We start from the raw sequence: 55,933 nt of genomic DNA, 5'->3' as shown, positions 1-55,933 counted from the left end.
CGGTTGAACAGTCAGCACATCCATTGACTGACACAGCGCCTTCGCGAGCAAGCTCGCTCCCACAGGGTCAGATGACACGTCGCTGGCCAACACATTCAGATATTGACATATCGGTAAATTCCGATATCGTCGCGGCATGGAACTACTCGAAATCTTCAAAGCCCTCTCGAACCGCACACGCCTGGAAATCCTCAAAGGCTTGAAGGATCCCGAGAAACACTTTCCTCCCCAGGACGAAGGTGACGTGCATACGGTGGGTGTTTGCGTCAGCAGTATTCAGGAAGGCGTCGGGCTGTCGCAGTCGACGGTGTCCGATTATCTGGCGACGCTGCAACGCGCCGGCCTGGTCGAAGTCAGGCGTATTGGGCAGTGGACCTATTACAAACGTAACGAAGCAGCGATCAGTGCGCTGGCCGAGATCATCGGCAGCGAGCTGTAATTTTTTGCCCCATGATATCGAGAATTCCCGATATCCCTTTTTACCGAAACGAGGAAATGCAATGAAAGCTATGATCCTTACTTCATTTGGCGGCGCGCAATCGTTCGAACTTTGTGAGGTACCCAAGCCAGTGCCACAAGCGGGCGAAGTGCTGGTACGGGTGCACGCCACCTCCATCAACCCGCTGGATTATCAGGTTCGCCGTGGCGACTATGCCGATCTGGTGCCCCTCCCCGCCATTACCGGGCACGACGTCTCCGGCGTTGTCGAAGCCGTCGGGCCGGGGGTGACGGCGTTCGTGCCGGGTGACGAAGTCTGGTACACCCCGCAAATATTCGACGGTCCGGGCAGTTATGCCGAGTACCACGTGGCGGCCGAAAGCATCGTCGGGAAAAAGCCTGCCACGTTGAGCCACCTTGAAGCGGCAAGCCTGAGCCTGGTTGGCGGAACGGCGTGGGAAGCGCTGGTCGTGCGGGCGGCGCTCAGAGTCGGTGAGAACATTCTGATTCATGGCGGTGCGGGCGGTGTCGGTCATGTCGCAATTCAACTGGCCAAAGCCATCGGCGCGAAGGTCTTCACTACCGTGCGTGAAGGCAATTTCGAGTTCGCCAGGCAGATGGGCGCCGATGTGCTGATCGATTACGAAAAGGAAGATTACGTCGAAGCGATCCTGCGGGAAACCGATGGCCGCGGCGTCGACGTCGTCTTCGACACCATCGGCGGCAACACCTTGACGCGCAGCCCCGACGCCCTCGCACAGCTTGGCCGCGTGGTATCGATCGTAGACCTTGCCCAGCCACAGAACCTGATTCAGGCCTGGGGCAAGAACGCCAGTTACCACTTCGTTTTCACCCGACAGAATCGCGGCAAGCTCGACGAGTTGAGTGCGTTGATTGCGAACGGGCAGTTGCGCCCACACGTTGGCGCAGTCTATGCGCTGGCCGACATCGGCCTCGCCCACACCCGGCTGGAGACGCCCAACAACGGCGTTCAAGGGAAGATCGCGATTGCCGTCGCGCCGTCGCCCGAACTCGCCAATCGCTGAATTCAGTCCCGAGGAGAACATCATGGTTTACGAGATCGCTCTGCTACCCGTTCACAAAGAACAAACTGAAGCGTTTCGGCGTGCGTTTACCGAGGTCGAGCCACTGCTCATGCGCGCGCAGGGTTACGGCGGCCACATGCTCGCGCCAGGGATAGAAACGCCTGAGGTGTTCAATTTGATTGTGCGCTGGCAATCCCTTGAGGACCACTCGCCGGGGTTTGAAGCGAGTGAGGACCATCGGTTGTTCATGCTGGGGCTGGAAGATTATTTTTCGGACGAGCCGAAGGTCTGGCACATCGAAGGTGGTGCGTTTCAGCAGCCGTTCAACTAATCAATCTCTCGGCTACCCACGATCCATTGTAGGAGTGAGCCTGCTCGCGATAGCGGTCTGTCAGTTGCCATTGATGGTGGATGACACACAGCTATCGCGAGCAGGCTCACTCCTACAGGGTTTACGGTAGCAGCAGGTATATCGCGCTGACGGCCAACAATGCTGCCATCACCCGATTGAACCAGCGCATCCCTACCGCATTGCTCAAATACCCACGCAAAAACGTCCCGGCATACGCCCAGCAGCCGACCGACAGATAACAAATCACCAGATACACCGCCGCAAACTGCCACACCAGCCGTGCCTCGCCATCGGCGACAAACGCGCCCATACCCGCGACGCATGCCAGCCAGGCTTTCGGGTTGAGCCATTGCATCACGGCGCCATACAGCATCGATGGCGCCCGCCCTGACTCACCGGCATTCAACTGCCCGTCATCCATGGCCAGTTTCCACGCCATGAACAGCAGAAACGCCACGCCGGCCAGTTGCACCACGCGGGTCATGAATGGCCAGAGTTTCAGCACCTCGTGCAGACCCAGGCCCATCAACACCAGCAACAGCACAAACCCCAGCGTTGCTCCGGCAACATGCCGCTGACTGGCGCGAAAACCGAACTGCGCCCCGGAACTCAACGCGACAATGTTCACCGGCCCCGGCGTGATGGACGCCGCTAGCGCAAACGCCGCCATGGAAACAATCAGACTCATCGCACACCTGCTTCAAATCGAGGAACAAGGTGCTCACGGTAGCGAGCACCTGGTCCTCGGTATTGAAGAAAATGCCCCTGACACACATTTGATCGTTCCCACGCTCTGCGTGGGAATGTAGCCCGGGACGCTCCGCGTCCCTCCCAGAGCCGAACGCAGAGCGTCCGTTGAGGCATTCCCACGCAGAGCGTGGGAACGATCAAACGACACCAACCCCCTGTGGGAGCGAGCCTGCTCCGGGCGGCGTTCCGACGAAAGCGGTGGGTCATTCAGCACTGCATTGCCAGGACGACCCCATTCGCGAGCAGGCTCGCTCCCACATAAAAGCTGTGTTCAGTCCAAACGCGGCACGGTGAAGCGGAACTCGCTGCCCTGCCCCGGCTCGCTCTCGGCGAAGATCCGCCCGCCATGGGCTTCGACGATGCCTTGGGTGATGTACAAGCCCAGACCGGTGCCGGTCGGATTGCCCTCTTTCACCGTCCAGTAACGGTCAAAGACGTGCGGCAGATGTTCCTTGGGAATGCCCTCGCCGCTGTCGCGCACGGTGAAAACGATATCATCGCCGACCGACGTGGCATGCACGCCCACCGTGCCCAGGCGCGGGGTGAACTTGATCGCGTTGCCGACCAGATTGGACAACACCTGAAACAGCCGCTCGGGGTCAGCATGGATACGCAGATCGGGGTCAGCGGCGAAGGAAATGCTGATGTCCTTGTCCAGCGCCAGCGGCGCGAGCAACGCCTGCGCCTCCTCGAACATCTGCGCGACGTCGAGTTTTTGCGGGGTGATGGAGTAACGCCCGGCATCGATTTTCGAGGTATCGAGCAAGTCCTCCAACAGCGTGTTCATGCGCCCGGCGGCCTGCTGCATGGTGTCGATCGCCGTGGAGATCCTGCGCGAAGTGTGCGGGCCGTCGGAGCTGAAAGCCTTCTGCATCATGCCGCAGAGCATCGAGATCACGGTCATCGGGTTACGCAGATCGTGCGACACCACCGCCACCAGCTCATCGCGGGCGCGCACTGCTTCCTGTTCGCGGCGTACTTGCCGGGCCAGATCGTTTTCCAGCGCCGAACGGCGCAGATCGTTGGCGGCAAACAGATCACCGTGGCTCCACTTGGTGGAGATCCCGGCCATCTCGACTTTCCAGATTTCGAACGAAGTGCGCGGGCGCAAGCGCAGGCCGGCGTCGGAGTTTTCCAGGTCCAGCGGCTTGCGCGGGTCGCCGCTCCAATTGATGTTTTCCTTGACCTCGGGGCGGAACCAGAACACGCCGTTGTCCACCGGTTTCGGCAGGCTCATGGCGAGCACGCCGCTGGCCACCTGCTGATACTGCGCGGCCGGCGGGTAGACGCTGGACAGGTGATGACTGGCAAACACTGGCTCGCCGCTGTCCTGCAGCCACTTGTGCAAGGCGCGAATGTCTTCCGGTTCCGGGCAGTTGCCGTAACGGTGCAGTTGTTTGTCTTCGATGATCGCGATGCCGCCGGCATTGGTCAGCGCCATCAACGTCTGCGGCTGATTGGCCAAGCCGTCGAAGACGTTCTGAGGCGAATCGATCATTGCCTGATTGAGCAGCGCCAAGGCTTCGACTTTTTCTTCACGCTGACGGCTGATCTCCAGTGCTTCCATGGCGCTGATCTGCAGCGACAGCACCTGACCGATGGTCTGACACGCGGCGCGCAATTCGTGCGGCACGTGCAGTGGCTGACGATTGCCGCAGCTGATCAGGCCCCAAAGCTTGTCACCCTTGAGCAGGGAAATGCTCATCGACGACAACACGCCCATGTTCTTCATGTACTGGCAGTGGATCGGCGACACACTGCGCAGGGTGGCGAAACTCAGGTCCAGCGGCGTGTTCGTGTCCGGACGCAACTTCGGCACCAGCGGCACCGGTTGGTAGTCGGCATTGGGGATTATCCGCAGCCAGTTGGTGCGATACAACTCGCGCGCCTGTTCGGGAATGTCCGACGCCGGAAAGAACAAGCCGTTGAACACTTCCATCGACGGGTCGGAGGCTTCGGCGATGACCTGACCGTGGCCCTCCTCCTCGAAACGATAGATCAACACCCGGTCGTAACCGGTCATGGCCTGAATTTCCTTGACGCTGATGTCATACAGCGCCTGCAACGTGGTGCTCCCTTGCAGACGCTGGAGCATGCGCCCCAGATGCGTTTGATTGCCGGCGATATTGCGCGGCTGGAAATTTTCCACGTGGATTTCCAGCTCCAGAATCAGCACACCTTGATGGCGGTGCAGCAAACCCTCGAATGCCGTGTCGTTGAGCCTGAAGCGCAGCGGCTGCACATCGGACAGCGACGGTTGCAGTAAAGCTTCGCGCACTTGCGCCGCTTCGGCGTCGCCGATCAGGCTTTCCAGTGGCTGGCCGATCAGGCTTTGCGGCACCCGGGCCAGCAGGCTTTCGACGTTGGCGCTGACCTGAATGATCGCCAATGCAGGTTCGCTCAGGGTCAACAGCAAGCCGTGGGGCTGGATCGCACCGGGGAAACGAATCGGCTCGTCGGCACAGTTGGCCAGCAGTTCTTCAAAGGCTTCTTTGTCTTGCGGGTTCATGCCAGTACCTCCCGGCTTTCGAGCCAGCGCTCGAAACAGCTGAATGTGGTTTGTGCAGCGGTGACGACAGCGCCGCGCTCGGCGGCGCTCATTGGCCGACTGCCGAGGTATTCGATAAAGTCACGCCAGCGCCGCCCCGTGGCGGCGCCGTAGATATCGAGAAAGGCCGCGCCGTTATCGGCTTCCAGGCCTAACCGCGTCGAGATTTCCCGGCGCAGAATCTGCCCGCCGAGCGTCGCCCCCTCGAGGACGTAGAGCACGCCAAGGCAGGCGGAGCTTGAGTCGATGACCGGCAACTGCTCGCACTGCGGCAGGTTTTGCAGCGCTTCGGCAGATACGCCCAGCGCGTGCAGATCAGTGCGCAAGGTTGGCGCTTTGAGTCGAGGCGTCAGATCAAAATCGGCAGGCATTGCATCACTGCGGAGCAAGGCGTTTTCCAGCGGCAGATAGAAGCCGTAATAAGCCTGCATCAACCGCACAAAAGCCTGGGTATCGAGGGTATCGGAGAAAAAAGGAAGGCGTTTTTCCAGTGCGATGTGCAGTTCGGCAGTGCCGGCTCGCAGATCTTGCAGCACCGGTGGCACATAAACTTCACGGGCCTTTGCTTGCATGTAGATCGCTCTTGGTGGGGCCGCCGGGGGCCAAACGGGGTGAATGCAACGTCGGCGAAATTTTACACGGCTATCGCGGTTTCTGACCGGCCGGATAGATATTTCTGCCGAAACTATCACCCTCTGAGTCTTTCAGAGTGAAGGCATCTGCAAAAAGTTCGACCGCGTTGCCCAACGGCACCGGGCGCTGTACCGCGACAGCGCCGCGTGACTGTATGGGTCTGGGCGCCCGGAGGCTGTGCTAAAAATATCGCTCTCGTTTCTGGAGTGCCGTCATGGATCTCGCCACCCTCGCCTTGTTTCTCCCGGCCTGCTTCGCCCTGAACATGGCCCCCGGGCCAAACAATCTGCTGTCGGTCAGCAACGCCACACGCTATGGCTTTCGCCGTGCCTGCACGGCGGGTATCGGGCGGATTCTGGCGTTCGCCGGGATGATCGCACTGGCCGGTGCCGGTCTGTCGGTGGTGTTGCAGACTTCGGAATGGTTGTTCCAGGCGATCAAGATCATTGGCGCGGCGTATCTGTTGTACCTGGCCTGGCAGTTGTGGCGGGCCAACCCCGAGGCCGAACAGCAAGCAACGGGCACGACCGTTGGCTTCTTTGCTTTAGCACGACAGGAGTTTCTGGTGGCGGCGGGCAATCCGAAGGCGATCCTGTTGTTCACCGCGTTTCTGCCGCAGTTCGTCGACCCGGCGCGCCCGGTGGCGGCGCAATTCGCCGTACTCGGCGTGCTGTTCCTTTTATTGGAGTGGATCGCCATCAGCGCCTACGCCTGGATGGGCCTGCACATGCGCCGCTGGTTCGCCGAGCCGCGCGGCAAACGGATCTTCAATCGTTGCTGCGCAGGCCTGCTGTCGGCAGCGGCTTCGGTGCTGTTGCTGGCCAAACGCGCTTAAGCCTCGGACGGGCCTTTGAGTTCGACCTGATTGCCGTCCGGGTCGAAGCAGTACAGCGACAACCCTTTGCCCTCGGCGCCGAAGCGTGACTCGGCTTTGGCCACGCTCAAGCCGAAGGATTGCAAGTGCGCGCGCAGTGCTTCTTCGTCGAACGGCTCGATGCGCAGGCAGAAGTGATCGACGTTACGCCGCTCGCTGCCGGCCGCCCCGCCGCCCTTGCGACCGAGTTCGCCTTGCAGGTCGACGAGGTCGATCATCGAAGTGCCGGCGCGCAGGTGTATCAGGCCCAACGGTTCGTTGCGCTTGACCACTTCGGCGCCGAACACCTGGCCGTAGAAGTCGATGCTGCGTTGCAGATCGGCGACGCGCAGGACGATGTGATCGATATGCTGGATGGAAAACGGATGCATCGGACACACCTCAACAAACGGTAGGAGCTGCCGATAGCGGCGATCTGGGATTTTGGGACGCGGAGCGTCCCGGGCTGCATTCCCACGCAGAGCGTGGGAACGATCAAGATCGCAGCCTGCGGCAGCTCCTACACGGTAGTTCAGGGGATTTGAAAATTCACTGTCGATTTTTCGGTGGAGCCATCGACAAACTGGTTTTACTCTCAGTCCATGAACATACAAACCGCTGTCCTGCCGCCCCACGCCGAAATGGTTCGCGCCATGCTCGAACGCGACACTGCCTACGAGGGCGTGTTCTTCACGGCCGTGAAAACCACCGGGATCTTCTGCCGCCCCAGTTGCACGGCGCGCAAACCGAAACCGGAGAACGTCGAGTTCTTCGCCCACGCCGACGACTGCCTGTCGGCGGGCTATCGCGCCTGCCTGCGTTGCAAACCACTGGATGCCGCAGCCATCGCCCCGGACTGGGTGCAACGGCTGCTCAACGCCGTGGACGCCGATCCGGAGGTGCGCTGGAGCGACGCACAATTGCTCGCTGAAGGCATCGAGCCGCTGAAGCTGCGGCGCTGGTTCAAGCAGCATTTCGGCATGACCTTCCATGCGTGGCTGCGCACGCGCCGCTTGGGCATGGCGCTGGGCGGGATCAAGCAAGGCATCTCGATTGATCACGCCGCGTTTGATTCGGGTTATGAATCGCTCAGCGGTTTTCGCGATGCCTTTCAGAAGTCCTTCCACATCACCCCGGGCCGCGCCGGACACAGCGAGCCGCTGCTGTTCACCCGGTTGACCACGCCGCTGGGGCCGATGATTGCCATGGCCGAACGCCGCGGCCTGGTGTTGCTGGAGTTTCTTGATCGCCCGGCACTGACCCGCGAAGTCGAGGAATTGCAGAACCGCTACGGTTACGCGGTGGCGCCGGGGCACAACGCGCATTTGCAGCAGATCGAGGCGCAACTGACGCAGTATTTCGCCGGCCAGCTGAATACCTTTACCGTGCCATTGCACCTGCCCGGCAGCGAGTTCGCCCGGCAGGTCTGGTCGGCGCTGCTGCAAATCCCTTACGGCCGCACCAGCACCTACGGCGCCATCGCCGCCGGTTTGGGCAAACCCGGCGCCAGTCGCGCGGTCGGCCTGGCCAACGGGCACAATCGGCTGTCGATTGTGGTGCCTTGTCATCGCGTGATCGGCGCGGATGGCTCGCTGACCGGCTATGGTGGTGGGCAGCCGCGCAAAGCGTTTCTGCTGCGACTGGAAAACGCCGCCGTGCAGCTCACGCAATCCTTGGCATTCTGACGAATCGAATCAACTGACAAGAAGGATTTTTGATGAACGCGCTCGCTACGCAGTTTCACCAGTTGCACCAGCAAGGCCTGTTGATGCTGACCAACGTCGGCGACGCCACCGGTGCGCGACTGGTCGAGCACCTGGGCGGTAAAGCCGTGGCCACCAGCAGTGCGGCGGTAGCCTGGGCTCACGGGTACCCGGACGGCAACGCTCTGCCCCTCGAACGGCTGGTGTCGACGGTAGAAGCCATCGCCCGGGTGATCAGCGTGCCGTTGACTGTGGACGTTGAAGCCGGTTACTCCGATGACCTCGGACGCGTGGCCGAAGTGCTGGATGCGGTGATCGCGGCGGGTGCCGTGGGCATCAATATCGAGGACGGTTCTGCCGATCCGGAGGTGCTGGTGCGCAAGATCGAAGTCGCACGTCAGGTGGCCAACAAGCGCGAGGTGCAGCTGTTCATCAATGCGCGCACTGACGTTTATCTGAAAAGCCTTGTGCCGGCCGAGGATCGCGTCGCCGAAACTCTGCACCGCGCGGCGCTGTATCAAGCGGCCGGCGCGGATGGTTTGTTCGCGGCGGGCGTCACCTCGGCCTATGAAATCGAGGCCATCTGCAAAGGCTCTGCGCTGCCAGTCAACGTGCTTGGTTTCGCTTGCCTGCCTTCGCCCGAAGAACTGCAAGCACTGGGCGTACGCCGCTTGAGCGCCGGCTCCGGCATCGCTGAATTCCTCTATGGCGCGATGGGCGGGCTGGTGAAAAGCTTTCTGGCTAGCGGCAAACTCGACAGCCATGACCTCAAGGCGTTCACCTACGGCGAAGTCAACGGCTTGCTGAAATAAATGGCTGATGACTATCAAGCGGCCAGCGCGTTTCTGGCCGCGCTTGATCCGGACTGGCAGCGCCATGTCGCAGCGGTGGGTCCGTGCCTGCATCAACCGCATCCAGCGCGTGATCCTTATGAATCGCTGGTGCGGGCGATTGCTTATCAGCAGCTGCATGCCAAGGCCGGCGATGCGATTGTCGGGCGGCTGGTGGGGTTGTTTCCTGGGCAGACGTTTCCTCGTCCCGAGCAGATTCTGGCGACGGAGTTTGAGCGCATGCGCAGTTGCGGATTTTCCGCGGGCAAGATTGCGACGATTCAGGGGATTGCTCAGGCGACGCTGGATGGCGTGGTACCGGATTACGCCACGGCGCTGGCGATGGATGACGAGGCGCTGATCGAACGCTTGGTCAGTTTGCGCGGGGTCGGTCGCTGGACGGTGGAGATGTTGCTGATTTACAGCCTGGAACGCATGGATGTTTTGCCGGCGGATGACTTTGGTGTGCGTGAGGGTTATCGGCGCTTGAAGGGGTTGGAGGTGCAGCCGACGCGCAGGCAGATGGTTGAGATCGGGTTGGCTTGGCGGCCGTATCGGACAGTGGCGGCGTGGTATTTGTGGCGGGTGCCGAAACCGCTGCCCTCACCCTAGCCCTCTCCCAGAGGGAGAGGGGACTGATTGGGGGATATTGGGGATTTACGCCGACTTGGAATAGCGCCTGTGAATCCATGATCGCCAAGACTTCTCAAACCCATAATCGACCGCCCTCACCCTAGCCCTCCCGAAACGTCGGACCGCCCGTAGAGAGAGGGGGACTGATTGGGGGATATTGGGGATTTACGCCGACTTGGAATAGCACCTCTGAATCCATGACCGTCAGGACTTAAATCCATAATCAACTCGGGTTTTCAGGTCGATGTTTAACGCAAGACACCTCGGTCGGCCCCCTCTCCCTCTGGGAGAGGGCTGGGGTGAGGGTCAGCTTTTCACAGCCCGGACTTCAATCGGCTGAACGCCCGAATCAAAGCCCGATTGAACGCTTTGCCATTGTCATTCTTGCTGTACAGCGAAGCCCTGACCTGCGCGGACGGATACGTCCCCGGATCATTGCGAATCGATGCATCGACCAAACCATCCGCCGCCGTAATAGCGTTGGCGTAATGAATGGTGTCAGTGATCGGCGCAATCACCTCCGGCGTCATCAAATAATCCATCAGCGCCAACCCGGCCTGCGGATGCGGCGCGTCCTTGGGCACAACCATGGCATCGAACCAGATCAACGTGCCCTCCTTCGGAATCCGGTAACTCAGCGTGAACGGTTTCTTCGCCGCCTCAGCCTGCCCCGCCGCGATCGCCACATTGCCATTCCACGACATCGCCACGCAGGTGTTGCCGTTGGCCAGATCGCTGATATTCAGGTCGTTATCGAAGTAACGAATGTACGGCCGGATCTTCGCCAGTTGCTGCTCGGCGAGTTTCAAGTCATCGAGGTTCTGCCGGTTGATGTCCAGCCCCATGTACTTCATGACGGCGGCAAATACTTCGTTGGGATCGTTGAGCAGACTCACCCCGCAGTCAGCGAATTTCGAAACCACTGCCGGATCGAACAACATCGCCCAACTGTCCGTCGGTGCATCGGGCAAACGCTGCTTGATCGCCTGTTCCTGATAGCCCACACCGGTGGTGCCCCAGGCGTAAATCCCGGCATAGCGATTGCCCGGATCGAACACCGCCATGTGCTGGCGAAACTCCTCGCCAACCCCGGCAAAGTGCGGCACCCGGGTCTTGTCCAGCGGCTGGATCGCGCCGCTTTCGATGGCCCGCGACAGGTGCTGGCCGGCGGTCAGTACCAGGTCGTAGCCGCTGCGCCCGGTGAGCAATTTGGTCTCGACGGTTTCCAGCGAATCGAAGTGATCGGCGACCACATGAATACCGGTCTTCGCCTCGAAATTCTTCAGCGTATCCGGCGCCAGATACTCGCCCCAGATGTACAGATTGACCACCGGTTTGGCGGAGTCAGCGGCCTGCACACATAGGGGTGCAAGCACCAGCAATAACGCTTGAGTCAGTTTGTGCAGGCCCATGATTACACTCCTTTGCCGGCGTATTGCGGCATGGTGATGCACGCAACGTTGCCGCCGCCAAGGAGGATTTCCCGGGAGTTTTCGATGCCGACGATCTTGTGCTGCGGGAACAGTTCGGCCAGCGTCGCCATGGCAACCTTGTCGTTACGATCACCGAACAGCGGCACCACGATCGAGCTGTTGCCGGCGTAGTAGTTGATGTACGACGCGCAGATTTTCGTGCCGGCCTGACGGGTGTGAGTGCTGTCCTGCTGATCGAGGCCTTCGGCTTCTTCGGCGGTCCACTCGAGCACATCCGGTTGCGGCAGCTTGTGCACGATCAACTCGCGGCCACGGCTGTCGCGGGTGCTGCGCAAGATGTCGTAGGCCTCTTGGTAAATCTCCCACTGCGGATCGTCGCGGTTATCGGTCCATTGCAGCACCACTTCGCCGGGACGGACGAAACAGGCGAGGTCATCGACGTGGCCATCGGTTTCGTCGAACTTGCAGCCGCGTGGCAGCCAGATCACTTGTTCGGCACCGAGGTAATCGGTCAGGCGTCGGGTGACTTCGTCCTTGCCCAGATGCTGGTTGCGGTTGCGGTTGAGCAGGCATTGTTCGGTGGTGAGGATGCTGCCCTGGCCATCGCTCTGGATGCCGCCCAGTTCGGCAATCAATGGCGCGCGGTAGCGGTCGAAACGCTCGATCTCGAGGATTTTGCTGGCGATCTGATCGTCCTTGTCCCACGGGTAATAGAGACCACCGTCGAGGCCGCCATAGGCGTTGAATTCGAAGTCGACGCCGCGCACCTCACCGCTCTGGTCGTTGACCACAAAGCACGGGCCGCTGTCGCGAAACCAAGTGTCATTGCAGGTCATCTCGACCACGCGCACTTGTGGCGGCAACTGCCGACGCGCCGTGGCGAATTGCGCGGCCGATGCGCAGACGGTGACCGGTTCGCTGTGGGAGATGGCGGTGACGATCTGCACCCAGACCTTCTGCGCCGGTTTCGCGCCGTTGCGCCAGACGTCGGTGCGCTCCGGCCAGCCCAGCCAGCAGCCGGACTTGGCTTCGAATTCGCCGGGCAGACGGAAGCCGTCGTGTTTGGGGGTGGAGTCGAGCAAACGTGCCATGGTCAAACCTCGTCTTCGCGATAGAAATGGAATGACCACAGGCTAAGGGCGCAAGCCACGCGCTCGCCAACGATGATTATTACGGAACAGTTGAATTCAACTCATCAATCGGCCAGTTGATCGTTGAACCATTCGAGCATCTGCGCCACCGCCGGACGCTCCAGCCGCAGCCGCTCGCAGACCAGCGCATATTGGCCGAGCGCGGTCATGCTGGAGGCGAAGGGCCGCACGAGGCGACCATTCTGTAAATCCTCCTGCGCGGTGAGGTTATCGCCCATGGCCACGCCCTGCCCTTGCGCCGCCGCTTCCAACGCCAAACCAGCATGGGCGAAATACAACTGACGTTGCGGGCGTAAATCGCCGGCGTGGCTGGTCAGCCAAGCGGTCCAGGTCTTGCCGTCCTGATCGTCGTGCAGCAGGCAGTGGCGAGCCAGATCCTTCGGGGTTTTCAAAGTGCCCTGGTTGAACAGGCCGGGGCTGCACACCGGGAAGAACTGCAAGGCTGGCAGCGGCCGAACGAAGTAAGCACTGCTGTCCACCGGGCCGGTGCCGTAGGTGATCGCCAGGTCGATGTCTTCGCCGGGCGCCGTGGCATCGATCGGTTGTTCGTAGAGGTGCAGGGTGATGTGCGGATAGCGCGCGTAGAAATCGGTGAGACGACTCATCAGCCACTTCTGCGCGAGTTCGGCAGTGACGGCCAGTCTGAGCACGGCCAGTGAGGATGGATCTCGCAGCTCATCGCAAGCATCGCCGATCAGTTCGAAGGCTTGTTGCAGGCTTTGCATCAAGCGGCCGGCGGCGATGGTCGGGCGGATTTGTCGACCTTCGCGGATGAACAGCGAGACGCCGAGTTGCTCTTCGAGCTGGCGGATCTGATGGCTGACGGCGCTGTCGGTGACGCACAGTTCGGCGGCTGCACGGCCGAAATGCGCGTGGCGGGCGGCGCATTCGAAGGTGCGCAGGGCGGCCAGGGAGGGAAGTCGTCGCATGGGGGGGGTCCGTTTTTTTGGTCATGCTGACTGGGCTTTGGGGGCGCGTCCAGCCTTGTCACCCTCACCCCAGCCCTCTCCCGGAGGGAGAGGGAGCCGATCGGGGGATATTGAGGATGTACGCCGACCTGAACGTGTTTCGGTGAATCCATAATCGACCGGATTTCTCAGGTCGATGGATGACGCAAGACAACTCGGTCAGCCCCCTCTCCCTCCGGGAGAGGGCTGGGGTGAGGGGCCTTTGACTGTATCGCACTGTATATCCCGAAGCCGCAGACACACCAAAAGCACAATCCCCACACCGTCGACACACACCCGATACACCCCAACGCTGAAATGCCCCGGTCGATTTCACTCAACTCACCGGAGCTGCATCATGACCGCCACCCTTTCAACCGCCATCAAAACCCTGCACCTGAACCTCGACCGCGCCGGCACCTGGCTCGCCCCTCTAACGCTGCGCCTGTTCATCGCCTGGGAGTTCTTCGAGTCCGGGTTGGAAAAATTCAACGGGCAGAACTGGTTCGAGGACATCCAGGACAGATTCCCCTTCCCGTTCGATCACCTGCCGGCAATACTGAACTGGGAACTGTCGATGTGGGCCGAACTGATCTGCGCACTGGCGATTCTGCTTGGCTTCGCCACGCGAATTTCGGCGGTTTCGCTGATCGTGGTCACCGTCGTCGCGACCGCCGCCGTGCACTGGCCCGCGGACTGGTCGTCACTGAGCGAGCTGGCGCAGGGGTATGCGATCACCAACAAAGGCTTCGGCAACTTCAAGCTGCCGGCAATTTACCTGGCGGCGCTACTGCCGCTGGTGTTCGCTGGGGCTGGCAAGTTGAGTGTCGATGCGTGGCTGGCGCGGGTGTTCTGGAACCGAAGCACCCGCTAAGGCTCAATGCGCTCGATCAAGCCCCACCAACAATGCGCTATCGCGACTGTAGATGTCCGGTGAGTAACGCACGCGGCCACTGCTGTCGACCTGTGCCGTCCAGTAGGTCATCAGGATCGGCACCGGTTCCGACAAGCGAAATTCGTGGGTGGTGCCGGTAGCAAGCAAGGTCTCGGTGCGGGCCTTTTCCGCCGGGGTGAGCAGCAGATCACGCAATTGCATCGGGTGCTCGACCCGCACGCAGCCGGAGCTGAAGGCGCGCGGACCTTTTTCGAACAGCGCCTTACTTGGTGTGTCGTGCAGGTACACCGAGAACGGGTTGGGGAAGCGGATGACCATTTGCCCCAACGGATTACGCGGCCCGGCGTCCTGACGCAGCATGATGTTGCCGGGGTTGTCCCAATCGATGTCCGCCGCCGCCAGCGGCTGCCCGTTGGCGTCGAGCACTTGCAGGTTCTGCCGGCTGAGGAAGGTCTGGTCCTTGCGGATTTCCGGCAGCTTGTCTTCTTTCCAGATGGTAGGCGGCACGGTCCAGGTCGGGTTCAGGGTCAGGCGTGTCACCCGCGATTTCAGCAGCGGCGTCTGGCGTTCGGCGCGGCCCACCTGAGTACGTGTCTGCCACACCGCCACACCGCCCTGATACAGCGTCAGTTCCGCGGCGGCGACGTTGACCAGCAAGCCATTGGGCTCCAGATCCTGAGCCATCCAGCGGAAACGCTCGAGGTTGACCCGCAGTTGTTCGCGGCGGCTCAGCGGACTGATGTTGAGTTCGGCAATCGTTCCCGGCCCGACGACACCGTCCGCCTGCAGCGAGTGGTTGGCCTGAAAACTCTTCACCGCGTCGACCAGTACGCCGTCATAAGCATTGCCGGGCGTACCAATAATCTGAGTCAGATAACCTTCGTTGTAAAGACGCTGGGCCAGTTCCGGCACGCGTTTGTCTTCCATGGCCGGGCGCAACAGCGGCCCGCTGCCCACCGACTGCCATTGCGGCAAGGCTTTAAGCCGTTGCGCGGCGTAGAGCTGACGCAGGTCCTGATATTGCGCCAGGCGCGGCCGGGCCAGATCGAACGCGGCGGGAATGTCGTGCATGCCCGGTACCGCGATGGCCAACAATTCCGCCTGACGGTCGCGTGGGGTGGCGTCGGCATGCCACAGCGGTTCGAAGTGCGATTGCAGCAGGCTTCCGTAATGCAGATCCTGCAGGGCCTGGAGGTAGTTGCGGCTGATGTCGATGTCGGCACACAACTCGCCATCCTGAGGCGCCGTGGTTGCGACCGGATAGCGTTTTGGATTGAGGCCATCATCGGCCAACAACTGTAATTGCGCCTGCAACATCGGCAATCGCGCAGATTCACTCGCCCACACCGGCATCCAGTCCTGCTGCTGGTAGAAGGCCTGCAATTGCGTCAGCGCCGGGCCATTGAGATGCGCGGCAATCGCCGGGCATGACTGCGCCAGACTGATCAAAACTGCCTGCAAGGGACTTTGCGGCTCGACCGGCATTTCTGCCGGTGGCGTCGGCAGTGTTTCCAGCGGCGGTAGCGGTTCATCGGCACAAGCGACAAACGGCGCAGCGAGCAAACAAATGCTCAAGTAGCATGCGTACTTTTTGAACAACTGCTTTACTCCAATCCATGGCCGTCTAGATGATGGCCAACCTTACATCAGGTGCGCTGAACAGTCAGGCTCGATCAACGGGCTTGCCGGTATTGACTGGGAGTCAGGAGCCAAAGTGCCAAATAAGTAGCAAGTGAGGACACTTTATAAAATGTTGACGTTTTTGCGCCGACTGCTGTTGACCACCGCGACCCTTGTCGCCGTGTCCAGTCCCGTTTTTGCCGCCGGCAAACCATCGCCGGTTCTCTACACCAGCCTCGCGCACGCCGCGCCAGAACTCAATCCCCAGGCGCTGAAAGGTGCCCTGAACGCCATGCAATGCGCGGTCAACAGCGGTGCGAAACCGTCGCGTCACCTGGCGATCATCGACTATTCGCAGCCGTCCACCGAACGCCGTCTGTGGATCTTCGACCTCAACAAAAAGAAACTGGTGCTGCGTGACCTGGTTGCTCATGGTTCCAACTCCGGGGAAAACTTCGCTACGCAGTTTTCCAATGTCGAAGGCAGTTACCAGTCGAGCCTTGGCCTGTTCCGCACGCAGGAAAGCTACAGTGGCACCCACGGTTATTCGCTGCGCATGGACGGTCTGGAGCCGGGTTTCAATGACATGGCCCGCGATCGCGCGATCGTCATTCACGCCGCCAGTTATGTGAATCCGTTGTGGAGCAAGAAACAGGGACGCATCGGCCGCAGCCAAGGCTGCCCGGCAGTGCGGCCGCAGATTGCCAAGCAAGTGATTGATCGCCTGAAGAATGGCCAGTTCATGTTTTCGTGGTACCCGGATCAGCGCTGGCTGAAGTCGTCGCCGTACCTGAACTGCCAGCCGCAGCAGGTGGCGAGCATCCTCAACACCCACGCGAGCTGACGGCACAACCTGTAACCCTGTGGGAGCTGGCTTGCCAGCGATAGCGGTGGATCAGTCAATGAAATTTTGACTGTGCAGGCCTCATCGCTGGCAAGCCAGCTCCCACAAGGATTTGAGTTGAGTCTGGAAAATCTTCGTACACCGTTTCATTACAACTTTGTCATTCAGCTGTCGGTTTGCCGTGCGGATCGCTCGGTAGCCTGAAGTTGTCCCGGCGCCAATGCCGATCAACTCCGACCACTGAGTGACTGACCATGAAAACCCTTCTGCTCGCCTTCACCGCCCTCCTCGCCACCGGCAGCGCGTTCGCCGCGAACATGCCCGACACCGCCGTGATTCATGACAAATCCGGTTTCTACGTCAATCTGGATGTCGACAAAGTCCTGTCCAGCACCGATATTTCACAAGCGTGTGGCGTGGTCCCGGCGCAATTGAATTACCTCGACCATCAGGGCCGCGAACATGTGCTGGACTATCAGGTACAAGGCAGCGGTTGCATCAATGACCATTGAGACTGATCGATGAATATTCTGGTTGTCGAAGACGAACCCAAGGCGGGCAACTATCTGCTCAACGGTTTGCAGGAACTGGGTTACAGCGTCAGCCTCGCCCGTGACGGCGCCGACGGCCTGCACCTGGCGCTGGAACACAGTTTCGATGTGATCGTGCTCGATGTGATGATGCCGAAAATGGATGGCTGGGAAGTCCTGCGCCGGCTGCGCAAGGAAGCTGATACGCCGGTGCTGTTCCTCACCGCCCGCGACGATATCGCTGACCGCGTCAAAGGCCTCGAACTAGGTGCCGATGATTACCTGATCAAGCCGTTTTCCTTCGCCGAACTGGTGGCGCGCCTGCGCACCCTGACGCGGCGCGGGCCGATCCATGAAGACGAACAATTGCAAGTCGCCGACCTGCAGATCGACGTGCTCAAACGCCGCGTAAGCCGCGCCGGGGTGCGCATCACCCTGACCAACAAAGAGTTCGCGTTGCTGCAGTTGTTCGCCACTCATACCGGCCAGGTTCTCGCCCGTTCGCTGATTGCTTCACGGGTGTGGGACATGAATTTCGACAGCGACACCAACGTGGTTGATGTCGCGGTGCGCCGCTTGCGGGCGAAGATCGATGACCCGTTCCAGCTCAAGCTGATCCATAGCGTGCGCGGCATCGGCTATCGCTTCGATACGCAACCATGAGCGCCCATCGCCCGTATTCCCTGACACTGCGCCTGGCGCTGGTGTTTGCCCTGCTCGCGTTCGCCTCGCTGGCCGGCCTCGGCGCTGCGCTGTACGGCGAACTCGAAGCGCAACTGATTCGCCGCGACGACATCTCACTGGTCAGCCGCGTCGATCAGTTGCGCACCTTTCTCAATGACAGCAACACCCTCGAATTGATCAAGAACAAACCGGCGTTGTTCCAGAACATGCTTGGCAATCGCGAAGCGTTGCTGACCATTGGCACGCCGGGGCAACCGCCGCTGCTGGTGGTCAATCCGGGCAATCTGAGTACGCCCACGTTGCCGCCGGTGCCCAGCGACCAGCCGATGACGCTCAAGGACGTGCAGCACTTGCCGAGCGTCGACGGCGTGCCATTTTCGGCGGTGGCGGCGAGTATCGATTCCGGTGAACTGGGCAACTTGCAAGTCACCACCGGGCGGTTGATGAGCGAGCGCACGGCGATGCTCGCCAACTACCGCTTGAGTGTTTATGGCCTTGCCTCACTGGCGGCACTGTTGCTGGCGGTGGTGGGCTGCCTGCTGATGTATCGCGGTTTGTTGCCGTTGCGGCGACTGGCGAAACACGCGCATGGCATTGGTGTCGGCAACCTTGGCGAACGCCTTGCCAGCAGCGGTGCACCACGAGAATTGCAGCCGATGATCGAAGCCTTCAATGCCATGCTCGACCGCCTCGCCAAGGGTTTTGCGCAGTTGAGCCAGGTGTCCACCGACATGGCCCATGAGTTGCGCACGCCGATCAACAACCTGCTCGGCGAAACCCAGGTGGCGCTACAGCAGAACCGCAGCATCGAGGCCTATCAGCAGTTGCTCGCCTCCAACGTCGAAGAGCTGGAGCGCCTGACGCGCATGCTCGACAACATGCTGTTCCTCGCCCGCACCGATCCGGCCAGCGCGCTGAGCCAGCGCCAGGAGCTGGACGCGGCGGATGAAATGCAGCGCATTGCCGATTATTTTGAAGGATTGGCGGCAGATGTCGGGATGAGTATCGAGGCTCGTGGTAGTGGTGTGATCTGGGCCGAACCGATGCTGCTGCGCCGTGCGCTAGCCAACCTGTGCGCCAATGCGATCAAGTACGGCGCGGCGGATTCGACGGTGCAGGTGGAAGCGATTGCCGAGTTGGATGGCAGTTATCTGCGGGTACGCAATCAGGGCACAACCATTGCCCCTGAACATTTGGCGAGGCTGTTCGAGCGTTTTTACCGCGTCGATCAGTCACGCGAGCGCTCAGCGCAATCCAATGGTTTGGGCTTGTCGATCGTCGCGACCATCATGCAGTTGCATCAGGGCCGCTATAGCGTCAGCAGTGCCGATGGCATCACCTGCTTCGAACTGTTCTTCCCCGCCCGGCAAGACAGCACAAATCCCCTGTAGGAGTGAGCCTGCTCGCGATAGCGGTGGTTCAGCCAACATCCTCATTAACTGACACACCGCTATCGCGAGCAAGCTCGCTCCCACAGTTGAACTGCGCTCGGCTGATGATCAAAGCCATAGCCATCAATGCCACCGCGACGCCAAAAGTAATGTGCAAGCCGCTGGCAATCGATGTTGCCGGCGCCTGCGTCGGATCGCCCGCCGCCAGCGCAAACACTGCGCCCATCACCGCCGCCCCAGTGATCAACCCCAGATTACGTGCCAATCCAAGCATCGCCGAAACCACACCGCGTTGCTCCTGACGAACTCCGGCCATCAACCCGGTGTTGTTCGCCGCCTGAAACAGCGCATAGCCGACGGCGACCACTGCAATCGACAGCAAATAGGCGGGCAACCCCAGACTCATCGGCAACAGCGCCAACAAGCCACAACCGCAGGCCATGGCGAGCAACGCGCCCGGCACGATGCGCCGCGCGCCGAAGCGGTCCACCAGACGCCCGGCCGGCACACCGCCAAAAGCAGACAACAACGGCCCGAGCGATAACGCCAAGCCGACCACGGCACTGCTGAGGCCCAATCCGCGACTCAGGTAAAACGGTCCCACCACCAGCGTGGTCATCATCACGGTCGTCACCAGCAAGGTCAGCGCCAGGCTGCTGCTCAATCGTCGCTCAGCGAACAGTGACAAGCGTATCAGCGGCGCCTTGGCCTTCTTCTCGATCATAAAGAACAAGCCCGCGCCGCCCAGACTGGCCAGCAGCAGCGGAAACATGAAACCGTCGAGCGTCATTGCCAGCGCATAGGCCGCCAGCGTGAAGACCAGCACCGCGCTGCCAGAATAATCGAACGTCACTCGCGGCCCTGCTGCGCGATCCGCCGGCAGAAAGCGATACACCAGCCAGACATTGAGCAAGCCCAGCGGCACGTTGAGCAGGAAAATCGCCTGCCAGCCGACATGCGTCATCAACAACCCACCCAGCGACGGCCCAAGACTGGTGCCCGTCGCCGACATCGTCGCCAGCAAGCCCATCGCACTGCCTGCCCGCGTCTTCGGCACCGCATCGGCCACCAACGCCACGGTCAAGGCGAACATGATCGCCGCGCCGACGCCTTGCACCGCCCGTGCGCCGATCAGCCAACCCAGTCCGGGAGCCAGCGCACAGGCCAACGAAGCGCTGGTGAAAATGCCGATCCCGATCAACAGCAGTCGACGTCGACCAAAACCATCGCCCAGACGCCCGACGCTGACGATCAACGTGGTGATCGCCAACAGGTAAGCGAGCACGATCCATTGCACCTGTTGAAACGTCGCCTCGAACGCCGCCGCCAGAATCGGCAGCCCGGCGTTGGCGATGCTGGTGTCCAGGGAAGGCATCAACATCGACAAGGCCAGACTGGTCAGCGCCCAGCGGGCGGGAGTGCTCAGAGGTTCTTGGGGCATGGCAGGCTCACAGTGCAAAGGTGATGCGTCATAGCCTGAGCCTCGACAACACACGGCGCAAGACGCATGCTTTGCACTCAATACCTGCATGGAACGCCATGTCATGACCACCCCGGATCTGAACCTGCTGATCACCCTCGACGTCTTGCTGCGCGAAGGCAGCGTCGCCCGCGCCGCCAAATGCCTGCGGTTGAGCCCGTCGGCCATGAGTCGCGCCCTCGCCCGTTTGCGCGAAACCACCGGGGATCCGTTGCTGGTGCGAGCAGGTCGTGGCCTGGTGCCAACGCCGCGCGCACTCGAATTGCGCGAGCGGGTCAGTCATCTGGTGCAGGAAGCCGAGGCGGTTTTACGCCCTGCCGAAGTGCTCGACCCGCGCCGCTTGCAACGCACCTTCACCCTGCGCAACACCGACGGTTTTGTTGAAACCTTCGCCGCTGCCCTGCTCGCGCGTATCGCTGAAGAAGCGCCGGATGTACGCCTGCGCTTTGTGCAGAAAGCCGACAAGGACAGCACGCCGCTGCGCGAAGGCCGCGTCGATCTGGAAACCGGCGTGGTCGATGACAGCACCGACCCGACACTGCACAGCCGCATCCTGTTTCAGGATCAATGGATCGGTGTGGTTCGAGAGGGGCATGCCTTGAGTTCGGGAAAAATCACCAGCAGGCGCTTTGCCGGCGGCGAGCACATTCTCATTTCACGACGCGGGCGCAGCAGTGGCCCGGTCGACGAAGCGTTACTCGCGCTAGGGCTGACACGAGACATCGTCACCTCATTCGGTGGATTCTCGGCGGCGCTGACGCTGGTGCGTGAGTCAGACCTGATCGCCACGGTCCCGCAGCGTCATACCAGCAAACTGCGCACAGGCCTGCACAGTTTCGCCCTGCCCTTCGCGATGCCGGACATCAGCGTGTCGATGCTCTGGCACCCGCGCATGGACGCTGACCCGGCGCATCGCTGGCTGCGTGATTGTGTGCGGCAGGTCTGCGCTTAGCGCGCGTCGCCGCCGGCAGGTTTGTAGAAGAGAAATTTTTTCGTTTCAGCGGTCTTGCGATATTCCTTGGCCCAGCTCGGATGCACATTGCGGTCGTGGAAATACAGCGCGCCGTTGGTGCGATCCTTGAGCTGGCGGTTCAGCGCTTTGCGGGCGATATCCTTGGCCAGCGTGTATTCGGCATCTTCCTTGACCTGATCCGGACGCCCGTCGCACCACCAGGAAAACTGGCAGCTCTTGGTTTCCGAGCCTTGTTTGACGACAGCGCAGACCTTGTCAGGGAAGCCTTCGTGGCCGAGGCGATTCATCACCACACTGGCCACCGCTTCCATTTCCGGCGTGTCTTTGCCTTTGGCTTCCCAATAGATACTACGCGCCAGGCAAGTGATCGGATCGTCCAGCGGCGCCGCGCCGGCCGGGTCGACCGCTTGCACTTCGGTCGGGGTGATGGCTTCGGCTTTCGGTGCCGGTGCGGCGCTGACCTTGTCCGCCGCTTTCTCTTCCAGCACTTGGGCTTTTTCTTCAGCCTTCGCTTTGATCGGGGCCTGATCGGTGGCCCATGCAGAGCCTGCCAACAGGGTGAATACGAGACAACCCGCCCAGCCTTTCAATCCCATGTCTGTTCTTCCGGCAGCGCCCGAGTCGGGCATGGTGTTGCGTCGGGGAGACACCCGTATCCCGGGGTCTTCGGAGAGTGTAGACGGCAAACCCAGAGACAAAGTTGCGCAGAAAAACCGCTGAATGAAGAAAAAAGACATTGCACTCACCGGGGGCCTTTCGCGCATCATGGGCGCATTCAGCTCAAGGGAGATTTCCATGCGCTTCATGCCATTCGTTCTGCGTCTTGCCGCTTTGTCCGTGGGCGTTATGTTTGCCATTCCGGCGCTGGCCGGCGATGAGTCGCAATTGATCGAGTCGATCAACAGCTACCGCAGCCAGCCACAGCGTTGTGGTTCGCAGGCATCGAATGAACTGCCACCGCTGTCGGCTGATCCCCGGCTGAGATTACGCGCCACCGGCGCTGTCGATCTGCAACAAGCCATGGCCAGCGCCAGTTACCCGATGGTCAATGTGCAGGCGATCACCCTTAACGGCCCGCGCGATGCGGCGTCGGCGATGAAGGCGATTCAGGAAAGTTTCTGTCAGGTGGTGCTTGATCCGCAGTTCGTCGATGTCGGTGTCAGCCGCGATGATCGTGACTGGCGCATCGTATTGGCGCGGCCGCTGCTGTCGGCCAAGCTGGGGGATACGCAAAGTGAGGGGCAGAAGTTGCTCAGTGAACTCAACGCCGCGCGCAGCCAGGCGCGTCAGTGTGGCGGTCAGGCGTTCGCCGCTGCCGCACCGCTGGCCTGGAACGCGACGCTGGGCACGATCGCCCAGGATCACAGCCGCGACATGGCCAACAACAATTACTTCGATCACAAGGACCGCGACGGCCGCACCCCGGGCGATCGCGCGGAACTCGCTGGTTACAGCGGCCAACAGGTCGGCGAAAACATCGCCGCCGGCCAAGACACCGTGCACAAAGTCGTCGAAGGCTGGCTCGCCAGCACCGGCCACTGCGCCAACCTGATGAACCCGCAATACCAGGAACTCGGCGCCGCCTACGCGACCGACCCGAAAAGCAGCGCCGGCATCTACTGGACCGCGATGTTCGGCGCCCAGTAACTCAAATCTCAAACACACCGCCCCCACAGGGGCTTGAGTTGATCAGTAGATCTTCGGCCGAACCGAGATCCAATGTGGGAGCGAGCCTGCTCGCGAAGAGGCCCTTACATTCAACATCAACATTGTCTGACCTGACGCCTTCGCGAGCAGGCTCGCTCCCACAATGATCGGTGTAATGCTCATCATCCCTGAACAACACAAAACCCTGTGGGAGCTGGCTTGCCAGCGATGAGGCCCGCCCCTTCAACATTGATGTCGACTGACCCACCGCTATCGCTGGCAAGCCAGCTCCCACAGGGTCAGCAGTCGCTCGGAAGATTGAGGCAATAAAAAACCGCAGCCTGGCTGCGGTTTTTCAGGCTCAGTGGGTTCTCATCCCCGCGGCGTACATCGCCAGTTTCAGCAGGCTCGCCACCACCGCCAGCGACACCACGCTGCCCAGCCAGATCAACAACAGCCAGCCCAGACGCTTGTAACAGCGGCTGTTCTTCACTTCGCGCGAATCAATGGTAGCCATCGCCAATCCTCACTTTGCCGCGGAATACGTAGTAGCTCCAGAAGGTGTACATCAGGATCACCGGCAGGATGAACAGTGCGCCAATCAGTGCAAACAACTGGCTCGACGGCGGTGACGCGGCGGCCCAGATGCTCACCGATGGTGGGATGATGTTCGGCCAGATACTCAGCGCCAGGCCGATGTAACCGAGCAACATCAGCACCAGCGTAAACACGAATGGCCAGTGCGTATGGCGCTGACGCAACGTACGCAGCAGCCCGAACAGCGCCAGCAACGCCAACACCACCAATCCGGCAAACACCTGCAGATGCCCGTGTGTCGACCAACGTGTCGCCAGCTCCGGATGCAGTTGCAGGGTCCACACGCCGATCACCAGCACCATCGCCATCAACAGCAAGGCCAGCGGCCGGGTGAACAGACGCATCCGCGACTCCAGCATGCCTTCGGTCTTGACCAGCAACCACGTACTGCCGAGCAACGCATACGCGATCACCAGCCCCACGCCACACACCAGCGGAAACGGTGCCAACCAGTCCAGACCGCCGCCGGCAAACTGCCGATCAACTACCGGAATCCCGGACACGTACGCGCCAATCACCACACCTTGGGAGAACGTCGCCAACAGCGAGCCACCGATAAACGCCTTGTCCCACCAATGGCGTTTTTGCGGCGAAGACTTGAAGCGAAACTCAAACGCCACGCCACGGAAAATCAGCCCGCAAAGCATCAGGATCAGCGGCAGATACAACGCCTCGAGAATCACCCCGTACGCCAGCGGAAACGCGCCATACAACGCCGCGCCACCGAGCACCAGCCACGTCTCGTTACCGTCCCACACCGGCGCGACGGTGTTCATCATCACATCGCGTTCCTGCTCATCCGGGATCAGCGGAAACAGGATCCCCAGGCCCAGATCGAAGCCGTCCATGATCACGTACATCATCACCCCGAAGGCGATGATCACTCCCCAGATCAACGAGAGATCGATACCTTGAATACCCATGACTCAATGCTCCTTCATAGGGGCGGTAGCCGCCGAAATCGGTCGACGCGGCGCCTGCAACTCATCGCCCGCAGGCGGATGTTCGTAGTGCGGCTGCGGGCCTTTTTTCACCAGTTTCATCATGTAGCCGATGCCCACGCTGAACACGGTGAAATAGATCACCACGAACAGCGCCAGCGACGTGCTCATCTGCGCCACCGAGTGATGCGACGCTGCGTCATGGGTGCGCAACAAACCATAAACCACCCACGGCTGACGCCCGACTTCCGTGGTAATCCAACCGGCCAGCAGCGCAATCAGCCCGCTCGGCCCCATCAACAACACCAGTCGCTGGAAGCCGCGATGCTGATAAAGCTTGCCGCCCCGGCGCAGCGCCAACCCCAGCAAACCAACGAGGATCATCAACATCCCCAACCCGGCCATGACGCGGAAGCTCCAGAAAATCACGGTCGAATTCGGCCGGTCTTCTTTCGGAAAGCTCTTCAGCGCCGGGATCTGCTTATCGAGGCTGTGGGTGAGGATCAGGCTGCCGAGATAGGGAATCTCCAGCGCATACTTGGTCTTCTCCGCCTGCATATCAGGGATGCCGAACAGCACCAGCGGCGTCGGGCCGTTGTCGGCGTTTTCCCAGTGACCTTCGATGGCGGCGATTTTTGCCGGTTGATGCTCCAGCGTGTTCAAGCCATGGGCGTCACCGACCACTGCCTGAATCGGCGCCACGATCAGTGCCATCCACAACGCCATGGAAAACATCTTGCGCACCGGCGCCGTGTTATTGCCGCGCAGCAAATGCCAGGCAGCCGACGCACCGACGAAGAACGACGTCGCCACAAACGCGGCAATCGCCATGTGCGCCAGACGGAACGGGAACGACGGGTTGAACACGATCGCCAGCCAGTCCAGCGGCATCACCCGACCGTCGACGATTTCAAAGCCTTGCGGCGTCTGCATCCAGCTGTTGGACGCAAGAATCCAGAACGTCGAAATCAACGTACCGATGGCGACCATTACCGTGGCAAAGAAGTGCAAGCCACGGCCGACACGGTTCCAGCCGAACAGCATCACCCCGAGGAAACCGGCCTCAAGGAAGAACGCAGTCAGCACTTCATAGGTCAGCAACGGCCCGGTGATGCTCCCGGCAAAATCCGAGAAGCCGCTCCAGTTGGTGCCGAACTGGTACGCCATGACCAGTCCCGAAACCACGCCCATGCCAAAATTGACCGCGAAAATCTTCGACCAGAAATGGTAGAGATCACGGTACGTGTCATTGCGGGTTTTCAACCACAGGCCTTCGAGTACCGCGAGGAAACTCGCCAGGCCAATGGTGATCGCCGGGAAAATAATGTGGAACGAAACCGTGAACGCGAATTGAATTCGCGCCAGGTCCAGTGCCTCCAGATTGAACATGATGATGTCCTCATCCAGGCTGAAAAGCGGCAGCACGAACCCGGGCCACCGCCAGACGCGAACGCCTGCAGCCAGTCAAATTGCCAATGTTTTTATGAGTCGCGGGTTACGCCAGCGACGACGGGATCAGGTTGCTGACCTTCGCGGCTTCGAGGCGGATCGCGACGAACTTGGAGGTCGGCGTATACGTGCGGTCGCCGTAGCTTTCCAGCGGTACCAGCGGATTGGTCTCCGGGTAATACGCCGCCGCCTGCCCTGGCGGAATGTCGTAGGCAATCAGGGTGAAACCGCTGACCCGACGCTCGCGCTCGTCGTCCCACAGCGCTACCAGATCAACCTTCTGCCCCGGTTCAAAGCCCAGGCGCTGGATGTCCTGCTCGTTGGCGAAGATCACATCGCGCATGCCGTAAACACCGCGATAACGGTCATCGAGGCCGTACAGCGTGGTGTTGTACTGATCGTGGGAACGCATGGTTTGCAGAATCAGGTGTGGCTTGACCGGCAGGTTGCGCACGCCCTCGCTGATCAAGTGTTCGGGCAGCACGCACGGGGTGAATTGAGCCTTGCCGCTGGCGGTGTTCCAGACCCGATCCGAAGCGTCGTTACCGAGGTGGAAGCCACCCGGAATCAGCAGCTTTTCGTTGAAGTTTTCAAAGCCCGGAATCACGTCGGCAATCAGGTTGCGGATGCGCCCGTAGTCGCCCACCACCCACTCCCAATCGATCGGGTGCTTGCCCAACGTCGCGGCGGCGATCCCAGCAATGATCGCCGGCTCGGATTTCAACTGCGCCGACTTCGGTTTCAATTGACCGAACGACAAATGCACCATGCTGAACGTGTCTTCGACGGTCACGCCTTGCGGGCCTTCAGCCTGGATATCGATGTCGGTACGCCCGAGGCACGGCAGAATCAGCGCGTCGCGACCGGTGACCAAGTGGCTGCGGTTGAGCTTGGTCGCAATGTGCACCGTCAGGTCGAGTTTGCGCATGGCGGCGTGGGTGCGCGGGGTGTCCGGCGTGGCTTGGGCGAAGTTGCCGCCCAGACCGATAAACACCTTGGCTTCGCCGCGTTCCATGGCGCCGATCGCCATCACCGTGTTGTGGCCGTGCATGCGCGGCACGTCGAAGTTGAAGCGTTTTTGCAGCGCGTCCAGCAAGTCCTTCGGCGCCAGTTCGTTGATGCCCATGGTGCGGTCGCCCTGCACGTTACTGTGGCCGCGAACCGGCGACAGCCCCGCGCCCGGACGGCCGACGTTGCCCCGCAGCAGTTGCAGGTTGATGACTTCCTGCAGGGTTGCCACTGAATGCACGTGTTGGGTCAGGCCCATGGCCCAGCACATGATCACGCTTTTGGCGCGGCCATACATGCGCGCGGCCAGTTCGATGTCATGCAACGGCACGCCGGACTGCTCGAGAATGTGCTCCCAACTTGTCGCCTCGACTTCAGCCAGATAGCTGTCGAGCCCTGTGGTGTGCTCGGCAATGAACGCATGATCGAACACTGGCTCGCCGCCAGTCGCCTGAGCTTCGCGTTCCCACTGCAACAGGAATTTGACCATGCCGCGAATCATCGCCATGTCGCCGCCAAGGGCCGGACGGAAGTACGCGGTGTTGGTCGCTTCCCAGCCGTTGCTGAGCATTTCGAGCGGGTTCTGCGGGTTCTGGAAACGCTCCAGGCCACGCTCTTTCAGCGGATTGATACAGACCACTTGCGCGCCACGTTTCACCGCTTCACGCAGCGGTTCGAGCATGCGCGGGTGGTTGGTGCCGGGGTTCTGGCCGATGACGAAAATCGCGTCGGCGTGATGCAGGTCCTCGTAGACCACGGTGCCTTTGCCGACACCGAGGGTTTCGATCATGCTCACCGCGCTGGCTTCGTGGCACATGTTCGAGCAGTCGGGGAAGTTGTTGGTGCCGAAGGCGCGGACGAACAATTGATAGAGAAACGCCGCTTCATTGCTCGCACGGCCGGAGGTGTAGAACTCGGCCTCGTGCGGCGATTTGAGGTTTTTCAGATGATCAGCGATCAGCGCGAACGCATCTTCCCAACTGATTTCCACATAGCGGTCGACCCGCGCGTCGTAGCGCATCGGGTGGGTCAGACGACCCTGATACTCCAGCCAGTAGTCGCTCTGCTCGGCCAGGCTCGACACTGTGTACTTGTTGAAGAAAGCCGGGTCGACCAAACGCCCGGTCGCTTCCCAGTTCACCGCTTTCGCGCCGTTTTCGCAGAACTTCAACATGCTCGCGCCCGGCGCTTCACCCCAGGCACAACCCGGGCAGTCGAAGCCGCCGTTCTGGTTGGTCTTGAGCATGGCACGGATGTTTTTCAGGGCGTTTTCGCTGCCCAGCCAGCTTTTGGTCAGGCTGATGACAGCGCCCCAACCGGCAGCGGCGCCTTTGTAGGGTTTGTAACGGTCGACTTGTGACATGGGACTCTCCATGACGATGCACACAGGCATGAACCTGATTCGGTTAAACAGCGACGGCCGACTTTAAAAGTTGAAAAGTGGTCGTTGGTTTTGCCGGGGCAAGGATATGAACCGTTACAAAACATTGTCTAATCGCTATTAATTACCGCCTTATCGAAAGCATCTATCACGGCTAAAAAACCTTTATTTACGGGACTTTGCGAAACTAAAGAAGCAACTTTCGGCGAAAAATATTTTATCATCGACGGCATCAATCAGCTGTTCATTAACAGTGATTGGACGGCACTCAAAGTTGCCCATAACCTGCGCTGACCAAACTCCTTCAACCGGGGTTTTCATTCCTGCGAGGCTGTCATGTCAGAGCGTGTCTTGATCGATGGTTACAACCGCCGCGTCGACTATCTGCGCATGTCGGTAACCGACCGCTGCGACTTCCGCTGCGTCTATTGCATGGCCGAAGACATGCAGTTCCTGCCACGCCAACAAGTGCTGACGCTGGAGGAAATCTATCAACTGGCGCAGAGCTTTGTGGCGCTGGGGACGCGCAAGATTCGCCTGACCGGTGGCGAGCCGTTGATTCGTCCGGGCGTGGTCAAGCTCTGCGAGCAGATCGCCGCCCTGCCCGGCCTGCGCGAGTTGTGCATGACCACCAACGGCTCGCAACTGGGCAAACTCGCTGCGCCGCTGTTCGACGCCGGGGTCAAACGCCTGAACATCAGCCTCGACAGCCTCGATCCGCAGCGCTTCAAACAGATGACCCGCACCGGCGATCTGGCGCAGGTGATCAACGGCATCGATGCCGCGCGCAAGGCCGGTTTTACCCGCACTAAACTCAATGTTGTGGTGATGCAGGGCCGTAATGATCAAGAGATCAACGATCTGGTCAGCTTCGCCATTGATCGTCAGCTCGATGTCTCCTTCATCGAGGAAATGCCGCTGGGGATCATCAGCGAACACAGCCGTGCCGAGTCGTTTTTCTCCAGCGCGCAGGTGCGCGAAAAGATCGCCGAGCGCTATACCCTGATTGACTCTGCCGAGTCGACGCAAGGCCCGTCGCGCTACTGGCGCCTGGCCGAGGCGCCGGAGATTCGTTTGGGTTTTATCTCACCGCACAGCCACAACTTTTGTGGCACCTGCAACCGTGTGCGCCTCACCGTCGAAGGGCGCCTGCTACTGTGTCTGGGTAACGAGCATTCGGTGGATCTGAAAGCGGTGCTGCGCGCGCATCCGGGGCAACCGCAACGGCTGGAGAAAGCCATTATTGAGGCGATGAAACTTAAGCCGTATCGGCATAATTTCGAAGTGAACGATGATGTTCAGGTCGTGCGCTTCATGAACATGACCGGCGGCTGATCCCGCCAGTTTCATCGGTTATCGGAACCGCACAGCATGATCATCAGACCCAAGGTCAACCAGTTCGCCATTCTCTTCACCCTCAAGGGTTCGATTGCCAAACGCATCGCCCTGCGCACGCTGATGGTCACCCTGCTCGCCTCGGCCATCGTGCTAGTGGAAATCCTCCATCCGAGCAACTTCACCAAGGTCAATGCCACGCCGTTTACCTTGCTCGGTTTGTCGCTGTCGATCTTCATGAATTTTCGCAACAACGCCTGTTATGACCGCTGGTATGAGGCGCGTAAAGCCTGGGGCGAAGTGATCGTGCACATTCGCTCGGTGATTCGTGAAACCCATGTGATCCGTGAATCGGCTGAGCGCAAGCCGTTGTTGCTCAATCTTTGTGGTTTTGCCCATGCGTTGAACGCGCGGTTGCGTAAAGAAAGCGAAGCGGATGCGAGCAGCCAATGGATCATGCCGAAACCTGATCCGCAGACGCCGGACTACAGTGGGCGCATTCTGCAAACGATCGGCCAGCAGTGTTCCGATCTGCATCAGAACGGTGAACTGACTGAGTGGCGCTACATGTTGCTGGCCAATCACCTGACCAGCCTGACCCAGGCGCAAGCGGTGTGCGAACGGATCAAGACTACGCCCCTGCCGTTTCCCTACACGCTGTTGCTGCACCGGACGATTTATCTGTTCTGCATCCTGCTGCCGTTTGCCATGGCGGAACCACTGGGCTGGCTGACACCGTTGTTCACAGCGATTGTCAGCTACACGTTCTTTGGCCTCGATGCGATTGCCGATGAACTGGAAGACCCGTTTGGCCGCGACGAAAACGACCTGCCGACCGATGCGCTGGTACGCACCATCGAACGCGACATCCTCGCCGAACTCGGCGCCGAAGTGCCGCCGGCGCTGAAGCCAGTCGACTATGTGCTGAGCTGATCCGTAGCTCTCCAGACACCTCAAAACCCTGTGGGAGCTGGCTTGCCAGCGATGAGGCCGCGTCAGCCAACGTCAATGCCAACTGACCTGCCGCCATCGCTGGCAAGCCAGCTCCCACACGTTCTGTGTACATCCTCAACATCAAGCATCACCACAAATCATTGTGGGAGCTGGCTTGCCAGCGATGAGGCCGTATCAGCCAACGTCAATGTGACTGACATGCCGCCATCGCTGGCAAGCCAGCTCCCACACGTTCTGTGTACATCCTCAACATCAAGCATCACCACAAATCATTGTGGGAGCTGGCTTGCCAACGATGAGGCCGTATCAGCCAACGTCAATGTGACTGACATGCCGCCATCGCTGGCAAGCCAGCTCCCACAGGTTCTGTGTACACCGCGGATATTGATGCCCCCACAGTTTGATTGGTGGTGAGGTCAGAAGAGTTCGTTGAACGGGATGAAGCGCAGCGGGTCGCCGAGGCTGTGCGTGCTGTTCTCGGGGATTTCCACCAGGCCATCGGCCCAGGTCGCGCCAAGCAGGACGCCGGAGCTTTGATTGGGATAGAGCACCGCACGCCCCGCCTCCAGCCGCACCCGCAGGTATTCACGGCGGCCGCCAGCCTTGTGCCAGTCGAAACCTGCATTGACCGTAAAACTCAGCGGCATGACATCTTCCACACCCTGAATACGCAGCAAATACGGCCGCGCCAACAAGCCAAACGTCACCAGCGCCGAGGTCGGATTGCCCGGTAAACCAATCACCGGCACCGTGCCAAAATGCCCGACCGTCAACGGTTTGCCAGGCTTGATCGCCAGTTTCCACAACAGCGGTTTGCCGCTGTCGCGCAGCACTTGCCCGAGGCAATCGGCATCCCCGGCTGACACGCCGCCCGTAGTCAGAATCAGATCAACGCTTACTTGCAGTTGCTCAAGTTTGAGCCGCGTCTGCGCCGGGCGATCCGGGAGGATGCCGGCGTCGATCACTTCGCAGCCCAGCTCACGCAACCAGTGGCCGAGCAATACGCGGTTGCTGTTGTAGATACTGCCGGGGCGCAACGGCTGGCCCGGTTCGACCAGCTCATCACCGGTCGACAGCAGCGCCACACGCGGGCGACGCACCACGTGCAGTTGCGCTAGCCCCTGCCCGGCGGCGACCGCCAGCTCGAACGGCCCAATACGTTTGCCGGCGCGCAGCAGGATGTCGCCGACGCGATTTTCCTGACCTTGCGCGCGGATGTTCTGCCCCGCCTTCAGCGGCTGCAAGAAGCGCACGCGGCCGTCCTCCAGCACTTCGACGTTCTCCTGCATTTCGACGCAGGTGGCGCCGGGCGGCAGCGGCGCGCCGGTAAAAATCCGTGCGCAGGTGCCGGGCAGCAACGTGTCCGGTGCCAGCCCGGCGTAAACCTTCTGTGAGACCTTCAGCGGCTGTCGGTGCAGATCGGCGAGATTGAGCGCGTAACCGTCCATGGCGCTGTTCGGCCACGGCGGCAAGTCGAGGGTCGCCACCAGATCACTGGCCAGCACCCGCCCACGCGCATCGTCGAGCGCCAGCAGTTCGCTGTCGGCCAGACGTTGCTCATTGGCCATGCACAGCAATTGGTCGAGGGCGTCCTCGACCGGCATCAACGGTGCTTTGCTCATCCGCGTGACCCGCAGGATTGCACGGCTTTCAGGTGCGGGACGAAGTTGCATGGGCGATGACGGTTGTCCAGTTGCTCGGCAAGAATGCCTTCCCACGCCGTGCGGCAGGCGCCGGTCGAACCCGGCAGGCAGCACACCAGCGTGCCGTTCGACAGCCCGGCCAGCGCGCGGCTTTGCACGGTGGACGTGCCGATATCCAGAATCGAAATCGCCCGGAACAGTTCGCCGAAGCCGTCAATCTGCTTATCAAACAAGCAGGCCACCGCTTCCGGCGTACTGTCGCGACCAGTGAAACCCGTGCCGCCGGTGATCAGCACCACTTGAATACCTTCGTCGGCAACCCAGTTCGCTACCTGAGCGCGGATTTTGTACAGATCGTCCTTGAGCAAGTTGCGCTCGCTCAACGTATGACCGGCTTCCAGCAACCGACTGACCAGCAACTGGCCCGAGGTATCGCTGGCGTAATCGCGCGTATCGCTGACCGTCAGCACGGCAATATTCAGGGGGACAAACAGGGCATCGGCTTTGGCACTCATGGCAGTTCTCCGGCAGCAGTCAATCAACATTGCCGAGCAGCCTAAGTGCCACTTATGAGTACTGTCTAATCACTCTCGCCAACCACATTATCGACCGGCTCTATCGGTGCTTTTCACCTCGCTAAACGCCAGTAAAACCGGGCCTGATAGAGCTGATCGATAGTGCCTTAAATACTTCCGATTGGACGAACAACTGTTCAAGTGAGATCGTCGCACCCTGCGCTTTTCGTGCGTCTCGCGCATCCGCGTCAATACTCAATCAAAAAATCCCCATCGAGCAGGTGCCATCGTGGACATCAAACAACTCAAGTTCCTGATCGCGCTGGACGAAACCCGCCACTTCGGCCAGGCCGCCGCACGCTGCCACATCACCCAACCGACGTTGTCGATGCGCCTGCGTAATCTCGAAGATGAGCTGGATCTGGTGCTGGTCAACCGTGGCCAGCGCTTCGAAGGTTTCACCCAGGCCGGCGAACGCGTGCTGGCCTGGGCGCGCACCTTGCTCGCCGCGCATGACGGTTTGTTCGCCGAAGCGGCGGCGTGTCGCGGGCAACTGGTGGGTAGCTTGCGTCTGGGTCTGGTGCCGCTGAGCAGCTTCAATCCGGTCAATTACATTCAGGGTTTGTCGGGGACGTATCCGGAGTTGAAGTTCAGCCTGTCATCGCTCAGTTCCGACGAGATCATCGCCGGGCTGGGCAACAATCAGCTTGATCTGGGCGTCTGCTATCTGGACCACGTCAACCCGAACTATTTCGAGTTTTTCGAGATCGGCGAAACCCGCGTCGGCCTGCTCTACGACAACCGCCACTTCCAGTTCGAAGGCTCGGAAATGAGCTGGGAAGACGCCGCCGAATTACCGCTGGGGATGATCACCGCCGGCATGCATTACCGTAAATCCATCGACTTGAGCTTCCGCAGCCGTGGGCTCAGCCCGCAGCCGATCATGGAAAGCGACTCGACCTATCAGCTGTTGCAGGCGATTCACCAAGGCTTCTGCTGCGCGATCATGCCGCTGGACAGCGGGCTTGAGGAGCCGATCGAGCACCTGTCGTTCATGCAGTTGCCGGATGCCAGCGTGCTGGCGCCGCTAGGCCTGGTGATGCGCAAGACCGAGCCGCGTTCGGCGATTGCCGAGAAGTGTTTTGCCGAGGCGCGGAAGTTGTTTGGGGTTGAGGTTTCTGCCGAATAAGCAAGGGTGGATGTCCCGGCCTCATCGCTGGCAAGCCAGCTCCCACAGTTTCCGATGTGATCACAGTTTCTGTGCACGACACAGAAACCTGTGGGAGCTGGCTTGCCAGCGATGGGGCCTGACCAGCCAAGACAAATCCTGGTTGATCGACCAAAGCAATCACCACATCGGAACAAGCGATTGGACGCACTTTTAACGCCCCCGTAGCCTGAACACTCTTCAGCGCTTCGGGACTTTTCAGATGCTCTGCCACGTCGAAACCCTCACAGAATCCACCAGCGAACCCAACGCCCCCGCGCCACAACCGGCGCAAGTGGCGTTTCGCGAATACCTGCCCGCCGCCGCCATCTCCCACGCCGCGCTGGCTTCGGAAATCGCCCTCGCCATCAGCTACAACGGCCTCAGCCAAGCGGTGATGATGGTCTCGCCCGGTAACCTCGAAGACTTCATCCGTGGCTTCAGCCTGAGCAACGCGATCATCGACAGCGTCGACGAGATCTACGACATCCGCCTCACGCATTTCGATCAGGCCTGTCAGGCCGACGTGCAGATTTCCAGCCGGGCGTTCTGGGCCCTCAAGGATCATCGTCGGCAAATGACCGGCACCAGTGGCTGCGGCATCTGCGGCGTCGAAGCGCTTGAGCAGGCGTTGCCGCAACTGCAGATTCTGCAACCGTCAGCACTGCCGCCGGCCGAACATTTCGACGGCATTCGCCAACGCATCGAAGCCGCTCAACAACTGGCGCGCAGCAGCGGCGCCCTGCACGCCGCGCTGTACTTCGGCGCCGACGGTGAAGCGCTGCTGTGCCGCGAAGACATCGGCCGTCACAACGCCCTCGACAAGCTGATCGGCGCGATGCAATTCGCCGCCGTCGATGCCGCTGAAGGCTTTGTCGTGGTCACCAGCCGTTGCAGCCTCGAACTGATTCACAAAGCCGTGCGCGCCCGCCTCGGCACCCTCGTCAGTCTGTCCGCGCCTACCGCGTTGACCGTGCGCTGGGCACTCAAACACCGACTCAATCTGATCCATGTACCGCACCGCAACGCCCCGCGAATTTACAGCCCGATCCAGGAGTTTTCCGCATGAGCCACACCCTCACCCACCTCGACGATCAGGGCCGCGCCAACATGGTCGACGTCAGCGACAAAGCTGCGACCCGCCGCGAAGCCAGCGCGCAAGCCTGGGTGCAGATACGCCCGGAAACACTGCAAATGATCCAGGCCAACGGTCACCCGAAAGGCGATGTCTTCGCGGTGGCGCGGATCGCCGGCATCCAGGCCGCCAAACGTACCCACGAGCTGATCCCGCTGTGTCATGCGCTGCTGCTCAGTTCGATTCACGTCGAACTCACGGCCTGCGAACCGGACCGCGTGCAGATCACCAGCACCTGCCGCCTCACCGGCCAGACCGGTGTCGAACTCGAAGCGTTGACCGCCGCCAGCGTCGCCGCGTTGACCATTTACGACATGTGCAAAGCGGTGGACCGGGCCATGGTTATCGGCGATATCCGCCTGCTCAGCAAACAGGGCGGTCGCTCGGGGCACTTTCAATGGGAGGACGCGCAATGATCCTGATCAACTACTTCGCCAGCTACCGTGACCGGCTCAATCTGGGCGGTGAAAAAATTCCGCTGACTGACACGCTGGGCTGCGTGGAAGACGTGCGGCAAATGCTCATGCAGCGCGGCGATCTGTGGCGTGAAGTGCTCGGCGCCGGCAACCTGATGTGCGCGGTGAATCAGGAGTTGTGTCAGCCGAGTCAGGTGATTGAGGATTTCGATGAAATCGCGTTTTTCCCGCCAGTGACCGGAGGTTGATCGATGGCTATTCGAGTCCAGCACAAAAGCTTCGACGTCGGCCAGTTGACGGCTGATCTGCACGCGCGCAATCCACGGGTCGGCGCGGTGGTGAATTTCGTTGGTTATGTGCGTGATCTGAATGTTGGTCAGAGCGTGAATGAATTGTTTCTTGAGCACTATCCGGGCATGACCGAAAAAGCCCTCGAACAGATCGCCGAGGAGGCCCGCGAGCGCTGGCCGCTGTTGGGTGTGGAGATTGTGCATCGGGTCGGTGCGTTGTCGGTGAGTGAGCCGATTGTGTTTGTCGGGGTCAGCAGCAAGCATCGGCATATGGCGTTCGAGGCGTGCGCGTTCATCATGGACGTGCTCAAGACCCGTGCGCCGTTCTGGAAGCGCGAGACTACGCCTGAGGGTTCTCACTGGGTCGAGGGCCGTCAGAGCGATAGGGATGCGGCGTTGCGCTGGAGCCTGGCGCATGCCTGAAAAGCAAAAGCCCCTCACCCTAGCCCTCTCCCCGAGGGAGAGGGGACTGATTGGGGAATATTGCAGAGATTCACCGACTTGAAAGATTGGCTCTGAATCCATAATCGACTCGATCTTTCAGGTCGATGGATAACGCCAGACACCGCGGTCGGCCCCCTCTCCCTCTGGGAGAGGGCTGGGGTGAGGGTTAAAAGTCTGATTAGATAGCCACTCCGCCAGGATTCAACTCCGGAGTCTCGCTTGAGCACAGCGCCGAACAACCTGCCCCGCCCCGATCCCGTCACCCTGCGCCAGGCCTGGCGCTTCTGGCTGAAACTCGGCTGCATCGGTTTCGGCGGCCCGGCCGGGCAGATCGCGATCATGCATCAGGAGCTGGTCGAGCGTCGGCGCTGGATCTCCGAAAAACGTTTCCTGCACGCACTCAACTACTGCATGTTGCTGCCCGGCCCCGAGGCTCAGCAATTGGCGACGTACATCGGCTGGCTGCTGCATCGCACCTGGGGCGGTGTCATCGCCGGAGCGCTGTTTGTGCTGCCATCGTTGTTCATTCTGATTGGCTTGTCGTGGCTGTACGTCGCTTTCGGTGACGTGCCAGCGGTGGCTGGAGTGTTTTACGGGATCAAACCGGCAATCACCGCGATAGTGCTGCACGCCGCGCATCGCATCGGCTCGCGCGCCCTGAAGAATGCCTGGCTATGGGCGATTGCCGGGGCGTCGTTTGTGGCGATTTTCGCCTTCAATGTGCCCTTCCCTTTGATCGTCCTCGGGGCTGCGTTGATCGGCTATCTGGGCGGACGATTCGCCCCTCGGCGGTTCAACAACGCAGGTACGCGCAACAGCGAGAAATCCTTCGGCCCGGCGTTGATCGACGACGATACGCCGGCGCCCGAACACGCCCGTTTTAGTCTGCCGAAGCTGCTGCGCTTGGGGTTGATCGGCGCAGTGCTCTGGTGTTTACCGATGGCGTTACTGACGGTGCTGTTTGGCTGGGACGGCACGTTCACGCAAATGGCCTGGTTCTTCACCAAAGCCGCGCTGCTTACCTTCGGTGGCGCCTACGCGGTGCTGCCTTACGTCTATCAGGGTGCCGTCGGGCATTATGGCTGGTTGACGCCGACGCAGATGATCGACGGTCTCGCCCTCGGTGAAACCACCCCGGGCCCGCTGATCATGGTGGTGGCGTTTGTCGGTTTCGTCGGTGCGTACGTGCAACCGGCGTTCGGCCCCGAACATGCCTTTGCCGCCGGGGCGCTGGCGGCAACGCTGGTGACTTGGTTCACTTTCCTGCCCTCTTTTCTGTTCATCCTCGCCGGCGGGCCGTTGGTGGAATCGACGCACAACGAACTGAAGTTCACCGCACCGCTGACGGCGATCACCGCTGCCGTGGTCGGGGTGATTCTGAATCTGGCGTGTTTTTTCGCCTACCACGTGTTCTGGCCGAACGGTTTTGCCGGGAAACTGGATCTGTTTTCGCTGATGCTGGCGGTTGCGGCAGCATTGGCCTTGTTCGTTTTCAAACGCGGCGTGATCAGCGTGTTGATCGTTTGCGCCCTCGCCGGGCTGGGCTTTGAGCTGACGCGCTGAAGCGGGGCCTGTGAATCTCCCGTTTACAGGCCCGCGAATTCCCCCTTACTATCCGGGCACACCGGTCGGCGGGTCAGCCCGCCACCGACGTTTTCCGCCAACGGAAACACGCGTTATGAGTACGTCACCACAACAACGAAAATCGTTGAACGTCTCTACCCTGCGCGCCCTCTCCCACAGGGGCGGCGTATGAATCGTATCGTCAATCTCCCCATGGCCCTGCGCCGTTCCAAGCTGCGTCACTCCGCACGCCCGCCGGATATCGCCCGGTCTGTCTGATCGCGTCCGTTAAAGAACCGCGACAGTCCCCTGCTTCTTGATATCCCTGCCAGGACACCTACGCCTTTTTGTCGCGTCGTGTCCGGCCCGAATCTGCGCGCCTGCGCGGCGCCATCGTGAGTGATTGATTATGAAATTCGCAGCCATCGAAGACGCACGCCTGTTCCTTGAACAGAACCCCGATATCGACATGATCGAGCTGTTTATCCTCGACGCCAACGGCGTGCCGCGCGGCAAGCTGTTGCACCGTGAAGAACTGCTCGCCGTGTACCAAAGCGGTCGGCCACTACCCAGCACCATCCTCGGTCTGACCGTACAGGGTGAAGACGTCGAGAACTCCGGTCTGGTCTGGGATGTCGGCGACATCGACTGCCGCGCCTATCCGCTGGAAGGCAGTCTGGTGCGCCTGCCATGGCGCAAGATTCCGACCGCCGCCGTGCAGGTCAGCATGCACCCGACCGAGGGCATGCCCGCGAGCATCGCCGACCCGCGACACTTGCTGATCAAGGTTATCGACGGGCTCAAGGCCGAGGGTTATCACCCGGTGATGGCGTGTGAACTGGAGTTCTATCTGCTCGACGCCAAACGCGATCACAACGGTCGCCCGCAACCGGCGCTGGACGCTGACGGTGGTCGACCGCGACATACGCAGGTTTATGGTTTGCGCGAGCTGGAACAGATCGAACCATTCCTCGCCGACCTCTACAGCGCCTGCAAACTGCACGGCATTCCGGCGCGCACGGCGATCTCCGAATACGCCCCGGGCCAGGTGGAAATCACCCTCGAACATGGCGACACGCTGGAGGCGATGGATCAGGCCGTGCGCTACAAACGTCTGGTCAAAGCCATCGCCCACAAGCACGGCATGCAGGCGACCTTCATGGCCAAGCCGTTCGATGATCTGGCCGGCACCGGCATGCACATGCATGTGAGTCTGGCCGATGGCGCGGGACACAATCTATTCGCCTCCGAAGACCCGGCCGGTACTCCACTGCTGCGCACGGCGATTGGCGGCATGCTCGCGTCCTTGCTGGATTCGTTGCTGCTGTTCTGCCCGAACGCCAACTCGTATCGACGGTTTCAGGCCAACAGCTACGCGCCGCTGGCGCCGACATGGGGCGTCGATAACCGCACCGTCAGCCTGCGCGTACCCGGTGGCCCGGCCAATACCCGGCACATTGAACACCGCATCTGCGGCGCCGATGCCAACCCGTATCTGGCTGCGGCGGCGATCCTTGCCGGTATTCATCGTGGCATTCGCGAAGACCTTGATCCGGGCGCTCCGGTTGAAGGCAATGGCTATGCGCAGGCGAAGGAATTGCTGCCGACCGATTGGCTGACCTCGCTGCAGGCACTGGAGAATTCGGTGTGGGCGCGGGATGCCTTGGGGCGGGAATTTCTCGGGGTGTATCTGGCGGTGAAGCGTGCAGAGTACCGGCAGTTCATGGCGGAGGTGGGTGAGCAGGATTGGCGCTGGTATCTCACCGAAGCTTAACGATCCGACACCGAACCTGTGGGAGCGAGCTTGCTCGCGAAGGCGTCGTCACATTCAACATTTTGGGTGACTGACACATCGCTTTCGCGAGCAAGCTCGCTCCCACAGGGGACTGCACTCCGACTTCCGAACTTTGTGTGGACACTGACATGACCGAACGCTGCAATTCCTACTACACCGCCACCCTTAACCAGGACACCGACTACCCGACCCTGCAAGGCCGACACACTGTCGATGTGGTGATCATCGGCGGCGGCTTCACTGGCGTCGCCACTGCCGTCGAACTCGCCGAAAAAGGCCTGAAAGTCGCCATCGTCGAAAGCCACAAGATCGGCTGGGGCGCCACCGGGCGCAACGGCGGACAAGTCACCGGCAGCCTTTCCGGCGATGGTGCGATGCGCAAACAGATGCGTCCGAAACTCGGCGATGACGTCGATGATTTCATCTGGCACCTGCGCTGGCGCGGACATGAAATCATCCAGCAACGCGTCGACAAGTACGGCATTCAATGCGATCTCAAACACGGCCACTTACACGCCGCGTACAAACCCAGCCACATGACCGACTTGCGCAAGGATTATGAAGAAGCCGTGCGTCGCGGATTAGGCGATGAAGTCAGCCTGCTCGACCGCAGCCAGGTGCGTGATCTGCTGCAAAGCGACCTCTACCACGGTGCAATCAAGAACACCCGCAACATGCATCTGCACCCGCTCAACCTGTGCATCGGTGAAGCGCGAGCGGCGGAAAGTCTTGGCGCGCTGATCTTCGAAAATAGCGAAGTGCTGGAGATCATTCACGGCGCTACGCCTAGCGTAAGAACCGCCCACGGCCAGATCGACGCCAAGCAGGTGATGCTCGCCGGCGACGTCTATCACAAGCTCGAACCGGGACAGCTCAAGGGCAAGATTTTCCCGGCCATGGGCGGCATTGTCACCACCGCGCCACTGGGCGATCTGGCAAAACAGATCAACCCCGAAGACCTCGCGGTGTACGACTGCCGCTTCGTCCTCGACTACTACCGCCTCACCGCCGACGGCCGTTTGTTGTTCGGCGGTGGCGCCAACTACAGCGGCAAGGATTCACGGGACATCGCCGCCGAACTGCGCCCGTGTATCGAGCAAACCTTCCCGGCGCTCAAAGGTGTGCAGATCGATTACCAGTGGAGCTGCGCGATGGGCATCGTCATCAACCGCATTCCGCAACTGGGCAAGCTCTCGGACAACGTCTGGTATTGCCAGGGCTATTCGGGGCACGGCATCGCGACGACGCACATCATGGGCGAAATCATGAGCCGCGCGATCACTGGGCAGATGGAGCAGTTCGATACGTTTGCCGCGTGTCAGCACATTCGGGTGCCGATGGGGGATTTGCTCGGTAACCCGTTGCTGGCGGCGGGGATGTGGTATTACCAGATGCTTGAGCGCCTGCGCTGAAACATGTGTTGAATATACCGGCCCCTTCGCGAGCAAGCTCGCTCCCACAGTTGATCGAGTTCTATCTCAGAAACGCGTTCGAATGTGGGAGCGAGCTTGCTCGCGAAGGGGCCATCAAAACCACCGCAAAACCTCAATCCGGCAACTGCTCGACGACAATCCCCAACCGCCGATAATCCTCGACACTCCCCGACGCCACATGCCGTTCGGTAATCAGCGTATGCAGGCGCGTACAAGGCGCCACCACAAACGGCTCCACCGCTCCCAACTTGTCCGCCGAAGTCACCGCTATCACCCGCGTCGCGCCCTCCAGCATCGCCTGCTTCACCGGCACTTCATCGAAATGCAGCGAGGTAATCCCCACCTCCGGATGAATCGCGCACACCCCGGTAATCGCCAGATCCGCCTTGATCCCCGCCAGCAGCCGCAGCGCCTCATGCCCACCCGCCGCCATCGTTCGCGGGTTCAACTGGCCGCCAGCAAGAATCACTTTCACAGCCTTGAATTCGGACAAGGCAATCGCCGTCATCGGTGAAGCGGTCACCGCCGTGATGCTGATATCTGCACGTAACGAGCGCGCCACTTGCAGCGTGGTCGAGCCGGAATCGAACAGCACAATCTGCCCGTCCTCCACTTCCAGCGCCGCCCGTTGCGCCAAGCGAATTTTCACCTCATCCGTCTCGTCCAGCCGCGTGAAGTAATCCTTGCCGGAGTCTTTTGGACGCGGCAACGCGCCGCCGTGGACACGCTGCACCAGCCCGCCATTGTCCAGTTCGGCGAGATCGCGGCGGATGGTGTCTTCGGACACCGCAAAGTGCTGGCTCAATTCGGAGGCCATGACCTTGCCGTCACGCTCAAGGAGCAAAAGGATTTTCTGCCGGCGCAGGGATGGCAGTTCAGCCGCGGAATGATCGTGCATGGTTATGCCTGTTTATGCTTGTAGTTGCAGTTTTTTGCGAGCTTAGCCAAAGCCCTGAGCAAACACAAACCGGCGGGGTATCAATCGTTTCGATCATTGGAATCAACAAGGCGAATTTTTTCTTTGCTTTCAACCTGTTCAGAATGGCCCCACTCTAAAAGGCTCAGGATGAATACCTCATGAATCTCAATTTTGCGTTTGCGTGCATGATCGTCGTGTCGTTTGCGATTGCCCTGGGTCACGCCTAAGGCCTCAGACCGAAGCCAGCAATTGCTCGCGCAGCCATTTGTGCGCCGGATCGCGGTGCGAACGTTCGCCCCAGAACATCGCCATTTCGTAACCCGGCACTTGCAGCGGCGCGTCGACCACTTGCAAGGCCGGGTTGCCACGCACCAGACGTGACGGCAGCATCGCCACCAGATCGGTGCTCGCTAACACCGACATCGCCATCAGAAAGTGCGGCACCGACAACACCACTTTGCGCATCAACCCGACATCGGCCAACGTCCGGTCAGTCACCCCGAAAAAGCCCCCGCCCTCGCGCGACACCATGACGTGCTCCAGCGCGCAGAACTGTTGGCGGCTCGGCGCATGCATCAAATCTGGATGTCCGACTCTACCGGCGAGCACATAACGCTCGGTGAACAGCGGACGTCGATGCAACTCCGGCGGCGCGTCTTCGCTGATGTGCAGCGCCAGATCGAACACGCCCTGCTCGGCCTGTTTGATCAGATGCGCCGGCGTCAGATCGATCACCGCCAGACGCGTGCCCGGCGCCTGCTCGCGCAAGCTGCTCAGCGCCGGCAGCACCACCGTCGACTCGCCGTAATCGGTCGCGGCGATCTTCCAGGTGTGGGTCGCCTGCGCCGGATTGAACGCACTGGCCGGCGCCACCGCTCTCTCCAACGCCTCCAACGCTTCGCGCAACGGCTCACGCAACTCATCGGCGCGCGCCGTCGGGCGCATGCCGCGCGGCCCGGGCAACAGCAGCGGATCACCAAAGATGTCGCGCAACTTGGCCAGATGCACACTCACCGAAGGCTGCGACAGGTTCAGGCGCTGCGCCGCGCGGGTGACGTTGTGCTCCGCCAGCAGTACATCGAGGGTCAGCAGCAGATTGATATCCAGCCGTCTCAAATTATTCATAGCTATACCAGACATATCAGACATTCATTTCCAATATACCGGGTGAACGCCGATCCTGCAGTCACTCAGCTAACGGAGCTTCAACATGAACGTCTTACTCGTTTACGCCCATCCAGAACCGACCTCCCTCAACGGCTCGCTGCGCGACTTCAGCGTCCAGCGCCTGCAAGCCGCCGGCCACACCGTGCAGGTCTCCGACCTCTACGCGATGAACTGGAAAGCCACCCTCGACGCCGACGACGCCCCGCAGCGCGACGCGACGAAACCGTTCCACGCCTCGCTCGACTCGAAAGTCGCCTACGCCGAAGGCACCCAGGCTGCCGACATCGCCCGTGAGCAGGAGAAACTACTCTGGGCGGATGCGCTGATCCTGCAGTTTCCACTCTGGTGGTTCACCATGCCGGCCATTCTCAAAGGCTGGGTCGATCGGGTGTACGCCTACGGTTTTGCCTATGGCGTCGGTGAGCATTCCGACAGTCGTTGGGGCGAGCGTTATGGCGAAGGGAAAATGCAAGGCAAACGGGCGATGTTGATGGTCACCACCGGCGGCTGGGAATCGCACTACGCACCGCGTGGGATTAACGGGCCGATGGATGATTTGTTGTTTCCGATTCAGCACGGGATTTTGTATTACCCCGGTTTTGAAGTGGTGCCACCGTTTGTGGTGTATCGGACGAGTCGGATGGATGCGGCGCGGTATGCCGAGACTTGTGATGAGCTGGGGCGGCGGCTGGATGAGTTGTGGAGTGCACGGCCGATTGGGTTTCGGCAGCAGAATGGTGGGGAATATGAGATTCCTGCTATGACCTTGAAGAGCGATATCGCGCCGGATAGCGAAGGCTTCCAAGCACACATCCGCTAGCGCCGCATTGCCCTCACCCCAGCCCTCTCCCAGAGGGAGAGGGAGCCGACCGTGTTGGATGTTCGAGTTACGCCGACCTGGTATATCGAGCCGAACTCAAATTTCGAACAGCCCACAATCGGCTCCCTTTCCCCCTCGCCCACCTGGGAGAAAGGGGACTGACCGAGTTGCTTTTTCGCGCCACACCGATCTGATATCTCGAGTTGAACTCAGCTTTTGAAAGGCATCGAGATCGGCTCCCTTCCCCCTCGCCCCCCTGGGGGAGAGGGCTGGGGTGAGGGGGATGGATCTAACTGACACGCCGCAACATGCAGGCATCAGTGGCTCCGGTCAGGCCTCTTCGCGCGCCCGCCGCACTTGCACCAACAACGCCGGCGCGAAATGCAACAACACCATCCGGCTCAAATGATGCGTCAGAATAAACACCACATTCAGCCCGCCACCAAACGCGACAATCGCAATCGTCTCAATCGCCCCCGGCATATACGCCAGCCATAGCGACAGCGGATCACTGCCCAACCAGCGTGCCGCGACTTCAGCAAACACCGCCGCGACCACGATCATCAAACCAACCGAGACCAACGCCGTGCGGCCGTGACGCGTCAGCTCCGCGAAGCCGAGACCTTGAAACCGTGAGCCGATCCGCACGCCGAGAATCAGCGCCGCCAGGTTCAGACTCCAGTCCGGCATGTGAAACCCGTGCAACCATCCCGATTTCACAAACACCGCCGTAATGATGATCGCCGTGAGCATGAACGGCGCCGGTACGCCGATCACCAGCAGCAAGCGCCCGAGCAGCACGCTCAACGCGATCACCGAAAACGCGGTCAGCGCCATGCCTGTCGTCAAAGGGTCGCCATCGGCAACCGCCACGGCTGCTGCCTGGCCGGGAATCAAGAAACTCACCAACACCGTGATCAACAGCAACCGCATCAGGTGCACGATGATGACCTTGCTTGACGCCTTTTCCGACTCGAGCAAATCGAACACTGCGGCCAGCGCACCGGGATAAACCGCCAACAGCGCATCAGTGCGATTCCAGCCTGCGCCGCGCGTCAGCCACCATCCGGCGAGCGCGATCTGCACCGTCAGGCAAATCAGCAACACGCCGAGGCTTGGCAACATGGTCGAGGCCGTCGCGCTGTCCCACGCTTCGAACATCAGTCCGGTGGCGATGCCCAGCGTGACCTGGATGTAGCCCAGTCCATAAGGAGTTGCCGGCGCGATACCAGTTTTGCTGGCAAACAAAGCGGTAACGACAATCGAGCCTAACAGCAGGCCATGCGGCACGCCTTCGAACTGCAACAGCGCGCCGAAACCGGCAGCCATCAACAAACAGAGAATGGATTTCATAGTCGCCTTCCTGGCTAATAAACTGACCCAACATCACCCAATAATGATTAGTCCCTGTGGGAGCGAGCCTGCTCGCGAAAGCGTCGCCAGTCGCAGATAAGTCACTGACTCGACGCCTTCGCGAGCTGGCTCGCTCCCATAGGGATTTCGTTCACATACGCAACCGTGCAATCGCCCTTCGATACTTTTCGACTCGCTCCAGATCTTCCCAACTCGGCGAGGCAATCCGCGACAGGTCGCTGTTCTCTTCCAGATCCGCCAATTTCACCACCCGACCGATCGGGTTCTGTGCGGCGCGGTCGACGAAGTCTTCATAGGATTCGCCCGGCACTTTGGTCACCGATTCGATAGCGCTCAAAACTTCCTCGCTGAAGCCTTCCTTGCGCAAATCATCGAGGCTGACACCACAGTCCTCAACCACATCGTGCAGCACGGCGACGATGCGTTCTTCCAGCGTGCTCATCCGTAACATGACTTTCAGCGGATGCAGAATGTACGGCGCACCGCCCTTGTCGACCTGCCCGGCGTGGGCCGTGGCGGCGATGGCGATAGCGCGTTCGAGGGTCTGGGTCATGGGAGTCTCCGTGGGTTAAACGCCGTAGCGGCCGCCGACGTGGATGTTGCGTTTGAGCCAGTTGCCGATTGCCCTCAGGCGTCCGATGGGCTTCGCAGGCCCGGAATGCCGCTGAAGAATCAGCGACACCAATGTGGCCTGATCGGCTTTTGGATGGGCATCGATCAACTCGGCAACCCATGCGCAATCGGCCTTTTTCAGATGCTCGCGCCACTCTCCAGGCCAGGCATCCAGCTCATCCAGCGCCAACCATCGGGCACCGCCATGCTCCATATGCCCGCCGGACATCGACTGCTCGAAACAGAAAGGCGTGTCTGGCTTGGCAGGGTCAATGTGGAACAGGTAGATGTCGTGGAATGGGTGCTGCGAGGGGGACGCATTATTGCGGCTGCCAATTTCGATCATGGGCAATGTTCCAATCCTTGGGCGCTGAATGTTTCCGATTGTTTCGCAGTGTACGCCATGGGAGCAAATCAAAAACCCGATGGAACCTCCCTCCTCCGCGCCGTCTCGAAACTATAAAGCGCCAACATGATTGATCAGACCCGGCGCCTTTGAAGAGGAAACCCCGATGAACATTCGCTTCCTGCTTCTGATCGCCACCTTCGCCATCATCCCCACCTGCGTCATGGCCGAAGGCTGCGACGTGCAGACCCAATCCTCCAGCGCCTCGGTGCCGTCGGTCGAAAGCCACAGTTGTTATGAATACGAAGGCATGCCGGTGAACTCAATCGACTGGTCGTGCAGCAACGAAAGCAAAGACATGCTCAGCAGCACCAAAACAAAGGTCGAGCACTGCGCCGATCACTATCAGGCTACATGTATCGCCACGATTACCCAGGAATCTCTGGCCAACCCGCACTCCACCAGCAAGGACAAAAACGCCAAAGCCCTGAACATCCCCGACAACGCACAAGTGACCACGTATTACTACGACGTAGAACATTTGGCTCAGGCGCGGATTGATTGTGAGAATGGTGGTGGGCATTGGAAAACGAAGTAAGAGTCTGGCAGGCATTAAAAGCCCGGCTCAAGGCCGGGTTTTTCAAACGCACACCATTGACTAGCTGCCACCTCCGCTGCCGCCGTTGCCACCACCGCTGCTACTGCCTCCGCCCTGACCCGCGCCACTCGGCTTGGAACCAGCGGGCACTGGCCCATTGTCGGTTTTACCGCCATCCGCGCCTGGGGGCAGCGCATTGGCGTCCGGATCGGCATTCGTAGCGGGCGAAGCTGGCTCCCGCGTCTGGCTGCTGCCATCGTTCGCCGTCGGGGTGGACGTTTCGCCAGCCGCAATTGCATATAGCGAACTGCCGGAGATAAGCGCCGCGAGTGTAAACACCGCAATTTTATGGTTCAGCATGGTGCTTTTCCTTTGCTAGGTGAGTTACAGCATTGGAAGACCGGCTGGCGTGAAGGTGCGGTGTATCGGATGAATGGTCATTGTTTAGGCAAAAAAAACCGACGCCTGTTCAGGCATCGGTTTCCCCTATTGGTGACAGGTACCGGATATCAGCGCTTCATCGCTTCACACTGGCTGCGCAGAATCTTTCAATTGGCACTTATTCTTTGGGCGTACTGACCAAGCAGGCAGAGAAGTATTTGTTCTGGAATTCAGTGGTCGCGGCCGTTTGCTGCTCTGCGGTTTCGCGCCGTGGCTCTTCATATGCATCTTGAATGAGCCTCTGATACATCTTGGTGATCAACTTATTCTCATTTTTTTCCGATATATCCCAAAGCGTCGCCATGGGAGCACCATCCTGACGCGCCTGCATCACGACCATCGCGGCGTTTTCCAGGATCTTGCAGCCTTTCAGATATTCGGTTTTTGAGATGGCTTGTGCGGAAAAGCTGCAAGTAAGTAATGCAGCACATACAAAAAGACGATTACGTAGCACAGTGTTCTTCCTTGGAAAAATGGCCCGGGACTCTATCATTGATATCGTAATGCCATCAATTCGAACTGATCTGCAAGGTTCAACGTTTCAGGGCTTCGCAGCGGGTGCGCAGGTCATGGTTGTCGATATTCCCGCAACTGCTGCCGCCGGTCGTGGCGTTGCAATAGGCTCGTTGATCATGGTCATCGATGTTGCCGCAGGAACTGTTGCCCTGCTCCGCATTGCACCGCGCACGCAAGTCGTGATTATCAATATTGCCGCAACTGCTGCCGCTCTTCTTCGCGTTGCAGTAGGCGCGCTGATCATGGTCATCGATGTTGCCGCAGGAGCTGCCTCCCAACTCGGCGTTGCACGAGGCGCGCAAATCGTGATTATCGATATTGCCGCAACTGCTGCCGCTCTCCCTCGCATTGCAATAGGCCCGCTGATCGTGGTCGTCGATGTTGCCGCAACTGGCGAACGTGTAACTGCTGAACATCAACAACATGGCGAGTAATAGTCTCATCACACACTTCCTTGGGTTGCCAGGAAACAGCCTGGCACTGGTTGATCCTGTTCAATGAGCGTCGCGACACGCCATCAAATTGACATCGTTTTTTAGGAAAGTTCAAATTGAGGTGTGTGCGGATTTGAGTTCTGAAAAAGGCGCAGGAAAACGCGCCGTGTGGTGAGGGGATTCGTCCGTCGAGAGCATCGCCAGGATCCTGGTGCAGGATGTGAGTGATGTGTTTCGGATGATTGAGCAGCGGGGGTCTGAGCCCGCCTCTTAAAAAGAACAGGTAAGGAAAGCGCGGGCATTCCTACTCCACGCATTAGCGAAGTGATGCAGGCAAACCTAAAAAGAAATAATCCGCACTGGTGACAGATCACTTTATAAATAGATCTGTCACCTTTTCGTTTTTTCCTGGAAAAAACTGATTCTTCGGAAACGGCATGATTAAAAAATCTTGCATAGCCGTCTTCTATTCTAAATGACACCTGATGAGGGCAGCCTTATGGCTGCCCTCATTAATTAGAAATTCGCTGGCGTATTCGCACTAATAATCTCAGCCTCATCCGCCCCGATATTCCGAAACTTATGCGGTAGCGTCGTCGGAAAATAATACCCATCCCCCGCATTCAACACACTCACCGACCCATCCACGGTCAACTCCACCGTGCCACGGGTGACAAGCCCACACTCCTCGCCCTCAGCATGCACAATCGGCTCTTCCCCGGAACTCGCGCCCGGTGCGTATTGCTCACGCAGCAAGCGCATTTGGCGGCTGGGCACGGAGGCGCCGATCAGCAGCAGGCGCAGGCCGTGGCGGCCGAGGTCGGGTTGTTCGTTGGCGCGGAAGACGTATTGGTGTTCGCGCGGGGGTTGGTCGAAGGTGAAGAAGTCGGCCAGGGACATCGGTATGCCTTCGAGCAGCTTTTTCAGTGAGCTGACGGAGGGGCTGACGCGATTCTGTTCGATCAGGGAGATGGTGGCATTGGTCACGCCGCTACGCCGGGCCAGCTCACGCTGGGAGAGTTTGTAGCTTTCGCGTACTAGTTTGAGTCGAGAACCCGTATCCATGACTGCCTTATGTGAGAACGACTTAAGGGCGATGGGGGTGGGTGGCGGGTGACGCGCCGAGGGCGCGGATCACGTTGCTCCCGTGTCCCGGAACCGTGAAAGGCGGCTATTAAATCACGTTTGCCGGTGTTGCTCAGCAGGTTCGATGGACGGAGGGATAAAAGTCCCTCTGGCCTTGGTAATACGGACCTGTAGGAGTGAGCCTGCTCGCGATTGGGCGGCACATTCACCATTATTTTTGACTGGATAACCGCCTTCGCGAGCAAGCTCGCTCCCACAGGGTTTGTGGTGTTTCTGTGGGAGGGAGGGTGGCTGGGCTGGCCTCATCGCGAGCAGGCTCACTCCTACATTTTGATATTTGGTGTATCAGGTAAAAAACCGGCGGGGTCTTGGGGCCGCCGCCGGGGAGGTAACCTAGATGCCGAAACGGTCGCGCAGTGAGTAGTAGACGGCGCCGAGGGCGGTGAGCGGCGCGGAGAACGTGCGGCCGCCGAGCATTGGCATGTGCGGCAGCGATGCGAAGGCGTCGAAACGTTCGGCGTCACCACGAATCATTTCCGAGATCAGTTTGCCGGCCAGGTGCGAGCAGGTGACGCCGTGGCCGCTGTAGCCTTGCATGTAGTAAGCGTTCTTTTCGATGCGGCCGAATTGCGGCATGCGTGACATGGTCAGCAGGAAGTTGCCGGTCCAGCGGTAGTCGATTTTCACGTCTTTGAGCTGCGGGAAGGTCTTGAGGATCTTCGGGCGGATCAGTTGTTCGATGTCGTCCGGCTCACGCGCGCCGTAGACCACGCCGCCGCCGTACAGCAGACGGTTGTCGGCGGTGAGGCGGTAGTAATCCAGCAGGTAATTGCAGTCTTCGACGCAGTAGTTGTTGGTGATCAGGCTGCGCGCCTGTTTTTCGGTCAACGGCTCGGTGACGACGATCTGCGAGCCGCACGGCATGCTTTTCGCGGTCACGCGGTTGTCGAGACCTTGCGGCAGATAAGCGTTGCCGGCGATCAGCAAGTACTTGGCGCGGACCTGACCTTTGGCGGTGCGCACGACGTTAGGCTCGCCGTATTTGATTTCTACAGCCGCTGATTGCTCGTAAATCTTGCCGCCCAAACGCGTGATCGCAGCCGCTTCACCCAGCGCCAGATTCAGCGGGTGAACGTGGCCGCCCTGCATGTCGAGCAGGCCGCCGACGTAGGCATCGGAGCCGACTTCACGACGAATTTCAGCCGCGTCGAGCATCTTCAGATTACGGTTGCCATAACGTTCCCAGCCGCGCTTCTGCTCAGCCAGACCGTTGAGTTGTTTCTTGTTCATCGCTGCGAAGATACCGCCCGGGCGGTAGTCGCATTTGATGTCGTATTCCTTGATGCGCGAACGGATGATGTCGGCGCCTTCGAAGATCATGCTGCCGAGGATTTCTGCGGTCTTGTCGCCGTAGCGCTCTTCGATCACGTCGACGTCGCGGCTATACGAGTTGACCAGTTGACCGCCGTTGCGACCACTAGCTCCGTAGCCGACTTTCGCAGCTTCCAGCACCGTCACTTTGTAGCCGGCTTCGGTGAGGAACAGCGCCGAAGACAGGCCGGTATAGCCGGCGCCGATAATGCAGACATCGCACTCGACCGACTCTTCCAGAACCGGGAAGTCGATAACTTCATTGCGAGTGGCGGCGTAGTAGCTGTTTACGTGTTGCTGTTTCATACGTTTCTCCGAGGGCCGCCAATCAAAGGCGACCACCGCTGTAATAGAGTCAGAGCTTGATCCAGGTCGCTTTCAGCTCGGTGTACTTGTCGAACGCGTGCAGCGATTTATCGCGACCGTTGCCCGACTGCTTGAAACCACCGAACGGTGCGGTCATGTCGCCACCGTCGTACTGGTTGACCCAGACGCTGCCGGCACGCAGGCCACGGGCGAAGGTGTGCGCCTTGCTGAGGTTGCTGGTCCAGACGCCGGCGGCGAGGCCGAAGATGCTGTCGTTGGCGATCTGCAGCGCTTCTTCGGCGGTGTCGAAGGTGATCAGCGACAGCACTGGGCCAAAGATTTCTTCCTGGGCGATGGTCATCGCGTTGGTCACGCCGTCGAACAGCGCCGGTTGCACATAGAGGCCGCCGGTTTCTTCGAGGGTGCGTTGGCCGCCGGCGATCAGCTCGGCGCCCTGCTCGCGACCAATGCTGATGTAGCGCAGCACGTTGTCGAGTTGACGCTGATCGACCACGGCACCGACGGTGGTCGCCGGATCCAGTGAATGACCGGGTTTCCACGCTTGCAGCGCTTCCACCAACAGCGGAATGAATTGCTCGCGAATCGAGCGCTCGACCAGCAGACGCGAACCGGCGGTGCACACTTCGCCCTGGTTGAAGGCAATGGCGCCGGCCGCTGCTTTTGCTGCCGCGCGCAAGTCCGGGGCGTCGGCAAACACCACGTTCGGGCTCTTGCCCCCGGCTTCGAGCCAGACGCGTTTCATGTTGCTTTGGCCGGCATAAATCATCAGTTGCTTGGCAATCGCCGTGGAGCCAGTGAAGGCCAGCACGTCGACGTCCATGTGCAACGCCAGCGCCTTGCCGACGGTGTGGCCGAAGCCTGGCAGAACGTTGAACACGCCCTTAGGAATGCCGGCATCCAGCGCAAGTTGAGCAATGCGGATCGCGGTCAGCGGCGACTTTTCCGAAGGCTTGAGGATGAACGAGTTGCCCGCCGCCAGGGCCGGCGCGAATTTCCAGCTGGCCATGATCAGCGGGAAGTTCCACGGCACGATGGCCGCAACCACGCCCGACGGCTCGCGAGTGACGAGGCCGAGTTGATCGTGCGGGGTGGCAGCAACTTCGTCGTAGATCTTGTCGATGGCTTCGGCGCTCCAGCGGATCGCGTTGGCGGTCGCCGGGATGTCGATGCTCATCGAATCGCTGATCGGTTTGCCCATGTCGAGGGTTTCCAGCAGCGCCAGTTCTTCCTGGTTTTGCAGGATCAGATCGGCGAAGCGAATCAGAATGCGTTTGCGCTCGGCCGGGGCTTTTTTCGCCCACACGCCGGACTCAAAAGACTGGCGCGCGACTTCAACGGCGAGGTTGGCGTCGGCTTCATCGGTGCTGGCCACGGAGGCGAGGAAACGGCCGTCGACAGGGCTCAGGCATTCGAAGGTGTCGCCACTGATGGCCGGGCGGTATTCACCGTTGATGAATGCGCGGGCTTCGATGGTCAGGGACTGGAAGCGTTGTTCCCAGTCGTTGCGGGTCGTTGTCATTGTTGTGGCTCGACAAGGGGGGATTGGGGGTGTCGGGTTGCTGTGTCTGGGTTGAGATGGCTGCCCCTCACCCTAGCCCTCTCCCGGGGGTAGAGGGGACCGACCGAAGTGTCTTGGGATCTGCACCGACCTGAACGACCGAGTCGAATATGGATTCGGCAAAAATCGTTCAGGTCAGCGGATTGCCCGAGCATCCCCGGATCAGTCCCCTCTCCCTCCGGGAGAGGGTTAGGGTGAGGGGCTTTTGGCCTTTGGGGCCCTCAAACACTCAGACCGTATGCAGATACCAGTTGTACTCAAGGTCAGAAATCGAGTTCTCAAACTCGGCCAGCTCACTTTCCTTGCACGCAACAAACACGTCGATGTACATCGGGTCGATGTAGCGGGCCATGACCTCGCTGTCGTCCAGCTCACGCAGCGCGTCGCGAAGGTTGTTCGGCAGGCTCTGTTCGTTCTGCTCGTAGCTGTTGCCTTCCACCGGGGCGCCCGGCTCGATCTGATTGGTCAGACCGTGGTGAACACCGGCCAGCACCGACGCCATCAGCAAGTACGGGTTGGCATCGGCACCGGCGACGCGATGCTCGATACGCACAGCGTCGGCCGAACCGGTTGGCACACGGACCGCAACGGTGCGGTTGTCGATGCCCCAGCTCGGCGAGTTCGGTACGTAGAACTGCGCGCCGAAGCGGCGGTACGAGTTGACGTTCGGGCAGAGGAACGCCATTTGCGCAGGCAGGGTCTCCAGCACACCGCCGATCGCGTGACGCAGTGCGGCGTTCTGCTCGGGATCCTCGCTGGCAAAAATGTTGTTGCCCTCTTTGTCCAGGATCGAAATGTGCACGTGCAGACCGTTGCCCGCCTGGCCCGGATACGGCTTGGCCATGAAGGTGGTGTCCATCTCGTGGTCGTAGGCGATGTTCTTCACCAGACGCTTGAGCAGGACGGCGTAGTCGCACGCCTTGATCGGGTCGGAAACGTGATGCAGGTTGACTTCGAACTGCGCCGGGGCGCTTTCCTTGACGATCGCGTCAGCCGGGATGCCCTGCTCTTTCGCACCTTCAAGGATGTCTTGCAGGCAGTCGACGTATTCGTCGAGATCGTCGATCAGATAGACCTGGGTCGACACCGGACGCTTGCCGGACACCGGCGAACGTGGCGATTGCGGACGGCCGTTCACGTTGTCCTGATCGATCAGGTAGAACTCGAGTTCGAACGCCGCGCAAATGGTCAGGCCGAGGTCGTCGAATTTGCGCACGACGTTGGCCAGCACTTCACGCGGGTCAGCGAAGAACGGCTGGCCTTCGATCTCGTGCATGGTCATCAAGAGTTGTGCGGTTGGGCGCTTCTGCCACGGCTCGATGCTCAGGGTGCCGGGGATCGGGTAGCAGATGCGGTCAGCGTCGCCGATATCCAGACCCAAACCGGTGCTTTCCACCGTGGAGCCATTGATGTCGAGCGCGAAAAGCGAGGCCGGCAGGTTGATGCCTTTCTCGTAAACCTTATGAAGACTGGTGCGTTCGATGCGCTTGCCGCGCACCACACCGTTCATATCCGCAATCAGAAGGTCGACGTACAAAACCTCAGGATATTTCTTAAGGAATGCGTTTGCTTCGTTGAGTTGAACGGTACGCAGAGGGACCGACATGATGCACCTATTTAGCTGTTAATTATTATGTTCACTGCTGTTTCGCCGAGCCAGTCAACCCGAACGGCAAAGTGAAGTCAATAGCGAACAGATGGCCGCTCAGGGTTTATTTTTCGGGCTTTTTTTAACACCTGCGTGCCAATACAGGCGCCAGAGCCCCGAGAATCATGAAGATATGATGAACGGCGTTTAGAATTTTTTACATGGCAGTTGTTAATTAAAATCAACGAGGCTAAGCTCCGGAAAAGCTCGTTCAAGTGTCAAACTTCGAGGTGAATAAAAATGGCATTCAAGCCATTGATCGGCGTTACTGCGTGCGTCAAACAGATTGGCCTGCACCCCTATCACATCAGCGGCGACAAGTACGTACGTGCTGTCAGCGTTGGCGCTAACGGGTTGCCAGTGGTCATTCCTTCCCTTGGCAACCTGACTGAAATCGAAGACCTGCTCGGTCAACTCGACGGTCTGCTGCTGACCGGCTCGCCCTCGAACGTGGAACCTTTCCACTATCAAGGCCCGGCCAGCGCCCCCGGCACGGATCACGATCCGGCGCGAGATGCCACCACCCTCCCTTTATTGCGTGCAGCCATCGCGGCGGGCGTTCCAGTGCTCGGCATTTGCCGGGGCTTCCAGGAAATGAACGTGGCGTTCGGCGGCAGCCTGCATCAGAAGGTGCATGAGCTGCCGGGCATGCTCGATCACCGTGAAGCCGACAGCCCTGACGTGGCCGTGCAATACGCACCGGCTCACGCGGTGACGGTATTGAGCGGCGGCGTGTTCGAAGCGCTGGGGTTGCCGGGTGAGTTCCAGGTCAATTCGATTCACAGCCAGGGCATCGATCGTCTCGCGCCCGGCCTGCGTGCCGAGGCCGTGGCGCCGGACGGTTTGATCGAGGCGATCTCGGTCGAGCACAGCCCGACCTTCGCCCTCGGCGTGCAATGGCACCCGGAATGGCAAGTACTGGACAACCCGAACTACCTGAAGATTTTCCAGGCCTTCGGCGCGGCTTGCCGGCTACGGGCGACGCGGCGCAACCAGCGCTGACACAACACAAGAATCCGTAACGATTTACTGCCCCCACGGACGTCGGGTGTGCCTTTGCGCATCCGTCATTCGTGAACAACACCCGTAATAACAACAAGTACGACCCAGGCAGCCAGGACGGCGGCGCCGACCAAGCCGGACGGCGGGAGCAAGACCTTCAGATCAATGCAATACCCTGTGGGAGCGAGCTTGCTCGCGAAAGCGGTGTGTCAGGCAACAACGACGGC

55 protein-coding genes are annotated in these 55,933 nt (G+C 60.2%); 27 read left to right on the top strand and 28 right to left on the bottom strand.

What is annotated here, in order from left to right; translation table 11 throughout:
- Positions 1-136 precede the first annotated feature (136 nt).
- From AC0ZWN_RS19915 to AC0ZWN_RS19905, 3 genes are all read left to right on the top strand, one after another.
- On the top strand, positions 137-439 hold the full coding sequence (locus AC0ZWN_RS19915) for an ArsR/SmtB family transcription factor (RefSeq protein ID WP_077572353.1): 303 nt from the start codon (positions 137-139) through the stop codon (positions 437-439).
- 61 nt (positions 440-500) lie between these two features.
- Complete coding sequence (locus tag AC0ZWN_RS19910; RefSeq protein ID WP_476336224.1) at positions 501-1,484, top strand: zinc-dependent alcohol dehydrogenase family protein; 984 nt, start codon at positions 501-503, stop codon at positions 1,482-1,484.
- A 22-nt stretch (positions 1,485-1,506) separates the two neighbouring features.
- Positions 1,507-1,815, top strand: coding sequence for an antibiotic biosynthesis monooxygenase family protein (locus tag AC0ZWN_RS19905; RefSeq protein ID WP_320336593.1), 309 nt, complete (start codon positions 1,507-1,509; stop codon positions 1,813-1,815).
- 121 nt (positions 1,816-1,936) lie between these two features.
- Here the strand turns inward: AC0ZWN_RS19905 and AC0ZWN_RS19900 are convergent, their stop codons facing one another.
- The 3 genes from AC0ZWN_RS19900 to AC0ZWN_RS19890 all read right to left on the bottom strand — a co-directional run bounded on the left by AC0ZWN_RS19900 (position 1,937) and on the right by AC0ZWN_RS19890 (position 5,706).
- Positions 1,937-2,524 (bottom strand): LysE family translocator, encoded by a 588-nt coding sequence (locus AC0ZWN_RS19900; RefSeq protein ID WP_476336223.1) that lies wholly within the window; start codon positions 2,522-2,524, stop codon positions 1,937-1,939.
- A 333-nt stretch (positions 2,525-2,857) separates the two neighbouring features.
- Complete coding sequence (locus AC0ZWN_RS19895) at positions 2,858-5,095, bottom strand: ATP-binding protein (protein ID WP_476336222.1); 2,238 nt, start codon at positions 5,093-5,095, stop codon at positions 2,858-2,860.
- On the bottom strand, positions 5,092-5,706 hold the full coding sequence (locus AC0ZWN_RS19890) for a biliverdin-producing heme oxygenase (protein WP_476336221.1): 615 nt from the start codon (positions 5,704-5,706) through the stop codon (positions 5,092-5,094). Before AC0ZWN_RS19890 ends, AC0ZWN_RS19895 begins: the two co-directional genes overlap by 4 nt.
- 275 nt (positions 5,707-5,981) lie before the next feature.
- On the opposite strand from AC0ZWN_RS19890, the gene AC0ZWN_RS19885 reads away from it, so the two are divergent.
- Positions 5,982-6,602, top strand: coding sequence for a LysE family translocator (locus AC0ZWN_RS19885; RefSeq protein ID WP_476336220.1), 621 nt, complete (start codon positions 5,982-5,984; stop codon positions 6,600-6,602).
- Here the strand turns inward: AC0ZWN_RS19885 and AC0ZWN_RS19880 are convergent.
- A complete protein-coding gene (locus AC0ZWN_RS19880) occupies positions 6,599-7,012 on the bottom strand; it encodes a VOC family protein (RefSeq protein ID WP_116254913.1) in 414 nt (137 codons plus the stop codon). The two genes, AC0ZWN_RS19885 and AC0ZWN_RS19880, sit on opposite strands and share 4 nt — an antisense overlap.
- A gap of 210 nt (positions 7,013-7,222) precedes the next feature.
- On the opposite strand from AC0ZWN_RS19880, the gene AC0ZWN_RS19875 reads away from it, so the two are divergent.
- Genes AC0ZWN_RS19875 through AC0ZWN_RS19865 form a run of 3 tightly spaced genes read left to right on the top strand, consistent with a single transcriptional unit; the run spans position 7,223 to position 9,765 of the window.
- Positions 7,223-8,305, top strand: a complete 1,083-nt coding sequence (locus tag AC0ZWN_RS19875) for a bifunctional transcriptional activator/DNA repair enzyme AdaA (RefSeq protein ID WP_476336219.1) — start codon at positions 7,223-7,225, stop codon at positions 8,303-8,305.
- A gap of 32 nt (positions 8,306-8,337) precedes the next feature.
- A complete protein-coding gene (locus AC0ZWN_RS19870; protein WP_460100396.1) occupies positions 8,338-9,135 on the top strand; it encodes an isocitrate lyase/PEP mutase family protein in 798 nt (265 codons plus the stop codon).
- Positions 9,136-9,765 (top strand): DNA-3-methyladenine glycosylase family protein, encoded by a 630-nt coding sequence (locus AC0ZWN_RS19865; RefSeq protein WP_476336218.1) that lies wholly within the window; start codon positions 9,136-9,138, stop codon positions 9,763-9,765.
- A gap of 335 nt (positions 9,766-10,100) precedes the next feature.
- On the opposite strand, the gene AC0ZWN_RS19860 is transcribed toward AC0ZWN_RS19865, so the two are convergent.
- The 3 genes from AC0ZWN_RS19860 to AC0ZWN_RS19850 all read right to left on the bottom strand — a co-directional run bounded on the left by AC0ZWN_RS19860 (position 10,101) and on the right by AC0ZWN_RS19850 (position 13,299).
- Positions 10,101-11,198 (bottom strand): extracellular solute-binding protein, encoded by a 1,098-nt coding sequence (locus tag AC0ZWN_RS19860; protein WP_476336217.1) that lies wholly within the window; start codon positions 11,196-11,198, stop codon positions 10,101-10,103.
- Between the two features lie 2 nt (positions 11,199-11,200).
- Positions 11,201-12,310 (bottom strand): agmatine deiminase, encoded by a 1,110-nt coding sequence (aguA, locus tag AC0ZWN_RS19855; RefSeq protein WP_038366106.1) that lies wholly within the window; start codon positions 12,308-12,310, stop codon positions 11,201-11,203.
- Between the two features lie 104 nt (positions 12,311-12,414).
- Entirely contained in the window at positions 12,415-13,299 is an 885-nt protein-coding gene (locus AC0ZWN_RS19850; RefSeq protein WP_476336216.1) for a LysR substrate-binding domain-containing protein, read from the bottom strand.
- Positions 13,300-13,675: 376 nt separating this feature from the next.
- Here AC0ZWN_RS19850 and AC0ZWN_RS19845 point away from each other — a divergent pair, with 376 nt between their 5' ends.
- Positions 13,676-14,191, top strand: a complete 516-nt coding sequence (locus AC0ZWN_RS19845; RefSeq protein ID WP_476336215.1) for an HvfX family Cu-binding RiPP maturation protein — start codon at positions 13,676-13,678, stop codon at positions 14,189-14,191.
- A gap of 3 nt (positions 14,192-14,194) precedes the next feature.
- Here AC0ZWN_RS19845 and AC0ZWN_RS19840 read toward each other — a convergent pair whose 3' ends face one another.
- On the bottom strand, positions 14,195-15,811 hold the full coding sequence (locus AC0ZWN_RS19840) for a L,D-transpeptidase family protein (RefSeq protein ID WP_476336214.1): 1,617 nt from the start codon (positions 15,809-15,811) through the stop codon (positions 14,195-14,197).
- A 151-nt stretch (positions 15,812-15,962) separates the two neighbouring features.
- Between AC0ZWN_RS19840 and AC0ZWN_RS19835 the strand changes: the two genes are divergently transcribed.
- The 4 genes from AC0ZWN_RS19835 to AC0ZWN_RS19820 all read left to right on the top strand — a co-directional run bounded on the left by AC0ZWN_RS19835 (position 15,963) and on the right by AC0ZWN_RS19820 (position 19,281).
- The gene (locus AC0ZWN_RS19835) at positions 15,963-16,676 is read left to right on the top strand and encodes a murein L,D-transpeptidase catalytic domain family protein (protein WP_093442598.1); all 714 of its coding nucleotides are present in this window, start codon (positions 15,963-15,965) and stop codon (positions 16,674-16,676) included.
- 254 nt (positions 16,677-16,930) lie between these two features.
- Positions 16,931-17,188: a DUF2790 domain-containing protein gene (locus tag AC0ZWN_RS19830; protein WP_064389346.1), complete on the top strand. Its 258-nt coding sequence runs from the start codon at positions 16,931-16,933 to the stop codon at positions 17,186-17,188.
- A 9-nt stretch (positions 17,189-17,197) separates the two neighbouring features.
- Positions 17,198-17,869 (top strand): heavy metal response regulator transcription factor, encoded by a 672-nt coding sequence (locus AC0ZWN_RS19825; RefSeq protein WP_007918415.1) that lies wholly within the window; start codon positions 17,198-17,200, stop codon positions 17,867-17,869.
- On the top strand, positions 17,866-19,281 hold the full coding sequence (locus tag AC0ZWN_RS19820) for a heavy metal sensor histidine kinase (RefSeq protein WP_476336213.1): 1,416 nt from the start codon (positions 17,866-17,868) through the stop codon (positions 19,279-19,281). The genes AC0ZWN_RS19825 and AC0ZWN_RS19820 overlap by 4 nt, the downstream gene beginning before the upstream one ends.
- Positions 19,282-19,309: 28 nt before the next feature.
- Here the strand turns inward: AC0ZWN_RS19820 and AC0ZWN_RS19815 are convergent, their stop codons facing one another.
- A complete protein-coding gene (locus tag AC0ZWN_RS19815; RefSeq protein WP_476336212.1) occupies positions 19,310-20,722 on the bottom strand; it encodes an MFS transporter in 1,413 nt (470 codons plus the stop codon).
- A gap of 103 nt (positions 20,723-20,825) precedes the next feature.
- Here AC0ZWN_RS19815 and AC0ZWN_RS19810 point away from each other — a divergent pair, with 103 nt between their 5' ends.
- Complete coding sequence (locus AC0ZWN_RS19810; RefSeq protein WP_476336211.1) at positions 20,826-21,713, top strand: LysR family transcriptional regulator; 888 nt, start codon at positions 20,826-20,828, stop codon at positions 21,711-21,713.
- Here the strand turns inward: AC0ZWN_RS19810 and AC0ZWN_RS19805 are convergent.
- Complete coding sequence (locus tag AC0ZWN_RS19805; RefSeq protein ID WP_257355411.1) at positions 21,710-22,330, bottom strand: cell wall hydrolase; 621 nt, start codon at positions 22,328-22,330, stop codon at positions 21,710-21,712. The two genes, AC0ZWN_RS19810 and AC0ZWN_RS19805, sit on opposite strands and share 4 nt — an antisense overlap.
- A gap of 199 nt (positions 22,331-22,529) precedes the next feature.
- On the opposite strand from AC0ZWN_RS19805, the gene AC0ZWN_RS19800 reads away from it, so the two are divergent.
- Positions 22,530-23,381: a CAP domain-containing protein gene (locus AC0ZWN_RS19800; protein WP_476336210.1), complete on the top strand. Its 852-nt coding sequence runs from the start codon at positions 22,530-22,532 to the stop codon at positions 23,379-23,381.
- Positions 23,382-23,742: 361 nt separating this feature from the next.
- Here the strand turns inward: AC0ZWN_RS19800 and AC0ZWN_RS19795 are convergent, their stop codons facing one another.
- From AC0ZWN_RS19795 to AC0ZWN_RS19780, 4 genes are all read right to left on the bottom strand, one after another.
- The gene (locus AC0ZWN_RS19795) at positions 23,743-23,898 is read right to left on the bottom strand and encodes a DUF2474 domain-containing protein (protein ID WP_476336209.1); all 156 of its coding nucleotides are present in this window, start codon (positions 23,896-23,898) and stop codon (positions 23,743-23,745) included.
- Positions 23,885-24,901: a cytochrome d ubiquinol oxidase subunit II gene (gene cydB / locus AC0ZWN_RS19790; RefSeq protein ID WP_007918423.1), complete on the bottom strand. Its 1,017-nt coding sequence runs from the start codon at positions 24,899-24,901 to the stop codon at positions 23,885-23,887. The genes AC0ZWN_RS19795 and cydB overlap by 14 nt, the downstream gene beginning before the upstream one ends.
- 3 nt (positions 24,902-24,904) lie before the next feature.
- Positions 24,905-26,308, bottom strand: coding sequence for a cytochrome ubiquinol oxidase subunit I (locus tag AC0ZWN_RS19785; RefSeq protein WP_414916087.1), 1,404 nt, complete (start codon positions 26,306-26,308; stop codon positions 24,905-24,907).
- Between the two features lie 106 nt (positions 26,309-26,414).
- Complete coding sequence (locus AC0ZWN_RS19780) at positions 26,415-28,739, bottom strand: FdhF/YdeP family oxidoreductase (RefSeq protein ID WP_476336208.1); 2,325 nt, start codon at positions 28,737-28,739, stop codon at positions 26,415-26,417.
- Between the two features lie 354 nt (positions 28,740-29,093).
- Between AC0ZWN_RS19780 and moaA the strand changes: the two genes are divergently transcribed.
- Both moaA and AC0ZWN_RS19770 read left to right on the top strand, forming a co-directional pair.
- Positions 29,094-30,092 carry a GTP 3',8-cyclase MoaA gene (gene moaA / locus AC0ZWN_RS19775; protein ID WP_150650442.1) on the top strand — a complete coding sequence of 333 codons (999 nt, stop codon included), beginning with the start codon at positions 29,094-29,096 and terminating at the stop codon, positions 30,090-30,092.
- Between the two features lie 36 nt (positions 30,093-30,128).
- Positions 30,129-31,025 (top strand): bestrophin family protein, encoded by an 897-nt coding sequence (locus tag AC0ZWN_RS19770; RefSeq protein ID WP_123376710.1) that lies wholly within the window; start codon positions 30,129-30,131, stop codon positions 31,023-31,025.
- Between the two features lie 437 nt (positions 31,026-31,462).
- Here AC0ZWN_RS19770 and AC0ZWN_RS19765 read toward each other — a convergent pair whose 3' ends face one another.
- Together AC0ZWN_RS19765 and moaB are read right to left on the bottom strand one after the other, a co-directional pair.
- Complete coding sequence (locus AC0ZWN_RS19765; RefSeq protein ID WP_476336245.1) at positions 31,463-32,668, bottom strand: molybdopterin molybdotransferase MoeA; 1,206 nt, start codon at positions 32,666-32,668, stop codon at positions 31,463-31,465.
- A complete protein-coding gene (gene moaB / locus AC0ZWN_RS19760; RefSeq protein WP_476336207.1) occupies positions 32,665-33,204 on the bottom strand; it encodes a molybdenum cofactor biosynthesis protein B in 540 nt (179 codons plus the stop codon). Before moaB ends, AC0ZWN_RS19765 begins: the two co-directional genes overlap by 4 nt.
- 289 nt (positions 33,205-33,493) lie before the next feature.
- Between moaB and AC0ZWN_RS19755 the strand changes: the two genes are divergently transcribed.
- The 8 genes from AC0ZWN_RS19755 to AC0ZWN_RS19720 all read left to right on the top strand — a co-directional run bounded on the left by AC0ZWN_RS19755 (position 33,494) and on the right by AC0ZWN_RS19720 (position 41,466).
- Positions 33,494-34,393: a LysR family transcriptional regulator gene (locus AC0ZWN_RS19755; protein WP_108226803.1), complete on the top strand. Its 900-nt coding sequence runs from the start codon at positions 33,494-33,496 to the stop codon at positions 34,391-34,393.
- Between the two features lie 241 nt (positions 34,394-34,634).
- Positions 34,635-35,480 carry a formate dehydrogenase accessory sulfurtransferase FdhD gene (gene fdhD / locus AC0ZWN_RS19750; protein ID WP_476336206.1) on the top strand — a complete coding sequence of 282 codons (846 nt, stop codon included), beginning with the start codon at positions 34,635-34,637 and terminating at the stop codon, positions 35,478-35,480.
- Positions 35,477-35,962, top strand: coding sequence for a cyclic pyranopterin monophosphate synthase MoaC (gene moaC, locus AC0ZWN_RS19745; protein WP_476336205.1), 486 nt, complete (start codon positions 35,477-35,479; stop codon positions 35,960-35,962). The genes fdhD and moaC overlap by 4 nt, the downstream gene beginning before the upstream one ends.
- Positions 35,959-36,210: a MoaD/ThiS family protein gene (locus tag AC0ZWN_RS19740; RefSeq protein ID WP_007918946.1), complete on the top strand. Its 252-nt coding sequence runs from the start codon at positions 35,959-35,961 to the stop codon at positions 36,208-36,210. Before moaC ends, AC0ZWN_RS19740 begins: the two co-directional genes overlap by 4 nt.
- Positions 36,211-36,213: 3 nt before the next feature.
- Positions 36,214-36,675, top strand: coding sequence for a molybdopterin synthase catalytic subunit MoaE (moaE, locus tag AC0ZWN_RS19735; RefSeq protein WP_476336203.1), 462 nt, complete (start codon positions 36,214-36,216; stop codon positions 36,673-36,675).
- Between the two features lie 240 nt (positions 36,676-36,915).
- Entirely contained in the window at positions 36,916-38,259 is a 1,344-nt protein-coding gene (chrA, locus tag AC0ZWN_RS19730; protein ID WP_460091285.1) for a chromate efflux transporter, read from the top strand.
- A gap of 409 nt (positions 38,260-38,668) precedes the next feature.
- Positions 38,669-40,033: a glutamine synthetase family protein gene (locus AC0ZWN_RS19725; RefSeq protein WP_476336201.1), complete on the top strand. Its 1,365-nt coding sequence runs from the start codon at positions 38,669-38,671 to the stop codon at positions 40,031-40,033.
- Positions 40,034-40,182: 149 nt separating this feature from the next.
- Positions 40,183-41,466 (top strand): NAD(P)/FAD-dependent oxidoreductase, encoded by a 1,284-nt coding sequence (locus tag AC0ZWN_RS19720; RefSeq protein WP_093440744.1) that lies wholly within the window; start codon positions 40,183-40,185, stop codon positions 41,464-41,466.
- Positions 41,467-41,599: 133 nt separating this feature from the next.
- Here the strand turns inward: AC0ZWN_RS19720 and AC0ZWN_RS19715 are convergent, their stop codons facing one another.
- Both AC0ZWN_RS19715 and AC0ZWN_RS19710 read right to left on the bottom strand, forming a co-directional pair.
- Positions 41,600-42,385, bottom strand: a complete 786-nt coding sequence (locus AC0ZWN_RS19715; RefSeq protein WP_116254933.1) for a DeoR/GlpR family DNA-binding transcription regulator — start codon at positions 42,383-42,385, stop codon at positions 41,600-41,602.
- A gap of 252 nt (positions 42,386-42,637) precedes the next feature.
- Positions 42,638-43,531, bottom strand: a complete 894-nt coding sequence (locus AC0ZWN_RS19710) for a LysR family transcriptional regulator (RefSeq protein WP_460129162.1) — start codon at positions 43,529-43,531, stop codon at positions 42,638-42,640.
- An 85-nt stretch (positions 43,532-43,616) separates the two neighbouring features.
- On the opposite strand from AC0ZWN_RS19710, the gene AC0ZWN_RS19705 reads away from it, so the two are divergent.
- Positions 43,617-44,393: an NAD(P)H-dependent oxidoreductase gene (locus AC0ZWN_RS19705; protein WP_476336200.1), complete on the top strand. Its 777-nt coding sequence runs from the start codon at positions 43,617-43,619 to the stop codon at positions 44,391-44,393.
- Between the two features lie 330 nt (positions 44,394-44,723).
- Here the strand turns inward: AC0ZWN_RS19705 and AC0ZWN_RS19700 are convergent, their stop codons facing one another.
- The 3 genes from AC0ZWN_RS19700 to AC0ZWN_RS19690 form a co-directional block, all read right to left on the bottom strand.
- Positions 44,724-45,746, bottom strand: a complete 1,023-nt coding sequence (locus tag AC0ZWN_RS19700; RefSeq protein WP_320336573.1) for an AbrB family transcriptional regulator — start codon at positions 45,744-45,746, stop codon at positions 44,724-44,726.
- A 151-nt stretch (positions 45,747-45,897) separates the two neighbouring features.
- A complete protein-coding gene (locus AC0ZWN_RS19695) occupies positions 45,898-46,320 on the bottom strand; it encodes an HD domain-containing protein (RefSeq protein WP_476336198.1) in 423 nt (140 codons plus the stop codon).
- A 15-nt stretch (positions 46,321-46,335) separates the two neighbouring features.
- Complete coding sequence (locus AC0ZWN_RS19690) at positions 46,336-46,725, bottom strand: hypothetical protein (RefSeq protein WP_476336197.1); 390 nt, start codon at positions 46,723-46,725, stop codon at positions 46,336-46,338.
- A 166-nt stretch (positions 46,726-46,891) separates the two neighbouring features.
- Here AC0ZWN_RS19690 and AC0ZWN_RS19685 point away from each other — a divergent pair, with 166 nt between their 5' ends.
- The gene (locus AC0ZWN_RS19685; RefSeq protein WP_093440774.1) at positions 46,892-47,323 is read left to right on the top strand and encodes a hypothetical protein; all 432 of its coding nucleotides are present in this window, start codon (positions 46,892-46,894) and stop codon (positions 47,321-47,323) included.
- Positions 47,324-47,383: 60 nt separating this feature from the next.
- Here the strand turns inward: AC0ZWN_RS19685 and AC0ZWN_RS19680 are convergent, their stop codons facing one another.
- The 7 genes from AC0ZWN_RS19680 to AC0ZWN_RS19650 all read right to left on the bottom strand — a co-directional run bounded on the left by AC0ZWN_RS19680 (position 47,384) and on the right by AC0ZWN_RS19650 (position 54,662).
- Positions 47,384-47,683 (bottom strand): hypothetical protein, encoded by a 300-nt coding sequence (locus AC0ZWN_RS19680; RefSeq protein ID WP_093440779.1) that lies wholly within the window; start codon positions 47,681-47,683, stop codon positions 47,384-47,386.
- A 199-nt stretch (positions 47,684-47,882) separates the two neighbouring features.
- A complete protein-coding gene (locus tag AC0ZWN_RS19675) occupies positions 47,883-48,218 on the bottom strand; it encodes a hypothetical protein (RefSeq protein WP_093440784.1) in 336 nt (111 codons plus the stop codon).
- Positions 48,219-48,297: 79 nt separating this feature from the next.
- Positions 48,298-48,723 carry a hypothetical protein gene (locus AC0ZWN_RS19670; protein ID WP_007919295.1) on the bottom strand — a complete coding sequence of 142 codons (426 nt, stop codon included), beginning with the start codon at positions 48,721-48,723 and terminating at the stop codon, positions 48,298-48,300.
- Between the two features lie 507 nt (positions 48,724-49,230).
- The gene (locus tag AC0ZWN_RS19665) at positions 49,231-49,779 is read right to left on the bottom strand and encodes a cupin domain-containing protein (RefSeq protein ID WP_007950154.1); all 549 of its coding nucleotides are present in this window, start codon (positions 49,777-49,779) and stop codon (positions 49,231-49,233) included.
- Positions 49,780-50,193: 414 nt separating this feature from the next.
- Entirely contained in the window at positions 50,194-51,477 is a 1,284-nt protein-coding gene (locus AC0ZWN_RS19660; RefSeq protein ID WP_476336195.1) for an NAD(P)/FAD-dependent oxidoreductase, read from the bottom strand.
- A 49-nt stretch (positions 51,478-51,526) separates the two neighbouring features.
- Positions 51,527-53,017: an aldehyde dehydrogenase gene (locus AC0ZWN_RS19655; RefSeq protein ID WP_476336194.1), complete on the bottom strand. Its 1,491-nt coding sequence runs from the start codon at positions 53,015-53,017 to the stop codon at positions 51,527-51,529.
- A gap of 268 nt (positions 53,018-53,285) precedes the next feature.
- Positions 53,286-54,662 (bottom strand): glutamine synthetase family protein, encoded by a 1,377-nt coding sequence (locus tag AC0ZWN_RS19650; protein WP_093440801.1) that lies wholly within the window; start codon positions 54,660-54,662, stop codon positions 53,286-53,288.
- A 282-nt stretch (positions 54,663-54,944) separates the two neighbouring features.
- On the opposite strand from AC0ZWN_RS19650, the gene AC0ZWN_RS19645 reads away from it, so the two are divergent.
- Entirely contained in the window at positions 54,945-55,706 is a 762-nt protein-coding gene (locus AC0ZWN_RS19645) for a gamma-glutamyl-gamma-aminobutyrate hydrolase family protein (protein WP_093440805.1), read from the top strand.
- Positions 55,707-55,933 lie beyond the last annotated feature (227 nt).

The sequence above is a fragment of the Pseudomonas sp. 3B-A001-10F genome, from assembly GCF_056313565.1.
This window is presented reverse-complemented; position numbering and strand designations above follow the sequence as displayed.

Coding starts and splice junctions, on each gene's coding strand:
- AC0ZWN_RS19830 (WP_064389346.1), top strand. CDS start 16,931: ATGAAAACCCTTCTGCTCGCCTTCACCGCCCTCCTCGCCACCGGCAGC.
- AC0ZWN_RS19845 (WP_476336215.1), top strand. CDS start 13,676: ATGACCGCCACCCTTTCAACCGCCATCAAAACCCTGCACCTGAACCTC.
- AC0ZWN_RS19655 (WP_476336194.1), bottom strand. CDS start 53,017: ATGACAACGACCCGCAACGACTGGGAACAACGCTTCCAGTCCCTGACC.
- AC0ZWN_RS19650 (WP_093440801.1), bottom strand. CDS start 54,662: ATGTCGGTCCCTCTGCGTACCGTTCAACTCAACGAAGCAAACGCATTC.
- AC0ZWN_RS19665 (WP_007950154.1), bottom strand. CDS start 49,779: ATGGATACGGGTTCTCGACTCAAACTAGTACGCGAAAGCTACAAACTC.
- moaA (WP_150650442.1), top strand. CDS start 29,094: ATGTCAGAGCGTGTCTTGATCGATGGTTACAACCGCCGCGTCGACTAT.
- AC0ZWN_RS19680 (WP_093440779.1), bottom strand. CDS start 47,683: ATGCTGAACCATAAAATTGCGGTGTTTACACTCGCGGCGCTTATCTCC.
- AC0ZWN_RS19885 (WP_476336220.1), top strand. CDS start 5,982: ATGGATCTCGCCACCCTCGCCTTGTTTCTCCCGGCCTGCTTCGCCCTG.
- AC0ZWN_RS19870 (WP_460100396.1), top strand. CDS start 8,338: ATGAACGCGCTCGCTACGCAGTTTCACCAGTTGCACCAGCAAGGCCTG.
- AC0ZWN_RS19900 (WP_476336223.1), bottom strand. CDS start 2,524: ATGAGTCTGATTGTTTCCATGGCGGCGTTTGCGCTAGCGGCGTCCATC.
- AC0ZWN_RS19700 (WP_320336573.1), bottom strand. CDS start 45,746: ATGAAATCCATTCTCTGTTTGTTGATGGCTGCCGGTTTCGGCGCGCTG.
- AC0ZWN_RS19670 (WP_007919295.1), bottom strand. CDS start 48,723: ATGAGACTATTACTCGCCATGTTGTTGATGTTCAGCAGTTACACGTTC.
- AC0ZWN_RS19795 (WP_476336209.1), bottom strand. CDS start 23,898: ATGGCTACCATTGATTCGCGCGAAGTGAAGAACAGCCGCTGTTACAAG.
- AC0ZWN_RS19810 (WP_476336211.1), top strand. CDS start 20,826: ATGACCACCCCGGATCTGAACCTGCTGATCACCCTCGACGTCTTGCTG.
- cydB (WP_007918423.1), bottom strand. CDS start 24,901: ATGGGTATTCAAGGTATCGATCTCTCGTTGATCTGGGGAGTGATCATC.
- AC0ZWN_RS19880 (WP_116254913.1), bottom strand. CDS start 7,012: ATGCATCCGTTTTCCATCCAGCATATCGATCACATCGTCCTGCGCGTC.
- AC0ZWN_RS19895 (WP_476336222.1), bottom strand. CDS start 5,095: ATGAACCCGCAAGACAAAGAAGCCTTTGAAGAACTGCTGGCCAACTGT.
- AC0ZWN_RS19820 (WP_476336213.1), top strand. CDS start 17,866: ATGAGCGCCCATCGCCCGTATTCCCTGACACTGCGCCTGGCGCTGGTG.
- AC0ZWN_RS19785 (WP_414916087.1), bottom strand. CDS start 26,308: ATGTTCAATCTGGAGGCACTGGACCTGGCGCGAATTCAATTCGCGTTC.
- AC0ZWN_RS19910 (WP_476336224.1), top strand. CDS start 501: ATGAAAGCTATGATCCTTACTTCATTTGGCGGCGCGCAATCGTTCGAA.
- moaE (WP_476336203.1), top strand. CDS start 36,214: ATGGCTATTCGAGTCCAGCACAAAAGCTTCGACGTCGGCCAGTTGACG.
- AC0ZWN_RS19725 (WP_476336201.1), top strand. CDS start 38,669: ATGAAATTCGCAGCCATCGAAGACGCACGCCTGTTCCTTGAACAGAAC.
- AC0ZWN_RS19865 (WP_476336218.1), top strand. CDS start 9,136: ATGGCTGATGACTATCAAGCGGCCAGCGCGTTTCTGGCCGCGCTTGAT.
- AC0ZWN_RS19890 (WP_476336221.1), bottom strand. CDS start 5,706: ATGCAAGCAAAGGCCCGTGAAGTTTATGTGCCACCGGTGCTGCAAGAT.
- AC0ZWN_RS19695 (WP_476336198.1), bottom strand. CDS start 46,320: ATGACCCAGACCCTCGAACGCGCTATCGCCATCGCCGCCACGGCCCAC.
- AC0ZWN_RS19860 (WP_476336217.1), bottom strand. CDS start 11,198: ATGGGCCTGCACAAACTGACTCAAGCGTTATTGCTGGTGCTTGCACCC.
- AC0ZWN_RS19690 (WP_476336197.1), bottom strand. CDS start 46,725: ATGATCGAAATTGGCAGCCGCAATAATGCGTCCCCCTCGCAGCACCCA.
- AC0ZWN_RS19765 (WP_476336245.1), bottom strand. CDS start 32,668: ATGAGCAAAGCACCGTTGATGCCGGTCGAGGACGCCCTCGACCAATTG.
- aguA (WP_038366106.1), bottom strand. CDS start 12,310: ATGGCACGTTTGCTCGACTCCACCCCCAAACACGACGGCTTCCGTCTG.
- AC0ZWN_RS19740 (WP_007918946.1), top strand. CDS start 35,959: ATGATCCTGATCAACTACTTCGCCAGCTACCGTGACCGGCTCAATCTG.
- moaB (WP_476336207.1), bottom strand. CDS start 33,204: ATGAGTGCCAAAGCCGATGCCCTGTTTGTCCCCCTGAATATTGCCGTG.
- AC0ZWN_RS19815 (WP_476336212.1), bottom strand. CDS start 20,722: ATGCCCCAAGAACCTCTGAGCACTCCCGCCCGCTGGGCGCTGACCAGT.
- AC0ZWN_RS19770 (WP_123376710.1), top strand. CDS start 30,129: ATGATCATCAGACCCAAGGTCAACCAGTTCGCCATTCTCTTCACCCTC.
- AC0ZWN_RS19645 (WP_093440805.1), top strand. CDS start 54,945: ATGGCATTCAAGCCATTGATCGGCGTTACTGCGTGCGTCAAACAGATT.
- AC0ZWN_RS19800 (WP_476336210.1), top strand. CDS start 22,530: ATGCGCTTCATGCCATTCGTTCTGCGTCTTGCCGCTTTGTCCGTGGGC.
- AC0ZWN_RS19710 (WP_460129162.1), bottom strand. CDS start 43,531: ATGAATAATTTGAGACGGCTGGATATCAATCTGCTGCTGACCCTCGAT.
- AC0ZWN_RS19905 (WP_320336593.1), top strand. CDS start 1,507: ATGGTTTACGAGATCGCTCTGCTACCCGTTCACAAAGAACAAACTGAA.
- AC0ZWN_RS19705 (WP_476336200.1), top strand. CDS start 43,617: ATGAACGTCTTACTCGTTTACGCCCATCCAGAACCGACCTCCCTCAAC.
- AC0ZWN_RS19685 (WP_093440774.1), top strand. CDS start 46,892: ATGAACATTCGCTTCCTGCTTCTGATCGCCACCTTCGCCATCATCCCC.
- AC0ZWN_RS19825 (WP_007918415.1), top strand. CDS start 17,198: ATGAATATTCTGGTTGTCGAAGACGAACCCAAGGCGGGCAACTATCTG.
- moaC (WP_476336205.1), top strand. CDS start 35,477: ATGAGCCACACCCTCACCCACCTCGACGATCAGGGCCGCGCCAACATG.
- AC0ZWN_RS19720 (WP_093440744.1), top strand. CDS start 40,183: ATGACCGAACGCTGCAATTCCTACTACACCGCCACCCTTAACCAGGAC.
- fdhD (WP_476336206.1), top strand. CDS start 34,635: ATGCTCTGCCACGTCGAAACCCTCACAGAATCCACCAGCGAACCCAAC.
- AC0ZWN_RS19805 (WP_257355411.1), bottom strand. CDS start 22,330: ATGGGATTGAAAGGCTGGGCGGGTTGTCTCGTATTCACCCTGTTGGCA.
- AC0ZWN_RS19660 (WP_476336195.1), bottom strand. CDS start 51,477: ATGAAACAGCAACACGTAAACAGCTACTACGCCGCCACTCGCAATGAA.
- AC0ZWN_RS19835 (WP_093442598.1), top strand. CDS start 15,963: ATGTTGACGTTTTTGCGCCGACTGCTGTTGACCACCGCGACCCTTGTC.
- AC0ZWN_RS19715 (WP_116254933.1), bottom strand. CDS start 42,385: ATGCACGATCATTCCGCGGCTGAACTGCCATCCCTGCGCCGGCAGAAA.
- AC0ZWN_RS19915 (WP_077572353.1), top strand. CDS start 137: ATGGAACTACTCGAAATCTTCAAAGCCCTCTCGAACCGCACACGCCTG.
- AC0ZWN_RS19780 (WP_476336208.1), bottom strand. CDS start 28,739: ATGTCACAAGTCGACCGTTACAAACCCTACAAAGGCGCCGCTGCCGGT.
- AC0ZWN_RS19875 (WP_476336219.1), top strand. CDS start 7,223: ATGAACATACAAACCGCTGTCCTGCCGCCCCACGCCGAAATGGTTCGC.
- AC0ZWN_RS19850 (WP_476336216.1), bottom strand. CDS start 13,299: ATGCGACGACTTCCCTCCCTGGCCGCCCTGCGCACCTTCGAATGCGCC.